Below are 54,975 nucleotides of genomic sequence, written 5' to 3' on the forward strand. Positions count from 1 at the left end.
CACTGGCGCAGCAGGTTGGCGGTGGTTTTGGTCAGCAGGTCAAACTCAGGGGTTTTGCCGCTCTGGGCAAACATCGTGCGCTTGACGGTTTCAAGATCGAACAAGATCTCGCGGCGGGCGACATCGCGCACCAGGCTTTGCACCCAGCCGACACAGACGGTGCGATCGCCCCCGGTTACCTCCTCCACCTGGTGCAGCGTGGTCGATGGATACACAATCGCGCTCCCCGCCGCCAGCTTGTAGGGCTGCTCGCTGTCGGCCCCCTCAATCACCAGTTCGCCGCCGTCGTAGGCCTCCGGCTCGCTTAAAAAGACGGTAAACGACAGATCGGAGCGGTAGAAATTGGCCCCGCCCATCAGGGCGTTGTCGGTGTGCCGCCCGTAGCTCATGCCCTCGCCGTAGCAACTAAACAGCAGGGAATGGATGATTCTTGGCTGGGCGATCGCCTGAAACAGCGCATTGCGCGCCAGCGCATTCTGCACCACCGCCTTCAGCGGTTCAGCCGCCTGCCTCGCCGCCTGCTGATTTTGCTTCACCAGCTTGGCGTGCCAGCCCGCCGTCGTCTCCCCCGGCACAAACTCCGCCTGGGCTAGGCCATCGCGAAGACGGGCCACCTCATCGGCGCTCAACAGGTCAGCAATGCAGACAATCATAAAAGCAGGCGTTGACAACGGTAGCCCATTGTAGAGTTAGGCCGATGCCTGTTGCGGGCCTCAGCCAGACAGATTTTCCCGGGGCCGAACGATCCCCATTTGCATCGCCACCACCACAGCCTGGGTGCGATCGCGCACCTCCAGCTTTTGCAAAATGGCGTGGACATGGACCCGCACCGTTCCCGCCGAAATGTACAGATCGTCGGCGATTTCTGAATTGCTCTTGCCGCTGGCGATCAGGGTCAAAATCTCCTGTTCTCGCTGGGTGAGAGGGTTTTCGGGGGGAACGGCGGGCGGGGAGGCAGCGGGCTGCTGGCGTTGAAAGATGGCCTGAATCTCACGGGTCGCGGTGGAGTCCCACCAGGAGGCCCCGGCGGCGACGGACTGAACGGCCAGAATCAAAGCATCGGCATCGACCCCTTTAACGCAGTAGCCCTGGGCCTGGGCCTCAATCAGCTGGGCAATCAGAGTGGGCTGGGAGTGGGAGGTGAGCACCAGCACGGGCAGGTCGGGGTGCTGCTGTTTGATCTGGCGGCAGGCTTCTACGCCGCCGATACCCGGCAGACCAACATCCAAAATCACAATGTCAAAATCCTGCTGTTCCACCCGCTGAATGGCCGTTTCGCCATCCTCGGCTTCGGCGGCGATGTGGAGTGTGGGTTCCTGCTGTAGTCGAGTCGATAGGCCTAGTCGAAACAATTCATCGTCTTCGACCAGTAAAATTTGAATTGGAGAATCAACCATTCAACTTGCTAAGTACTGCGGTTTAGGGGCTGCGGTTTAGGGGCATCGACATAGGCCGGAAGCCGAAAGGCAAAGATGGCCCCCTGGGGCGATCGCGGCTCTGCCCAAATTTTACCGCCGTGGGCCTCCACAATTTGACGGCTGAGGTAAAGCCCCAGGCCTGTGCCCTTGGCCTGGCGATTGCCCGACCCCTGATAGAAGCGCTCAAACAGCAGGGGGGCTTCGTCGGGGCGAATGCCCTGGCCCTCGTCTTTGATCTGCACCTGGTAAAATCCGCCGCTTGCTCCCAGCACCACTTCGACCCGCCCCCCCCGCAGGGAGTGGTTGACCGCATTGGCGATTAAGTTCGTCAAAACCCGATGCAGCTGTAGCGGGTCAGCCTTAACCCAGTAGGCCCGGCGAAAGTCGCTACCCTCGTGGCTGAGGGTCAGGTAGACCTGCCGGGATGAGGCCAGGGTGGTGACGTCGGCGATCGCCTCTTCTGCCAGAATGACCAGATCCGCAGGCTGCTTATCCAAGTGCAAACCTTCGGCGTCGTTGCGGTAAACATCCATCAGCGTATTCACCAACCCCAGCGTCTTCTGATGGCTGCGCATCATCACATCTAGCGCCTTGCGTTGAGGCGGTGAAATAGCGCCAAACAGGCCCTCACTGAGGGCTTTGAGGGTTTCGATGGCCCCCAGCAGAGGGGTCTTGAGGTCGTGGGTCAGGGTCGAGACAAAGTCTTCCCGCACCTGCGCCAGCTGCTCCTGGGCCAGCAATTGCAGTTGCTGGCGGGTAATCGCCTCTTCGTAGCGCTGAATGCGATCGCCCAGCCAGCCGGTCACCACCAGGGCTAGAGCGGTAATTAAACGGTTGGCAAGGGCGATCGCCGTCACCGGAAATCTGCCCGGTATGGCCAGATTGAGCAAGGTGAGCAACACCGCCACGACGGTAATGGTGAAGGTTGCCCTGCGACTCAGTCGGCTGCTGCTGGCCAGCAGCACCGCCCCAATGTACAGGTAGCCAAAGACGTAGGGCGGCGGCGTGCTGTAGTCGAGCACAATCACCACGGCAAACAGAGCCACAATCAGCCAGTGGATTTTCTGGCGGGTTTGCATCAAACTATTGAGCTGAGACTGAGAGGTAAGGGGCATCTACCAAGATTTTTAGAAACATCACATAAGAATCAAGCCGATAATTTTGTCAATCTATTTCAGGGTAGATGATGGCGAGATAATTGCAAAATATATCAGATGATATAGGTTCTCTTCACCAATCTAAACGCAGCCTATGCAGCTTACCTATTCAGAGAAATATAAAATGTAGCTAAACAGGCTTCTATACCTTTTATTTTTTGAAAATTTGGTCAAGAATGGGGTTAGTGATTCAGGAGGTTGAACCGAGAGGGACACTATGAAAAACTCATAGAAACGCCAGGGTAGAGCCAGGACTTAGCTATGAAACCATCTTCGTCCATTCATCAGGTCTACTTTAACAGTGCTTTTTTAGGAGCAAAATTGAGCGATATTCCGCTGCCTGAGCGATGTTTTTTGCTGGGGCTAGTGCGCAGAAATCGAGTTTACAGTCTGGCGGATAGTCCAGACATCTCGGAAGAAGACTGGTTAGTGGCGGTTGCCCTAGATGAGGCACTACTGCCTGAACTTGACCTTTGCTTGAAGCAGGCACAGCAGACTAACGCTGATTAGTTATTCCAAGTCCAGCCTGAAATCTGTGGCTTTTCTCCAGGCAGAACTCCCTTCTGGACTGGGATGAGATTTGAGAGGGCGTTTGAAAAGCGATCTGCTGTAGCTTTAGCCCCCTGCTGATCCTCCCTGCCCCCCTTAAAAAGGGGGTTTAAAAGTCCTCATTTTTATAGACGCTTGCGGCTTCCCGCAGGGTAGGGGAATTTAGTGGGATTTCCACTTTTGCTGCAAAAAACAGGATTTTTCAAACATCCTCTGAATTTCAACAACCTGCGATCGCGGTTTTCTTGAGGTTCGAGGTAGGTCCACCCCTAGCTATCCTGGGGCGAATTTAACTTTCTCAGTCTAGACCGATCTTTCGCTTACCCATAAATTCATCATGCTTCAAGGATTTCTACAACTCGTCATTGCTTTACTCATTTTGCTAGCGGTGGCTCCCTTCTTAGGGAATTACATGGCACGGGTATTTATGGGGCAGAGAACCCTGTTGGACCCCGTTGCCCGACCTCTAGAACGGCTTTTGTTTGCCTCTGGAGGCTTCTCAAACCAGTCATCTATGACTGGTGGCCAGTATGTGAGAGCAATTCTGGTCAGCAACCTGGTGATGGGGATTTTGGTCTTCGCCATCTTTATGTTCCAGGGTGTGTTGCCCCTGAACCCAACGGGTTTAAGTGCCCCCAGTTGGGATCTGGCTTTACACACTGCCATTTCATTTGTGACCAACACAAATCAGCAGCACTATTCCGGCGAAACGACATTTACCTATTTCTCCCAAGTTGGGGCTTTGGGGTATTTGATGTTTACCTCGGCAGCCACGGGTTTGGCGGTAGCGATTGCCTTCATTCGAGGCTTGACGGGTAGACCGCTGGGTAATTTTTATGTGGACCTGACCCTTTCCATTACGCGGATTTTGCTGCCGCTATCGATCGTTGGGGCGATCGCACTGCTTATCGCCGGAGTGCCCGAAACCTTCGCTGGCCCGGCTGTTGCCCAAACCCTGGAAGGAGCCACCCAGTACATCGCCCGTGGCCCCGTCGCCCACTTTGAGATCATCAAAGAGCTGGGCGAAAACGGCGGCGGCTTCTTCGGCATCAACTCTGCCCACCCTTACGAGAACCCCAACAACTTTGTCAACCTGGTGACCAACCTCTACATGCTGATCATCCCAGCTGGGCTGATTCTCACCTACGGCATCATGGCCGGTCGGCCCCGCCAGGGCTGGTTAATTTTTGGCATGGTGTTCATCTTCTACGCCGTCATGGTCGGTATTACCGCTGTGGGCGAGTTCCAGGGCAATCCTATAGTGAATGGCATTTTGGGCAGTCCAGCCCCCAACCTGGAGGGCAAAGAAGTCCGCTTTGGCTGGGCCTTGACGGCGCTGTGGGCGGTTTCGACCACCGGCACCATGTGCGGGGCCGTCAACGGTATGCACGATTCCCTCATGCCCGCTGGCGGTTTTACCACCCTATCGGACCTGTTTTTGCAGATCATCTGGGGCGGTCAGGGCACCGGCACCGCCTACCTGTTTGTGTTTCTAATTCTCACCGTCTTTCTCACCGGGCTAATGGTGGGCCGCACGCCAGAATTCTTCAGCCGCAAAATCGAGAAGCGGGAAATCGTTTTAGCCAGCATCATCCTGCTGGCCCACCCGATCGCCATTCTGATTCCGGGCGCGATCACCCTGGCCTTTCCCGAAACCCTGGCTGGCATCAGCAACCCTGGTTTCCACGGCATTTCCCAGGTGATTTACGAGTATGCCTCTGCGGCGGCCAACAACGGGTCTGGCTTTGAGGGCTTGGGCGACGCCACCCTCTGGTGGAACCTCAGTGCCAGTTTCTCACTGCTGGTGGGTCGCTATATCCCCATTATTGCCCTAGTCTATCTGGCCGACAGCATGGCCCACAAACAGCCCGTCCCCGAGACCGCAGGCACCCTGCACACCGATACGTTTCTGTTCACCGGCGTCACCGCAGGCACCATCCTGATTCTCGGTGCGTTGACTTTCCTGCCGGTGTTGGTGTTGGGGCCGGTGGCGGAGGGGTTTTTACTGGCGAGAGGGTTTTAGCGAGGGTGCGAGACTGCGAGGGTGCGTAGTGCGAGAGTGCGTGATGCGTGGATGCGAGACTGCGTCAATCTCTTGTCTTTACCTGACAATTAAACGCCCGATCGCACTACGCTCCAATGCATTACGCCTCACGCTCCATTACACTCCACGCTCTAACGCCTCAACGCCTCTCCACCTGAAGACAATCCATAAACCGCCTCAACTGCCGACTGCATTTATCTACCAAATCAAACAGCTTCTCAAATTCCGACTGACTGATATGCCCTGCATCCAAAGCAACATAGGCCTGCGATCGCAATTCTCCCGCTGACGCCTTAGCAATCCCCAAAAAACTCATTCTCAGTTTTGGTGTGCGACTGTCAAACCCTTCCGCAATATTCGACATCACCGAAACCGCCGCTCGGCGCATCTGATCCTTAAGCCCAAAATCCCGCGCAAAAGTGCCCTGGTTCGACAGCCGATAAATCACCCGCGTCAGTTCCCGCGCCGTCTTCCACACCTCCAAATCCTCAAACTTCTGAACCATCCCTATGTCCCTTTTGACCCAACGCCCACCCCCTTAAACATTCCCAAAAACTTGGCTCAACGCTGGAGCGAGATTGCGAGGGTGCGTTAGAGCGAGATTGCGTTAATGCGTTTGAGCGGGACTGCGTTGGTGCGTTAGAGCAATTAGTTTTCCCAGTGCACCACGCCCCCACGCTCCCCGTCCCTACGCACCCTCGTACCACGCACCCTCGCTCTACACCCCCACCTTCTATCTCCCAAAAACATGACACACACTACTCAATCCCCCATTACCCACCCACCCGGCGGGCCTCGCGAAAATCGCCGCCACACCCCCAAAGTGAACACCTCTGGTCTTTACCAGCGCGCCTTTGGCCAGGCCTTTGCCAAGCTCGACCCCCGGGTCATGGTGAAGAACCCGGTCATGTTTGTGGTCTGGGTCGGCACCATTATCACGGCCATTCTGACGGTCAACCCGTTTATCTTTGGCCCCGTACAGGACGAAGGCCCTCGCCTGTTCAATGGCCTGGTGACGCTGATTCTGTTTTTTACCCTGGTGTTTGCCAACTTTGCCGAGGCGGTGGCCGAGGGCCGAGGGAAGGCCCAGGCCGATGCCCTGCGCTCTACTAAGTCAGAGACGACAGCCCGTCGACTGCGCCCCAATGGTTCCGTTGAAGAGGTCAGTTCAACTCAGCTGCACCGGGGCGATCGCATCAAAGTAATCGCGGGCGATGTGATCCCGGTCGATGGTGAAGTGGTCGAAGGCATTGCTTCGGTCGATGAATCGGCGATTACCGGAGAATCGGCCCCGGTGCTGAAAGAGCCCGGCTCTGACGTGGCCAGCTCGGTCACGGGCGGCACCCGCATTCTGTCCGACGAGCTGACCATCCACGTCACCGCTGACCCTGGCAAGGGTTTCCTCGATCGCATGATTGCCCTGGTGGAAGGGGCCGAACGTACCAAGACCCCCAACGAAATTGCCCTGACGGTGCTGCTGGCGGTGCTCACCCTGGTGTTTCTAATTGTGGTGGCGACAATTCCTACCCCAGCCAGCTATATCAACAGTCCTGTCAGCATCACCATTCTGGTGGCCCTGCTGGTGGCGCTGATTCCGACCACCATTGGCGGTCTGCTGAGCGCGATCGGCATTGCGGGGATGGACCGGGTGGCCCAGTTCAACGTGGTGGCGACGTCGGGGCGGGCGGTGGAAGCCTGCGGCGACATCAACACCCTGGTGCTCGACAAAACGGGCACCATCACCCTGGGGAACCGTCTGGCGGAGGAATTCATTCCCCTCAACGGGCACTCAATGCAGGATGTGGCGGCGATCGCCCTGGCCGCCAGCGTGTTCGATACCACCCCCGAGGGCAAATCCATCGTGCGACTGGCCGAAAAGCAGGGGGCCAAGCTCGACTTTGAGCGCGATCGGGCTGAAGCCGTCGAATTTTCGGCCCGTACCCGCATGAGCGGCACCGACCTGCCCTCCGGCGAGGAGGTGCGCAAGGGAGCCGTCGATGCGATTCGGGGCTTCGTGCGATCGCGGGGCGGACAGGCTCCGGCGGAACTCGAAGCGGCCTTTACCCGCGTTTCGGAGCTGGGTGGTACGCCCCTGGCCGTTTGCCGCAACGAAGACATCTACGGGGTGATCTACCTCAAAGACATCATCAAACCCGGCATTCACGAGCGCTTTGCCCAGCTCCGCCGCATGGGGGTACGCACCGTGATGCTAACCGGCGACAACCGCATCACCGCCTCCGTGATCGCCAAAGAAGCCGGAGTCGATGACTTCGTCGCCGAAGCCACCCCCGAAGACAAAATTCAGGTGATCCAGGCCGAACAGGCCAAGGGCAAGCTGGTGGCGATGACCGGCGACGGCACCAACGACGCCCCCGCCCTGGCCCAGGCCAACGTCGGCGTCGCGATGAACTCTGGCACCCAGGCCGCCAAAGAAGCCGCCAACATGGTCGACCTCGACTCTGACCCCACCAAGCTAATCGACCTGGTCACCATCGGTAAGCAGCTGCTGATTACGCGGGGGGCGCTGACTACTTTCTCCATTGCCAACGACATCGCCAAATACTTCGCCATCATTCCGGCTATGTTTGCCGCCGCTGGCATCGGTGCCCTCAACGTCATGGGCCTGAACAGCCCCCAGTCGGCGGTGCTCTCGGCCCTGATCTACAACGCGCTGATCATTCCGGCGCTGATTCCGCTGGCCCTGAGGGGGGTGAAGTTCCGCCCGCTGACCGCCAACCAGCTCCTGCAGCGCAACATGCTGATCTTTGGCCTGGGTGGCGTTATTGCCCCCTTCATCGCCATCAAGGTGATTGACCTGATTGTGGGAGGCGTGGGGCTGGCCTAGCCCAGCTATGAACCGTTTAGCGACCCCATCAATCGGACTTAAGAGCTTGCAAACCATGTCTTTTTCAGATTTCGAAGACCCAACGAGTGGCTTTTGTGAGGGGGCATCTGCCCCAGACGGTACAGAGCCCGTTGCCTCCACTGCCAAGATTTTGGTAATTCACCATGAACGAGAAACCCAGCTCATGCTGACTCAGTATTTGCAGGCGGATGGCTACGCGGTGAACACCGCCAAAAATTGGGAGACAGCCTTCGAGCAGCTCCAACAGCAGCCCGTTGACCTGGTGATTTTGGATCTAGCCATCTCTCAACAGGCCGGAGGCAACCTGCTTCAGCAGCTGTTGGCGTTCTACCCGGCGATTCGAGTAGTGGTGATTTGCGATCACTGTAGTTTGGAAGATGCCGTCGAGGCCATGAAGCAGGGGGCCATAGACTTTGTGCAAGAACCCCACGGCTATTTGCAGCGCCCCTTCAACCCCGCACGAATTCAAGCCGTGGTCGCTGAGGCTCTAAAACATCCGCTTCCTGCAGCGGCGCTCTCAACTAACTACGACGAGCTGATTACCCTGGCTCGACAAGCGGCTCAACAATGTGATTTTGACCGGGCCCGTGAACTGATTGGAGAAGCGCTCAAGCTAGCTCCTGAACGCCCCGAGGGACTGACCTTGCTGGGGCAAATTACCGAGCACCTGGGAGATTGTCTAGAAGCGCTCAAACTCTATCGAGCGGCTTACAGCCTGGACCCAGCCTATCAGCCCGCCCAGGAAAACTTGGACCGAGCCGCCTTTAGCCAGGGTAAACTCCGGCCCCGCTTCAATCGCTGAAGACAGCCACAACATTCCCTACCTATTAGTAACGGAGATTTACGCCATGAATTGGTCTAACTTACAGCCCCTAGAACGTCTCAATACCTGGCTTGAAACCGTGCAGCAGCGCCGCCACCGGGTCGCGGTGGGCTTGTTTATAGCGCTTTGCTTAAACCTTGTGATCGCACCCGCCCTCTACGCCGCCACCGAATCTCTCGAACGCGGCAACGCCTACGCCCTGGGGCTGCTCGGCCTCGTTGTCACGGGCCTCGCCGTCTACCTCACCGCCGTCATCCTTCAGCCAGAGCGATTTTAATCATGCTGAAAAAACTGATCAATCAAATTCGTGAGCAGATTCGCTTAGGCCGAGTGCAGCGACAAATTCGACAAGCAGACCTGGAGCGGATTCGCGATCGTCACTATCGTCGCCATAACAACAAATTCTCCAACGTTGGAACGTTGAAACGTTAGGAACCTGTCCTCATCACCACAATTCCCCTAAAAACCATGCTTCAAGACGTTATCACCAGCATCCGCACCACTGTCGTCCTCTGGATTCTGACCGCAGCCTTTTACCCCCTGCTGATCTTCGGCATTGGCCAGCTTGCGTTTCCTGCCCAGGCCAACGGCAGCTTAATCGTCAACGACCAGGGACAGGTCATTGGCTCAACCCTAATCGGTCAAGCATTTACCAGCGCAGAATACTTCTTGAGCCGCCCCAGCGCAGTTAACTACAGCGAAGGGGAAGATGCTGCCCCCACCGGCCTATCGGGGGCCACCAACCTGGCCCCCAGTAACCCAGACCTAATTGCCCTGGTTAAGGAAAGAGCCAAAATCCTTGAGGCAGCAGAAATTGAGCCCACCGCCGATCTGGTCTACAGCTCTGGCTCCGGCCTTGACCCCCACATCTCCCCCGCCAGCGCCCAGGCCCAGGTAGCCCGCGTCGCCACCGTCCGCAATATCTCCCCAGACGACCTGCAAGGCCTAATTGCTGCCCATACCGAAGGTCGCTTCCTCGGCATCTTTGGCGAACCCGCCGTCAACACCGTCACCCTGAATCTGGCGCTGGATCAATTGGGGGATGCGTAGGAGCGCTGGAGCGTTGGGGCATTAGAGCGTAGTGCGTAGGAGCGTTAGAACGTTTCAACTTCTACATTTCCTAACGCTCCAACCCATCACCGCGCCTCGTACCTCCCACCTCCCACCTCCCACCTCCCACCTCCCACCTCCCACCTCATACCTCGCACCTCACACCCCGCACCCCGCACCCCCGCACCCTCACACCCCGCACCCCCGCACCCATGTACGACCCCGCCTCAATCTCCGCCTCAAACGCCGCTCCGCCCGCCCGCCGAGGTAAGCACAAGATCTTCATCGGCATGTCTCCGGGTGTTGGCAAAACCTATCGCATGCTGGAGGAAGGCCAGCAGCTTAAGCAAGACGGCGTAGATGTGGTGATCGGCTTGCTGGAAACCCATGGCCGAGAAGAGACCGCTCGCATGGCCGATGGGCTCGAACTCATTCCCCGTAAACCCGTCCTCTGGCAGGGGCGAACGCTGAGCGAAATGGATACTCAGGCGATCGCAGAGCGTCGGCCACAGCTCGTCCTGATTGACGAGCTGGCCCATACCAATGTCCCTGGCTCGGTGCGTGAGAAGCGTTACCAGGATGTGGAAGTGGTTTTAGATGCCGGTATTGACGTTTACTCCACCGTCAATATTCAGCACCTGGAAAGCCTGAACGATTTGGTATACCGAATTTCTGGCGTAGTCGTGCGGGAGCGGGTGCCCGATCGCCTGCTAGACGAAGCCGATGAAGTGGTCGTGGTGGATGTCACCCCCGAAATGCTTCAGGAGCGGCTGATAGAAGGCAAAATCTACGCCCCCGCCAAAATTGACGAGGCCCTGCAAAACTTTTTTCAGCGGCGCAATCTGGTGGCCCTGCGGGAGCTGGCCCTGCGCGAGGTGGCCGACAACATTGAAGAAAATGGGCGCGGCGGCCACACCCAAAACTACTGCAATGTCCATGAACGCATTCTGGTCTGTGTTTCGACGTATCCCAGTTCAATTCAGCTGTTGCGGCGGGGGGCGCGCATTGCCAGCCATATGAATGGTCGCCTGTTTGTGTTATTTGTCGACAATCCTCGTAAGTTTTTGTCTAAGCAAGAAGCCCTCCACATCGAAACCTGCGAACGGCTCTGCGAGGAATTTGAGGGCGAGTTTTTGCGGATGGAGTCAGAGGATGTGGTAAAAGCCATTGCCAGCATTGCCACCGAAAATCGCGTCAGCCAAATTGTTTTGGGCGAAACCCAGCGATCGCGCTGGCAGCTGCTGACCCAAGGCTCGATTGTACAGAGGCTGATGCGAGCGCTTCCTAGTGTAGATCTGCACATCATTGCAACCAAGTAGATCGCCCGGTTGTTGCATGGGCTGTAGCCCTGTGCCGATGGCCCAAGTCTGCGATCGCAATCCAGGCAACTGGTGTATCTTAGTCGGGGTACCCCCGGCCCATCGCTGGGGCCGTAATCCTGTGGAGAATGCTGAACCAGTGGCTTCCCTAACGCTCTTGACCCTGCCCCTGCCCCTGGGGTTGCTCTCAATTATTTTAGGTACGGGGGAACCCAAGCCCCTGCAACCCTCTGGGTTCAACCCCACCGATCTGCAAATTGAGTGGCAGTCGCCGTGGATTGCAGAGCTGGCCCGCGACCCGGTCGTAGAGGCGATCGTGGCCGACTACGTGGCTGGACTGCAAAAGCAGGGGTGGTCAGGGCCAGACCAGGGGGTTTGGATTCAGGTGGGCCAGAGCGTGGTTGCCGAGCACCAGGGCACTGTGCTGATGCCTGCCGCCTCGCTGACCAAGCTGGCCACGTCGCTGGCCTCCCTTAAAACCTGGCCCCTCGACCACCACTTCGATACCCTGGTCGGTCTCCACGGCACCGTGCAGGACGGCGTGCTCAACGGCGATCTGGTGATTCAGAGCAGCGGCGACCCGCTATTTGTATGGGAAGAGGGCATTGTGCTGGCCAACCGTCTGCAGTCGCTGGGCATTCAGCGGGTGACGGGGGATGTGCTGGTGACCGGCCCGTTTATGATGAATTTTGAGGCCGAACTGGCGGATTCGCTGGGCGATCTGAAGCAGGTGATGGCGGCCGACACCTGGAGTCGGGCCGCCCGCCAGGCCTACGCCAGTCTGCCCCCGGATACTCCCCAGCCCAGCCTGCACATTGACGGCACCGCCCGCTGGATTCCAGAGGCCGACCTGGAGAACGTGCCGATTGACTGGGTGGTGCGGCACCAGTCGCTGCCGCTGCTGGATATTCTCAAAGCCATGAACATTTACAGCAACAACGCCATGGCCGAAAAGATGGCCGAGCTACTGGGTGGGCCAGGGCAGGTGATGGCGAAGGTTACGGCAGCGGCGGAGTTGCCCGCCGGGGAAATTAACCTGGTCAACGGATCGGGCCTTGGGGTCGATAACCAGATGTCGGCGCGGGTGGTGGTAGCGATCGCGCAGGCCCTGCAGCGAGAGTTGAGCAGCCAGGGCTTTTCGATCGCTGACCTGCTGCCGGTGTCGGGGGAGGATGCGGGCACGCTGCGCGATCGCCGCCTTCCCCCCACAGCCGCCGTCAAAACCGGCAGCCTCTCGGAGGTGAGCGCCCTGGCGGGGATGGTGCCCACCGCCGAGAAAGGTCCGGTGTGGTTTGCCATTCTCAACAAGGGCTGGGATATTCCCGACCTGCGATCGCAGCAGGATCAGCTGATCCAGGCCATTCAGGCCCACTGGGGCGTGGCCGAAGCCCCCGCCGACCTGCGCCCGAAAATCCACCTGCAAACCGGGTCGTTTCGCTACGGCGACCCCGATCGCAATCAGGTGGCCCAGGAGGCGGCGCTGGAGTAGGGCGGCTCAGCATAGTGCTGGTGCAGGGCTTTGGCGATCGCCCCGGCGGCCCCCGGCAGGCCCATGCGGCGGCGACCGTTCTCGGCAATCTGCTGCAGGCGAGGGCCATTGGCCAGGCAGGTCTGCAAGGCTAAACCGGCCTCGGCGGGCTGCTCCAGCAGTATCACCGACGGCCCCAGCAGCCGCGACTGGGCCTCGGCAAAGGCATAGGTAAACTGGGGGCCAGGGCCGGGAAACGTGATCACGGGCTTGCCCAGGCCGACCGCCTGCTCGGCAGCGGTACCTGCGGTGGCCAGGGCCGCATCGGCCAGGTGCAGACATTCGGCAAAGGCGTTGGTGGTCAGCACCAGCCAACCGCGGCCGCGCCGAAAGGTGGGGTATTCGCCGGGGACGGGCTGCCAGCCCGCGTCGAGCAGCACATCTTTAAACGCCGCCAGGTTGAGGGAGGGGGCCAGGGCGGCCAGCAGGCGAATTTGGCGATCGCCGAACGTCTCCATCACCGAGGCGATCGCGCCCACCATTCGCTGCCAGTTGTCGAAGGCCTCCGGCGCGCGGGAACCGGGCAGCAGCGCCAGGGTGAGCCGCGCCGGGGCATCTGGAAAGGTGGCGGTGAGCCGGGTCAGCTTGTCGGCGCGGGTTTCCAGCTCGTCCATCATTGGGTTGCCGGGGTAGCAGGCAGGCACCCCCAGGTTTTGCAGCGTGGCGGCGGTGATCTGGTCGCGCACAAACACCCCTCGGCAGCGGGGGCGGGCCATCAGCCAGCGCTCCCAGGGCACGTAGACCGAGCCTGACCAGCCCTCCAAAACCGGGCGATCGGGCAGGCGGCGGGCTTCGTCACGGATGTAATATTCCGACTTGGCGGTGCCCACGAAGCTGTACTCCGCGCCGCTCTGCCAGGCGATCGCCAGGGGTACAATATCGCCCACCGCCAGAATCTTGCCGCCGCTTTTGGCCCACTGCCGCGCGGTTTTGAGCTGGGCCAGGGTTAGCCCCACCAGGCCTCCCTGCAAATCGCGCACCAGCTCCTGGCGATCCATATAGATGAAGCCGCCGGAGGGCATGGCCTGGGTCGGCCCCTGAATCGGGATGCCCGCCTTTTCGTAGGCGCGACCTTCCCCCACAATGGGCAGGGCGGCTAGGGCAGGGGCACCGGGCAGCTGGCGCAGCTGTTTGAGAATGCGAACCGCAATGCCGTCTTCGCCGTGGCCATTGCTAATGCAGAGTAGCTTCATCGTCAGGGAGTCAATACCATCCCCAACCGTAGCAGAAAATGAATGGGGCGAAGGGGGGGAGTGAGGGGGTGAGGGAGTGAGGGAGTGGGGGAGTGAGGGGGGCTATGGCTTGATGGGGCGGGGCTTTGGTTTTGGCTTTGGCTTGTCCTTCTTTAGCTCGGGCTGGCCTAGGGTTTGAGTAATGTGGTGCTCAATGGCCTTGATGTCGTAGATCGCCTGTACGGGAAAGCGCAGTAGGGGTAGCCCGGCGTTCTCGACGGCCTGGTTGAGGAAATCATCCCGCTTGACGCGATCGATTCGCCGATGGCTGCTGTCGTCTAGCTCCACGGCGGCTAAAACCTTTAGACTGTCGCGATCGCAGAGCAAAAAGTCGAAATGCTTGGCCGAGATTTTGTTGAAGGCCCGCTGCCAGTCGCCCCGGTTTTCGGTCTGGGGCTTCAGCACATCGGCTACGCGCACCTTGCCAAACACCTGGTAGCGATCTGCGATCGCCTCCCGCAGCGCCCGATAGAAAGCAAGTTCAGCCTGGGTGAACAGGGATTTTTGGCGGCTGTAGGTGAAGGCCTGAGCGACGTCGGTCTCGCTGCCAGATTTTCTGCGTGAGGGGGAATGGCCAGGAGTAGGTTTTGACGGCTTTGCTCCCTGACTACCGATGATCGCGAACAATCCAGCTACGCCCGCGACACAAATTATGGCCAAAACGATCAGCATTGACACGTTGACCAAACCTCCGCTGAATGACAGGGCTAGGATTCCCAAACCCTTCTCCTACCGCTGCGCAGGGCTGAATTGTTGCCAGGGCGAAAGAACCCTCAACATTTCTTTGTGAAGAAATCGCCTTTCGTTGCGAAACGATCGCTGTTTTTCACCAACCGGGGGCCATCTCCTTAGGATTGGATAGGCCCGTTGCCGCTGGGATGCGCGATGAAAATCTTGGTTGTGGAGCACGAACCCATTGTCGCCCAGGCGCTGAAGCTGCTGCTGGTCGGCGTTGCCTACCGGGTTGAGGTCGCTGAGCAACGTACCGCACTCCATCGGGCGGGCAAGGAGGCTTACGACTTGATCGTCCTGGATGGCGCGGCGGAGCTGGGGGCTGAACTGCGGGTGAGGCGGCCCCAGGTGCCCATTTTGCTGCTGGGTACTGGCGGGGAAGATGCCCCCTCCTGGGCAACGGCAACCCTGGCCAAACCCGTCGATGCGGCTGACCTGGTGGCGCGGGTGAGCGCCCTGCTGGCGCAGCCCACCGCTCTGACTAGCCCTGTGGTTGAGCAGGGCCGCAGCGAAGCCGCCCTGCGCGCATCAGAGGATAACTACCGCCTGCTGTTTGAGGCCATGGACGAAGGGTTTTGCGTCATCGAGCTAGTTTTCGATGCCCAAAACCGACCGATTGACTACTGCTTTTTAGACATCAACCTCGCCTTTGAGGAGCAGACCAACCTCGTTGGCGCCAAAGGAAAGTACGTCCGAGAACTGATCCCAACCCTGGAAACCTCCTGGTTTGAAACCTTTGGCCGGGTGGCGTTGAGCGGCGAGCCGGTGCGGTTTGAAAGTCATGTCGAGGAGATGGGGCGCTGGTTTGACGTCTTTGCCTTTCGCTTTGGGGCACCCGATCGCCGCCAGGTGGCGCTGCTGTTTCGCGATGTGACCGAGCGGCGGCAGGCCGAGGCGGCCCTCCAGGAAAGCGAGCGCAAGCTGCGGGCGGTGTTTGACAGCAGCTTTGAGTTTATGGGCCTGCTCACGGTCGATGGCACCGTGGTGGACGCCAACCAGACGGCCCTGGCGGCGATCGCCTGCGATCGCGCCGCCGTCATTGGCCAGCCGTTCTGGAAAACGCCCTGGTGGGCCAACGTCCCCGAGCAGCAGCTGCGATTGCAGGCGGCGATCCAGCGGGCCGCCGCTGGCGAAAGTGTGCAGATGGAAACCCATCACATCTGGGCCGACGGCTCTCTGGCCTGGATTGACTTTTCGATCAAGCCGGTGATGGATGAGACCGGCCAGGTGGTGCTGCTGGTGCCCGAAGGCCGCGACATCACCGGGCGCAAGGAGGCCGAGCGCAAGATTCGCGAACAGGCCGCTCTGCTCGATATCGCCTCCGACGCCATCTCCGTACGCGACCTTGAGCACCACATTCTCTACTGGAACCAGGGGGCTGAGCGGCTGTTTGGCTGGCGAGCGGAAGAGGCCCTGGGCCAGGCCGCCTACGACCTGCTGCGCAGTGAAACGGGTCAGTACAGCGAGATGCTGCCCACCCTGATGGAGCGCGGCGAGTGGCGCGGCGAAATAGAAAAGTTTACTAAAACCAGCCAAACCCTGACCGTAGCCGCCCGCTGGACGCTGGTTAACGACGAGGTGGGGCAGCCCAAATTCATTCTCTCGGTGGAGACCGACATCACCGAAAAGAAAGCCCTGGAGGCGCAGTTCTACCAGGCCCAGCGGCTGGAGAGCCTAGGGCGGCTGGCCAGCGGCATCGCCCACGATCTTAACAATGTGTTTACCCCCATTGTCACCATTGCCCAGCTGCTGCGCCTGACCCAGCGCCAGCTGGGGGCCAAAGCCCAGGACCAGCTGCGGCTGCTGGAAGAGAGCGCCAAGCGGGGGGCCAGTATGGTGCAGCAAATTTTGTCGATTACCCGCAGCAGCGGCGGCGCGCGCACGGAGGTTGACCTGGTGCCAGTGCTGCAAGACCTGGGCCACATGCTGGAGCAGAGCCTGCCCCGGCACATTGACCTGCGGCTGCCGGGGTTTGAACCGGGAGCCGCGCTATCTCCACTGCGGGTGAGTGCCGACCCCACCCACCTGCACCAGGTGCTGATGAACCTGTGCATCAATGCCCGCGACGCCATGCCCAAGGGCGGCACCCTGACCATTGCGGCAGAACCAGTGATGGTGGACGCCGCCACGGCCCAGGCCTTCCTCGATGCCCAGGTGGGCCAGTACGTGCGGCTGACCGTGACCGACACCGGCACCGGCATTGACCCCGAGGTGCGCGATCGCATCTTCGACCCCTTCTTTACCACCAAGCCCCCTGGGCAGGGCACCGGGCTGGGCCTGGCCACGGTGTTGGGCATTGTCAGGGCCAGCGGAGGCTTTTTGCAGGTCCTCAGCGAAGTCGATCGGGGCACCCAGGTGCAGGTCTATCTGCCCGCGCTGAGCGGTTCACCCCCCGACGACACCCTGGCCGCCGACCCCGACGACCCCCACTTGGGCCAGGGGGAAACCTTGCTGCTGGTGGAAGACGATGCCGCCGTGCAGCAGGCGGTGCGATCGCTGCTGACCAGCTACAACTACAGCGTGCTGGTGGCTAACGACGGCTTTGAGGCGATCGATTGCCTCGCCCAGCACCAGCCCCACCTGGTCGTGCTCGACGTCATGATGCCCGGCATGGATGGCCTCACCCTGATTCCACGGCTGAAGGCAATTCGGCCCAGCCTGCAGCTGATTGCCACCAGCGGGCTGCCGACCTACCACGAACCCGCCCTGGCCGCCGGGGCCAGCGCCTTTTTGCTCAAGCCCTACGACCTGGGCGACCTGCTCACCACCCTCTCAGCGCTAATCAACTAGGCGCTCGCAAGCGCCAATTCATCAGGCAAAGCATCGCCCGCCACGGAGAATGATCAAAAAAACATCGCCGACCTGTCGATTTAGCAACCTGCGGTTCGACTACTGGGTGTAGCCGAATTAGAGAAGCGGCTGTGGAGGTATAGCCATAGTCACTTGGGTTCAGACCTCCAGAAACGTTCGACCGTTTGAACGTTTTGTGAGGAAATTCTCACCCGGGCTAGCTACGGCTATATAATACATGTGAACTAGCTGGCCGCCATCGGTCAAGCCTGACGTTAGGAGATAAAGGCCATGACTCAAGCTGCTCGGCCCACCAGCGTAACGGTTATTCCAACCCTCCGCTATCGCGATGCCGCCGCCGCGATCGACTGGCTTTGCAAGGCTTTTGGCTTTGAAAAGCACTTGGTTGTACCGGGCGAAAACGGCGCGATCGCCCACGCCGAACTGGTGTTTGGCAACGGCATGATCATGGTGGGTTCGGCGGCCAACGGCGGGGCTTTTGACCGTCTTCAGCAGCCGCCCAAAAGTCCAGGCGACGTGGTTAACCAGAGCCCATACATTGTGGTGGAGGACATCGATAGCCACTACGAGCGGGCGATCGCCGCAGGGGCCAAAATTGCCCTTCCTCTCACAGATCAGGACTACGGCGGCCGCGACTATTCCTGCCACGATCCAGAGGGCCACCTGTGGAATCTTGGCACCTACGATCCCTGGAAGGCCGCCTAGTACTGCTGGACGGAAATTAAGCCACCGTTCCAGCTCCTCTGGCTCCCTAGCCCTACGGCCCCCTTGCGATCGGCCATAGTCCAGAAACTTGTGCCGCAGTCTACTAGACAGGTTGGATTGATTATTTGTTGATCACTTGAATAGATCTGAATAGATCATTTTGTTCTTCAGCCCCAGGAGGGCGCTATGAAACTAAACCCCTATCTGAGTTTTGATGGCAACTGTGAAGCCGCCTTTAAGTTTTACGAAAAGGTATTGGGCGGCAAAGTCGGCGGCATGATGACCTACGGAGAGTCACCCATGGCAGAGCAAACATCCCCTGATTGGCACGGCAAAGTCATGCACGTCTACATGACCCTGGGCGATCAGGAGATCATGGGGGCCGACTCCCCCCCAGACTACTTTGAAGCGTCCCAGGGCATGTCCGTATTGATTAGCACTGAGGACGCCGCCGAGGCCGAGCGCGTCTTTGAGCAGCTGGCTGAAAACGGCACCGTCAAAATGCCCATTCAGGAAACGTTTTGGGCCGACCGATTTGGCATGCTGGTGGACCAATTCGGCACCCCCTGGATGATCAACTGCAGCAAAACGGCCTGAGCAAAACTATTGCCCAGGGCTTTGTCAAACTAAAGCATCGCAAGGGTTCACAGTCTTGGGAAATAGCCGTCTCGCCGTCCATCCAGGGCGCGTAGAATGCCTATCCCACTAGGCATCTACCCCTTGGCTAGGCCCCAGTGCACCGGACAGTATCTAAATGACAGCCCCCAACCTGCTGCCCTAGTTCCGCTTAGGCGCCAGGTTGGGGGCTTTGACGCTCATTTGAGCAGGCAGTGCCTCCGACGAGCATTCACGGCAGAACCCTGAAACCAGGAGCAGCGAATACTGAACCGGCGTTCTAGGGCTTAATACTTAAAGGCTGAAATATGCCGACTATTCCAGCTCGCCCGGCTCCCTAGCTCCCCTGCTCCCCCGCGATTGAAAATAGCCGCCACACTTGTGCCCCAGTCCACTAGCCCTTGCAACCGGGAGCCTGCAACCTGGCCCTTTCAAACGTGGCTAAAGCAAGTCAAATCGGGCAAAACTTGACATTTCTCCGTCACAGGTTTGCCATAGGGATTCTTTAAGGTGAAATTGCACCGGATAGAGCGCTGCATCTCAAGGCTTTTGAGTGACTTCCCTGAGTGGACCCAGTGCGGCGGTTCTGTCCCTATGCCTTTCTTTGCAGCAATTCAGGAGAACACTTTAATGAAGACCGATTCTCGCCCCATTCCCGATCGCCCTGAGGTTTCCGCCAACGGCAACATGCCAGGTAATCAGTTTGACCCCCAGCACAAATCTCAGTTCCCCAAAAAGCTCGCCACATCCCTGGCCCTGGTCTTTTTGGGAGCAGGAATTGCCACCGGGCTGGGTTACGAGTTCCATCAGGTGACCCAGGGCCCCACGCCCGTGCAGGCCGCTGACAACCCTGTGCCGTCGGTGGCGCCCTCGAACTCGACCGCCCTGGCCGCCGCCGCCACCAATCCCAACTTTATTGAATCGATCGTGAATCAGGTGGGGCCAGCGGTGGTGCGCATTGACTCCAGCCGCACCGTTGCCACCCAAATGCCCGACGCCTTTAACGATCCCTTCTTTCGTCAGTTCTTTGGCAATCAGGTGCCTCAGCAGCCTGCCGAGCGCACCGAACGGGGTGTCGGGTCAGGATTTATCATCAACGGCGATGGCCGCATTATCACCAACGCCCACGTGGTAGACGGTGCCGACACGGTTAAGGTTACCCTCAAGGATGGCCGCAGCTTTGACGGCAAGGTGCTGGGCGAAGACACCGTTACCGATGTGGCGGTGATTCAGGTTGCCGCCAAAGGCCTGCCCACGGTGCCGGTGGGCAATTCAGATCAGCTCCACCCAGGGGAATGGGCGATCGCGATCGGTAACCCCCTGGGGCTTGACAACACCGTCACCGCTGGCATTGTCAGCGCCACCGGGCGATCTAGCGGCCAGGTGGGCGTCCCCGACAAGCGGGTTGACTTTATCCAGACCGATGCCGCCATCAACCCCGGTAACTCCGGTGGGCCATTGCTCAATGCCCAGGGTCAGGTGATCGGCATGAACACCGCCATTATTCAGGGCGCCCAAAGCATTGGTTTTGCCATCCCCATCAATCAGGTGCAGCAGATTGCCGATCAGCTGGCGAGCAAGGGCAAGGTTGACCACGCCTACCTGGGCATTCAGATGGTGACACTCACCCCCGACGTGAAAAAGAGCCTCAACAGCGACCCCAACAGCGGTCTCAGCGTCAGCGAAGACCACGGCGTTTTAGTGGCTCGGGTGATGCCCGACTCGCCAGCGGACAAGGCCGGGCTGCGGGCCGGGGACGTCATTCAGCAAATTGGCGACCAGCCTGTCACCGAGGCCGCCCAGGTGCAGAGCATTGTAGAGGGCACCTCGCTGAGCAGCCGCCTGCGGATTCAGCTCCAGCGCAACGGCCAGACTGAAACCATCACCGTGCAGCCGGGGGCGTTTCCGGTTGAGTCCCAGGACCAGCAGGGCTAACCTCCCAGGGAACTGAGCTGGCCCGGCGGGGCGAAGGGCTACAGCTCTTCGCCCCGCCGGAGCGTTTTGGGGAGCTTAGCGTTTGGCCACTGGGCGTCAAAATCAATATCATTTCATTGCTTTAGCTGCACAGCACTAAACTACGCGTACTGTAATGGAGGTATTTGTCAATCTAAACGTAAACAACCCAGCCACCCGGTAGAGCCAACCCATGGAAAAGAATTTGCCCCCCACCGGAGAAGAACGCCAGGTGCAGGCCCTGGGTGGCGCCACCATTGACGGCACGCCGATCGCCTACATCATTGTCCTGGCCGCCGTGGTTACGGCCCTGGCCTTTATTCCTTTTTCGGTGGTGCTGGCCTCGGGCGGCAGCATGCCCCTGAGCCAGAGTATTTTTCCCCTTTTGGGCTGGCTGCTGGGGCCGCTGGCAGGGGCGCTGGCCAGCGGTATTGGCACTCTGATTGGCGTCTTTTTTGCCCCCTACACGGCGGGGGTGCCCTTTGTGTCGGTGTGGGGGGCGGTGCTGGCCAGCTTTGCGGCGGGCACCATGGTTTTGGGCGGCAGTCGTCGCTACTGGTACCTGGGGCTGACGGCGCTGTTTGTGCTTCAGTACTGCCTCTACGGATTTCATGCGATCGCCCAAAACGGCGTTTCCCCCGGGGTGTTCATCGCCGGTTCCTTTGTCGACTGGTCGGGGCTGGTGCTGTTTGTGCTGCCCACCCGCACCCTGTTTGCCCGCTGGATCAATGGCTCTAATGTTGCCCTGGTGGCGGTGGGCCTGTTTTTGGGCACCTGGATGGTGTGGGGGGTGACCCACCTGAGCGAGACCACCATCACCTACTTCATGTTTAACTGGCCCGAGGAGGTCTGGATTACCCTGATCCCGATTATTCCGGTCGAAAATTTAATTCGCTCCACAACGGCAGCCGTGATTGGCACCGGGGTGATTTCGGGTCTGCGGGCGATGAATTTGGTCAAGCCTCAGCAAGCCCTGTACTGAGCCTCCATGGATATTGTTGCCAAGCTCGATCGGGTCTCCTATCAGTATCCCGGCGCGGCTGCCCCGGTGCTAAAAGATATTTCCCTTACCATTCACCGGGGGGAGTTTCTCGGCATTGTCGGCCCCACCGGGGCGGGCAAAACCACCCTCTGCCTGGCGCTGAACGGCATTGTGCCTCAGTTTTACGGGGGCCGCTTCTTTGGCCACATTGCCGTCGCCGGGCTCGACACCCTCGACCATCCGGTCAGCCAGCTGGCCCGCTGCGTGGGCATGGTGTTTGAGGACCCCGAAATTCAGCTGACCGGCACCTCGGTCGAAAACGAAATTGCCTTTGCCCTCGAAAATCTGCGGGTGCCTCGGGCTGAAATTCTGGCCCGCATTCCCAGGGTGCTGGCCGCCGTGCGCCTGGCGGGCTTTGAGCAAAAGAACCCCCAGGAGCTGTCGGGAGGGCAAAAGCAGCGCCTGGCGATCGCCGCCGCCCTGGCCCTACAGCCCGACCTGCTGGTGCTCGACGAACCCACCTCCCAGCTCGACCCGATTGGCACCCAGGAGGTGTTTGCCACGGTGCAGGCGCTCAAGCAGGAGCTGGGGGTCACCATTGTCATGGTCTCCCACGCCGCCGAGGAAATGGCCGAGTTTACCGATCGCATCGCCCTGCTCTCCGAGGGGCGCCTCGCCGCCCTCGGCCCCCCCGAGGATATCTACGCCCAGGTGGATCTGCTGGAGCACTACCACCTGCGCCCGCCCCAGGTGGCCGACACCTACCACCAGCTCGATCGGCGGGGCATTACGATGGCCGCCGTGCCGGTGACGTTGGACAAGGGCCTGGCGGCCCTGCCTGCCCTCCAGATCAGCGATCGCCTGCTGCCGCCGCCCGAGTTTCCGCCGCCTGCCCCCAGCCCTACCCCCCCGATTCTTTCGGCCCAAAACCTCACCCACGTCTACACCAGCGGCACCGAGGCCCTGCGCGACGTTTCGGTGGCGATTCACCCCGGCGAGTACGTGCTGATTGTGGGCCAAAACGGGGCGGGCAAGAGCACCCTGGTCAAGCACTTTCTCAACCTGCTGCAGCCGACGGCGGGTGCGGTGCGGGTGGGCGATCGCGACACCCGCCACCTCTCGGTCAGCGACCTGGCCCGCTCGATTGGCTACCTGGCCCAAAACCCCGACAACCAGATCTTCAACACCACCGTCGAAAAAGAAGTCGCCTTTGCTCTGCCCTACCTGGGCTACTCCGCCGAGGCCGTCAAGCGAGAGAGCCTGCGGGCGCTCAAGGCGATGGGGCTGTGGGGCGATCGCGCCGCCCACCCCCTCTCCCTGCCCAAGGGCGAGCGTTCCCGCATCGTGATCGCGGCCCTGCTGGCCATGCAGCCCGACATCATTATTTTTGACGAGCCCACCACCGGGCAAGACTACCGGGGCGCAAAAGCGATTCTGGAGGTCAGCCGCCAGCTCCACCAGCTGGGCAAAACCGTGATTGTGATTACCCACCACCTGTACCTGATGCCCGACTATGCCCAGCGGGCGATCGTCATGGGCCAGGGCACGATTTTGCTGGATGCCCCCCTGCGCCAGGCCTACCACCAGAGCGAGGTGCTGCAATCGACCTACCTGGTGCCGCCCCAGGCGGTGCAGCTGGCCCAGGAGCTGAGCCGTCTGAGCGGGCAAACCTATCCGCTGATTACCCCGGCGGAGGTAGCCCGCTGCTTTCGCCCCCGCCAGGAGAGCAGCCAGTAATGGGATTTTCCTCCTTTCAAACCGTCACCCGCGACTCGCTGTTCACCCGCCTCGACTTTCGCACCAAGCTGGTGATGCTGGTGACGATCACGCTGATCGCCTTTACCTGGGAAAGCCCGATCGCCGGAGGGCTGCTGGCCCTGGCAGTGGCGATCGCCTGCCTGCTGGCCGGGGTCAGACTCACCTACCTGGGCACGGTGCTGAAGGTGATGTTCCCCTTCTATATCTTTTTGCTGCTGAGCATGGGGTTCTTTAACGTTGACCAGGTCAAGCTGCTGACCGGCAAAACCGAGCTGACGCCGCTGCTGAGCCTGCCCGCCAGCTGGGCGCTGATCGGCGGAGCCACCATGAGCGTCGAGGGCACCCTCTACGGCCTGAATATCGTGTTTAAGACCCTGACCATGGTGCTGATCATTCCCCTGGCCATTTTCACCACCGACGTCAACCAGATGACCATCGGCATGGTGCGGGCCAAAATTCCCTACAAAATCGTGTTTATTTTCTCCTCAACCCTGCGCTTTGTGCCGCTGCTGCTGGGGGAAGTGCAGTCGATCATCGAGGCCCAGCGCCTGCGGGGGCTAGACTTTGAGCGCATGAACTGGTTCAAGCGGGGCCGGGTCTATGCCGCCATTGCCGTGCCGCTGATCCTCAACGCCCTGGCCAAGTCGCAGCAGCTCGAAATTGTGCTGCAATCGAAGGGGTTTTCCGGCAGCCCCCACCGCACCTACCTGCACGAATCGACCCTGGCCCCTGTGGACTACGCCCTGATCGGTGGCTTTGTCGCCCTGTTTGCTGGCGCGATCGCGGTGTACGTGGGGTTGGGCGTGGGCAAGTTTTACTGGCTGCTGGGTTCAGCGGGTTAAAAATTGCTGCCAGCACTGCTTTGCTGAACGCTTGCCTTGCCGCTCCAGGAGCAGACCTGGTTAAGACCTGTCTCCCATGAACGTTCAAACGTTTGAACGTCTCTGGATGTCCTAACCAACATGACTATGGTTATACGTCGGAAATGTGTCAGGCCGCCAGAATTAAGAGACCTCTAGACCAATTTTTCCTAAGAAATCGCCGCTCTCCATTAATTCGTGGGCTTTGGCCACCTCGCTTAGCTTAAAGACAGAATCTACGTGGGGCAAACACTGATTCGCCGCCAGAATTGGCCAGACATTTTTAGATAGAGAGGCGGCAATGTCTCCCTTTTCGAGCTGAGTTCTGGCCCGCAGGGTAGAACCCATTAGTTTCAGGCGCTTTTGGATGAACGGCATAATTCTAAATTCAGGTATGATTGCTCCCCCCATCGCGCCAATGATGATCAATCTGCCGTCCTTTGCTAGCGCCGCGCAGTTTGGCTCAAAGTAGGAGGCACCGACAATATCGAATACAACATCTACCCCCCGCTGCTGAGTTGCGCTCAACACTACGTCAACGAAATCTTGGGTTTTATAGTTGATGGCTATGCCGCCCAGGCTCTCGATAAATTGACACTTGCGATCGCTGCCAGCGGTGGCAAATGCGTTTATGCCAAAGGCTTGGCACAGCATCAGCGCGGTGGAACCGATGCCGCTCGACCCGCCGTGAAGCAGCACACTCTCGCCCGAGGTGGCCTTTCCCATTGAGAACAGGTTGGCCCACACCGTAAAAAACGTTTCAGGAATGGCTGCGCCAGTTGTAAAGTCCACATTGTCGGGCAGGGGGAGGGTTTGAGAGGCGGGCGCAGCGACTTACTCTGCGTAGCCACCGCCATTGCAAAGGGCAACAACCCGCTGGCCGGGCTGAAACCAACTGGCCTGCGCGCCCGCCTCGGCAATGATGCCTGCCACTTCTAAGCCCAGGATGGGGCTGGCATCCGCTGGCGGTGGGTAGGCTCCCTGGCGCTGAAGAATATCGGGGCGGTTGACCCCGATCGCTTTGACCTGAATCAGGACTTGATCGTCTTTAATGTCGGGCACAGGCGACTCAGCCAGGTATAGGACGCTGGGCTCACCCGGTTGGTCAAATGCTGCGTGCTGCATGGTAGGAGGTATGTCCTGAGTTGTGGATTGCGCCCTGCTCGTGGAAGTACCTTACGCTACGCCGGCCAATTAAAAATCGACCAAAAGCTGGAGGTTGCGCCCCGGCGCTGCCCATTTTTTGCGATCGCTGCTGCAGCCAGAGCGAAGGTCTGAGCTGAGTCCCGCTAGGTAAAAGGAGTTCTAGGACTCGAAGGCTGAAATACACCGACTATTCCAACGCGCACGGCTCCCTCGCTCCCCTGCTCCCTCGCGATTGGAAATAGTCGCCACACCTGCGCCGCGATCTACTAGGCCGGAGCGGTGAGGGGAATCGCCTCGATCAGGGGGCAAATGTCTCCCGGCTGGGGGTGGGGGTGATTGGCGGCCCAGCGATCGCGGTACCGTTCGAGTTCAGCCTTAAACACCACCATCTCGCTGATCTGGGCCTCAAGCTGCTGAATTTTGCCCTGCAATAGCTCCTGGACAAACTCACAGGGCACGTCGCCCTGGTGGTGCACCGTCAGCACTTCGCCAATATCGTCGAGGGAAAAGCCCAGAGCCTGGGCTTTTTTAATAAACTGCACCTGCCGCACCGTTTCGGGCGGGTAGTAGCGATAGCTGTTGTCCCCCCGCGCCGACTGAATTAGCCCCAGGCTTTCGTAGTAGCGCAGGCCCCCCACGGCCACGCCCGTCTGCTTGGACACTTCTCCAATTTTTAGGCCAGTGACGGCTGCCATGTTTTTTTCCCCAGCACTGGCTTTAGTCTAAACGCTACAGCTGGCTATAGCATCAAGGCCGGGAGGCGGTTTTACGGCCACAGTCACTTGTATAGCCATAGTCGCGCTGGTTAGCACATCCAGAAACCCTATGACCGTTCAAACGCTTGAACGGTCATAGCGGTTAGGGGGTATCCATGGAGCGGCGGGGCTTAGATTTGCCCGTGCGAGTCATGTTAAAAGACTGAGAAAATGCCTTCTTGCGGGCGCTGGCCACGTTGCCGCTTTGGTAGTCAGCTTCTAGATCTTGCAAAATAGCCTGCTCCTCCAGCAGCGCCTGACTGGGGGCCATGGCCTGCATCGCCACCCGGGCATTGGCCAAAGAAACGCCAGCGGCGGCGTAGTCGCCCTGGTCGGAGTACATCACCGCCTCCCGGCGGGCGCGGGCGGCCATCAGCAGGGCGACCTGCTCTTGAACCACCGGATCGGCGGGAAAATCACTAAACTGCTCGGGGCTGACCAGGGGTAGCGTCAGCTCTGCCCGCAGCACCTGCCGCCCTGGCTGGTCGGCATCATCCCAGGCCAGGCGCACCTGCATGAGGGCATGGGGCTGGCTCAGGGCCGGAACTTGCAGCCGCACTACGACCTGAATGGGAGCGCCGACCATCAGGTTGGGCAGCTTATAGCGCTGGGTAGTCGTTTGGTCAAAGTCGTTCAGCAGGTCCATGACCGTGACACCACAGCTGGTCTCAATCCCCAGGCTGACCCGCTGGCCCAGGGTGGCGGCCAGGCCGGAGAGTTCGGTTTCAAAAATGGTCGGCAGCTGGTCGGCAGATTCGATATGGAAAAAGTTGCCGTCACCGCTGCGGGCCATCGCCGCCAGCAGATCTTCGCTGTAGTCATTGCCAATGCCCAGGGCGGTGGTGCTAACGCCGCGCTCAGCCAGCCCGTGAACGTCACTGGCGATCGCATCGGGGCGGGTTTCGCCCACATTGGCCAGCCCATCAGAGAGCACAATGACGCGATTGAGCTGGGCGGGGTTGAGGTACTGGCTCACCTGCACGCCGCCTTCTACCCAACCCGCGTGGAGAGCCGTGGACCCCCGCGAATGCACCTGGCTCACTTTTTCGAGCAGCGCGTGTTTGTCTGTCGCCAGGGTGCTCGGCACCAGGGTTTCAATGCGGTCGTCAAAGAGCACCACGCTAATGCGATCGCAGGGAAGCAGGTTTTCGATCGCAAAGCGGGCGGCTTCGCGGGCGTAGTGCATCTTTTGCCCCTGCATAGAGCCGGAGCGATCGATGGCTAGGCTCAGGTTTAGCGGCATTCGGTCGGCGTTTCGGGCGACAGCCGGGGGCGTGATTCGCACCAGCACATCCAGGGTCATGGGCTGATCGGCGACGATCGCAGCGTGGAGAGGAATCAGCTCGATCGCAGGCAGGGTGGTTTGGGTCATAGGGGTGGCCTCTGGGATTCGTTGAGGTGGGTAAGGTGTTCGGCAATCAGCCGGAGCAGGCTGTCTCGCTCGTGGGCAGTGGTGGGGGCAGCGAAGTCTCGACGGACATGGATCTCCAGGCCGTCGAGAACGGTCAGGCGGGTCCAGATTTGGGGCGGCGGTGCAGCGGCAGCAGGCGGCGCAGAGGCCTCGGCCCTGGCCGGAGGGGCCTGCGTCAAGGCCCGCTTTTGCCCAGGGGCAGCTTGGTCTGGGCGCTGGGGCTCCCCCCGATCTCGAATTTGGGCCAAAAATGCCAGGGCCGGGTTGGCGGCCTCAACCGTCAGCTGAACACCTCCTTGCAGAATGTTTTCTAAATCGGTGTTGGTCTGGTCGCCTAGGAGGCTGCCGATAGAGCTGGTGCTGTAGCCCTCCGCTAGCAGGCGGCGCAGCACCAGCAATTGCAGTAGATGCCGATAGATGTACCGGGCTTCGCGCCCCTGCTTGAGGGGCTTGTCCAACCATCCCTGAGTGGTGTAGTGCCTCACCAGCCGAGGATTCACCGGCTCCTGCCCGCGCCCCCTAGAAACCTGGTCTGGCAAAAACTGAGGGAGCAGGGTGTTGGTCACTTCAACGAAGTTTTCCAAAACCATTTCGGGCTGCTGCTGGGCAATTTGTTGCAACATGCTCATGGGGCCATGATAGATAATTACATCCTTAATTGTCAATAACAACTTAATTTGTAAGTTTGCCGTCGCCGCGAAGGCGAGAGCAGGGTCGGCCTGCTGCAGGCGATCACTCGGCCTGCGGCCCTGACCCCGTCGGGCAACGGGGCTAAAAACTGAATATTTTTGATCAATTGCGAAACGTCCTCCGGCCCAGGCCGTACACTTCAGCTATTCTTTTGTTTCCCAACGCTGACAATGCCATGGCCCCTCGTGCAGCTCAGCTCTTCTCCCCCCGTAGAAAATCGCGTTACGCTCCCCTAGGGCGCTGGCTGTTGCTGGCCCTGGCTGTTTTTCTGCTGGTGCTAACCACGCCGGTCTGGGCCACTGATGCCCCGGCGCAGCCAAACCCTGGGGCAGATAGCGCCCTTCAGCCGGAGGCGGCGATCGGCAATAAAATCGACGGGTTTCCGGTGCTGCTCGACGATCAGCCGCTGTTTCTCGTCAAGGAGGGGGTAGCCGGGGTGACCTCGGCCCAGGAGCGGGCCGATATTATTTCCCAGCGCATTGCGGCGGTGGCCAACGATCCTGCGATCGCCCCCGAGGCCGTGCAGGCCGAGCCAGAGGAGAGCCAAACTACGGTGCGGGCCGGAGACCTGGTTCTGTTTACCATTCGAGACTCCGATGCCGAGGCCTACGGACAGTCGCAGTCGGAGCTGGCGGCGGTGGCGGTGGAGCGCATTCAGCAGGGAATAGCCGCCTATCGAGAAAAGCGCAGCGTCAGGCGGCTGATGACCAGCCTGGCCGCCACGGTGGTCAGCACGATCGCCGTATTTCTGGCCCTGAGGGTGCTGTTTTTGATGACCGCCAAGCTGCTGGCCAACATTGACCGCCGTCAGGCCGCCGGAACGTTGGGAGTGCGGCTTCAATCGATTCGGCTGCTGGGGGCCGGGGCGACGGCATATCTGCTCAGCGGGCTGGTGCGACTGGGCCGGCTGGCGCTGATTTTGCTGGTGCTTTACCTGTACATTCCCTTTGTGCTGAGCCAGTTTCCGGCCACGGAGGCGCTGGGCGACAGCCTGCTGCAAGATACGGCCTATCGCCTCAACGCCGTGGCCCAGGCGTTTGTGGCCTATCTGCCGAAGCTGACCATGATTGGGGTGATTGCCGTCATCACCTACTACGTGATTCAGTTTGCCAAGCAGATCATTACCGAACTGGGGCGTCACGATGTCTATCCCTGGTTTTACCCGGAGTGGGTGCAGCCGACCATTCGGCTGGCAACGCTGCTAATTGTGGCGATCGCGCTGGTCATGGCCGGCCCCTACCTGCCAGGATTTGGCTCCCCGGCCTTTCAGGGCGTGTCGCTATTCGTTGGGGCGCTGCTCACGCTGGGCTCGTCCTCCGCTGTGGCCAATGCGCTGTCGGGCATTATTTTGATCTACACCCGCGCCTTTCAGCTGGGCGACTTTATTCGCATCGACGACATCATCGGCGAAGTGCAGGACAAATCGCTGTTTGTGACCCGAGTGCTGACCCCAAAACAGGAAACCGTCACCATTCCCAACGCCTCGGTGCTAAACAGCAACGTCACCAACTACAGCGCCACCTGCCGCGAGTCGAGCGGCTTTTTGGTGCTCTACACCACCGTTACCCTGGGCTACGACGTGCCCTGGCGCAAAATCCACGAGGTGATGACCGCCGCCGCCCTGGCCACCGCCAACATCGAGTCCGACCCCCCGCCCTTTGTGCTGCAAACCGACCTCAACGATTTCAACGTCAGCTATCAGCTCAATGCCTACACGGCCACGCCCCACCTCATGCCGCTGATCTACTCCGAACTGCACCAAAACATTCAGGACAAGTGCAACGGGGCCGACATCGAGATTTTGTCGCCCAGCTACGCCTCCCTGCGCGACGGCAACCACTCCACCATCCCGGCCAGCTATCTGCCCAAAGACTATCGATCGCCGTCTTTTTTGGTGCAAAACCCCAATGGCCACCAGCCCTAGGGCGTTCCACAGCAGTCGCGGGCCAGCTCGGCGGTGTCGACAGCGGCGGGCAAAATGTCGGGTTGTTTTGGGCGGCGGTAGCGCAGCGTGCCCCTCACCCACCCCAGAGCGGCTACCCTCAACGCCCCAGCACGGCCTCGACCCAGGCCGCATCCGGTTCCGATAACTCGGGTTTTACAGGCTGCGCGTAGCCGATCGCCAGGTCAAGCCGGGCGCGGCTGTAAAGGTCATTGATCAACCGTTGCAAATTGACGATTGGCTCGGGGTCATCGGGCTGTAGCGGCACCGGAAAGCTCGGGCTCGGCTCGGGCAAATCAAACTCGTACAGCTCGGCATTGGGCCGCTCGGCACTGCGGCTGACCAGAATGCTGTAGGGCTTGCGCTCTAGGTCGCCCAGGGGCATGGGGGAACCGCTGCGCAGCAGGTCAATTTCGACCAGGTTTGTGGCCGAGCCCAGAATTTTCTGGCGCTTGGTTTCGTAGGCGGTGCGCCCGTCTCCTGGGCGCTTGTTGCTGGGAGACAGTACCTCAATCAGGCAGACTACGGCATTGGTTTGCACCAGCCGCACCTCTAAAAAGCGCTCGGTTACCTCTACTGGCAGGGGCACCTGCACACGGCGAGGTTCAATGAGTTGAGCCGTTGTTTGAGCCACGTTTGGATCGATCTGGCGCTGGGCAACGGCAACATCGGCAATGCCCACCAGGGGCAGCGGTTCGGTGGTGGTGTAGACCCGCTCTTCGATGGAAACGCGGTATTTGGGGGCCACCTGGGGGGTAAGGTCGTCGGCGATCGCCACGATCAGCCGATTGTGCACCTGGGGCCACAGTCCGGGCTGCTCTAGATAGGGGTTCATACCAGGAAACGGGTTGTGCATTGCCCTTCGCTAAGCCTGTTGTTATCCAGTGTAAAGGCGAAAAGAGTGAGCTATTCGATAGGATTGGCGTAGTACAGCCCTCGTAGCCATGACCTTTGATGAGATCCAGCAAACCCTAGAGCAAATGCTGGTGGTTCAGCGCGAATCGCAGGAAAGCCAGATTGCCCAACGGCAAGAAATTCAAGATATGTTGGCTTATCAAGAGCGCCAACAGCGCCTTGTCGATCGCCTGATTGGCTACAGCATTACCAACGAAAGCGACCACCTCACCCTAGAAGAACGGCTCAACGCCCTGGGCGAACGCATTAAGCGGCTAGAGGGCAGAGAGTCGTAGGGTATAGCGATCTATTCCTCACGGGTGCTGATTCAACTGTGGTGTTGAGGATAGCCAAGGTACCCCCACCTTTGGTAGATCAGGCCGTTGTAGTGCGATCGCGGCCACAAGTTTCGCCGCTATTGCCAGATCGAAACCCTGCAAGAATATGTGCTGATCGACCCCGATCGCCCTATGGTGGAGTGCTACCGCCGCAACGAACGCGACAACTGGGAGCTGGTGAATGCGATCGGTGAGGTGTCTGGAGCCGCCGCTGAGGGCAGCCTGGTGCTCGACGGCGTAGGCCTGGAGATTGCCTTGGCCCAGGTTTATGAGGATGTCGTTTTCCCTAACGAGAGTGAGGTTTTGTAAGGTATCTGCCGCAACGGATGGCTACTGGATGCGATCGGGGATTTGGGGCTGGGCAGCTTGGTAGTAGATGTTGTGAATAAAGATTCCAATATCTAGTTGGGGTCTTCGAGCTTCGGTAGGTTGGGTTAGCGTAACCCAACAAAATCGTTATGGTGTTGGGTTTCCTCCCCTGAAGACGCTAGCCCCAAAGGGGCGGCTTCGCCAACGCGAACGCTTCGCTCAACACCAACCTACATCAGATCTTTTGTCAGTTAATCGGCAATCTAACTGTGTTTCCATGGATTTATAAGGTTCAAGAGCTTTTCAAATTCGAAGTTCGACAGTCTGAGGTTTTCGGATACCATAGCATTATCTTGAAAACTTTTTACTCAAGTAGACGTCGTTGTAGAATCGGTCTTTTTTATAATAATAAACGATAAAGCTACCACTAGAGATACGCCGTAAGCTAATGCCAATACGGGAAAATTGTTTTCTAATGGCTTCCAATGGGGGATGTTACTAGATCCACTTCTTGGAACATCGCCTAGAAAGATTTGAAGATTAGAATAGCAGTTAGCACCTTGGGTCCATCCGTAGCAATTCCCGGGCGAAGCCAGAATAGTCGAAACTTGTAATACTAAAACGATGCTCCAAATCCAGTATCTTATGCGTACTCCTTTGGTAGGATTTTGCCAAACCATAAGCCACCATACTAATAAAATAGCTGCATAGATCGGCAGGATTATTAATCCGTAAACTATCCAGCCAAGACTGGTAAAAGATGTCATCAAAAACAGGAAAAAACTCACGAAAATATAAATTGTTACGGCCCAGCCAAGTTTAACCATCGAGATATTCCTTGGATAGCAAACTTGATATCTCTGAACGAAATTGGAAGTATAGCCATAGTCACGTTGATTAGAGTATTCAGCAACCCTATGAACGTTCAAACGTTTGAACGTTCATAGGAGACATGTCTGAACTAGGCTGGCCACAGCTATATCTCTAACAATTAAGCGTCATGCTTAGGCTGATTACGTTTTCGGCGTCAGATCTGACCGATACTCTCCCCTATGCTCCGCATTATCCGACAGTTTTGTAGAATAACACTCGGTATCTAAGCTAATTAACCACAATCTTTGACAATTAATTCTGGGAATTAAGGATGTCATTCGTCAGATATAGTGGCTAATTCTGGGAATTAGAAGGCTTATTTATCAAAAGTGGCGAATGAAATCCGGGCTTATCTGTCCCCTTCGACCGTTGAGCGCAGTGTAGTTCCTTCGCCCCAGACAGTGGCACGGGCAGATGACTGTATGCGACAGTCAAAGGTGAGAAAGATCGCCAGACCATGATTTACACTCATGGTCTCAATTGGGGAGGGGGTGGGGCAAAAAGCCCGCTGGACGGCTAAACCACCGCTGCAAGTTTCGCGATCGCAGGCAAGCCCCCCTGCCCTATTGCCCCGGCACCGTCAGCGATCGCCCATTATCCCCTGGCTGAATGCCCAGAATGTAGGGCACCGCCGCCTTTGCCCAGGTGGCAATGGGAGTATAGGCAGCGGCATCGTCGCCGTAGCAGGTTTCGAGCATGGCGGTGTGAATAATGCCGGGGTTGAGGGCAACTGCCGCCATGCCGGTGGGCAAATCCTGCGATAGGGCCTGGGTTAGCCCTTCCACGCCCCACTTGGTAGCGCAGTAGGGGGCCACCCCCGGCGAGGTCGATCGCCCCCAGCCTGAGCTAAAGTTGACAAAAATGCCCGATCGCCGCTCGACCATGGGCGGCGCAAAGTGGCGAATTACGTTGCAGGTGCCGCTGAGGTTGACGGCAATCACGGCATCGCACTCCTCGGCGGGTACGCTCCACAGCGGAGCCGGATGGTTGACCAGACCGGCATTGTTGATCACCAGATCGGGCAGACCATTGGCGGCGATCGCCGCTGCGGCCCAGGCCGCCACCGCCGCATCGTCGCGGATATCGACGACGGTGAACCCGTGGGGGCGGGGGTGCTGAGCCGCCAGATGGGCTACCGCCCCAGCGCTGCGGGCACAGCCCGACAGGGTGTGTCCCTCGGCAATAAATCCATCCACCATGGCTCGGCCTAGCCCCTGGCTCACCCCAGTGATAACAATGTGTTTACCCATGGACAAAACGCTAGCGTGCCGAGAGGTGGTGCGATGCTTGAGCAAAAGCCTATGGCTGAGCATGCCCTAATCCGGTCGAGGACGCAAGGGGGCGGGGTGGATTCCTGTGGCAGGATGAGGTTGATCGTTAGGCAGGACAGGGGCGCGATGACGGAGAAAAAAGCCATTGATACCTGGGCTTCCAGGCTGCGGCGCGTGCCGGTGGTGCTGGTGCTCGGTGCGGCACTGCTGGGCCTGTGGATTGTCAGCCTGCCTGGCCCCAGCAGCGTTGTGTGCGATCGCGCGGCCCCCGCCCAGGTCTACTGTCAGGCTAATCGGCCCCGGCCCCTGGCTTGGCTGCCTCGCCCCCAGGGCTTTGTTCTCCAGGAGGTGGCCATTGCCTCAGAGCTGTGCGACAACACGCCGCGCGGTGGCGTGCGCTTTTGCCATCGCCTCACGCTACTGGGGCCGGGGCGGCAGCTCACCCTGCCTGAGGTGCGCACCCCCCTTTCTGCCACCGCCCTGATTGACCAGCTGCATCGGTATATGGACGGTGAAGGCAGCGCGCGGCTGAGCTGGTCTGGCGATCGCCCCAGGCTGCCGGGGCGCACCCTGGCGATCGCCCTGCTGCTTCTGGTCGCCACCTGGGCCCTGTGGGATGTGCGCTGGCCCCCGGTACCGCCCGTGCCCCTAGCCCTGGACGGCGCCACAGACGACGCGATCGATACAAAACATTAACCAGACTCTGCGCCCCAGCAACGGAATCATGCCCTAGAGCAGCCCTGTGGCAGAGCGTCAAGGCGACACCGCCAAAAATGTTACAAAAAGAAATATTTCGGACAGGTTTTCCCCAGGTTTTCCCCAGGCATGTCCAAGTTTTCCCCAGATTTTCCCCAGGCTTTGACGCTGGCTTGCGAGCTGAGGCGCACCTGGGGAAAACCGCACGGCCTGCCTGGCCCATCCTATGATTTGTCTAAACCGCTGCCGGACTGGGGCGAAAATCGCTGGAACCCGCACGCCCTCGTGACTGCCCTTGTGTCATTAGCGTAAGTGCCGTTCTAGCGCAAGATTGACAGTACCCGGACAGTTCGGCAGAATGATGCGACTGGCACAGCCAAACCCTCCACGGTTGGCAAGACCCGGCCCTGGGTCAGTTTTTGTCGTGGTCTGGGGAGTCCCTACCCCTGGGGAGAGGATTGGTTGGCCCGAGTCGTTCCCCGATTGAATTTGAACAGCTATCCACCAGCAGCAGGCCAGAGTTAGTACCTCTCCGGCCCGGTTCACTGCGGCCAGAATTGGCCGAGGCTGCCCTTGCAGACCCCATCAGACTCCCAGTAGATCAAGCTCCAGGCAGCCCTGTCCCCGCCCCGGCGGATAGGTGTTTGGCGCCCGTAACGAGTTCGCATCCCCCCACTAAGGCATTGCCCATGACCCCCAACGCGACCACCCCTAAAGTTAGCCTCATGGCTGAAGTACCCGAGGAACTCTACGAGGCGCTCCAGGTCTACCTCAACGGCAACCCCGCCTGGAGCCAGCACCGCGTTTTCTGTGCGGCCCTGTCCCTGTTTTTAATGCAGAACGGCCGATGTGAGCGCGATGTCAACCGCATTTATCTAGACGCTCTGTTCGACTACACCCCCTAGGGGCCGCAATGGTTGGTGTTTAGGCCGTCTGCCGCTAATTGATGACGACCCCTAGCGGCAGGCTCGCCTAGTCAACCCAGCCGATGTCGGCATCGGTCAGCATCGGGTTGGGCTGCCCTTTTTGAATGGCGTAGTCGGGCACGCCCCGGTGGTAAGCCGGTCGGTTGGGCTTGGCCTCCACCGGCCGCCGGGGCAAAATGTCGACCCCCGAGATGCGGCTGGGGGGCGGGGGCGGCGCTTCGGTGAGCTTGAGAATCGTCTTTTTGGCTTCCTCCAGCTCCGCCTGGGTTTTGGCTAGGGCATCGGCCTTGGCCTGGGTGGCGGCTTCGGCCTGGGCCAGACTGTCTTTTAGCTCAAACAGCCTGCTCTGCTGAGTTTCTAAATCTTTTTGCAGCCCGGCAACGGTCTTCTCTAGCTGGGCTTTGTCCTTTTTGGTGGTCGCCAGGTCTGTTTCCAGGGCGCTCAGGCGCTGGGCCAGATCGTCCTGGGGGGTTGGCTCAGCCGCGATCGCCTCGGCCCCGGCGATAGGCTCGGGCACCGGCTTAGATTTCGACTTGGCCTCTGACTTGACAGCATCTGACTCTACGGCTGCATCCACCGCTGATTTAGGGGTGGTTGCCTTGGGGCGACTACTGGCCTTGGCGGCTGGCTTTTGGCGGCTAGTTGCGGTGCGCCGCGACGACGAGGCCCGCCGGGTGGTCGCGGGCTTTGGGGCAGCTTCGGCCTCGGCGGGGGTGGCCGCAGGGTCTGGAGCGTCAGCCTTGTTCACTTCTTCTTTAAGCATGTCAGAGAGGCGTTTTTTAGTCATGGCTGGGTCCAGTCTCGCTGTAGTTCTTCGGCAACTCGGCAGTAGTCAGAACGGGCCTCCTGGCTGTTGGGGCCGCGCCACTGAAGCACCGGCAGGCCTTCCAAGGCAGCCCGCTCGTGGGCTTTATAGGCGCGGATAAACGCCTTACAGGCGGGAATCTTCAGCTCCAGCAGAGTGTTCTGGGCTTCAATGGCTTCGCCGACGCTGCGGGAATCCACCTTCGTCAACAATACTCGATGGGATACCCCGCTGGGCGCTACCGCTTCATTGACTGTAGTAATCAAAACGGCCAGGTCCATCGGTGCGGGCGGAGTGGGCAAAAGCAAGTAGCTCGCCGATGGAATCACGGCGGCGAGGATAGCGGAGCCGAGGGCGGGCGGGGTATCGACCACAATCAGGTCGTGGGTGTGCTCCTGTTTAAGTCGCCCCAGCCGGGCGGGATTCGTTTCCTGCTTGACCTCAAACCCAAGCGCCACCGGGCTGCGGTTTGTCCACCACAGCGCCGACTCCTGGGGATCGGCATCCACCAGCAGCACCGATCGCGTCTCCGCAAACACCGCGGCCAAATTAACGGCGGTGGTGGTTTTACCGACCCCTCCCTTGCCGTTAAACACCGCCAACACAATTGGGGTAGCCAATCAAAAGTCCTCCTTAGGATGGGGGGCAAAGCTTGTCGTAACCGGCTTACTCGATGCTGCCCGGCCCCAACGGGCCAGGGCAAACGCTACGGGGCTTGGTTTTGAGAGGCTACGTCAACGCTCCAATCTACGGAATGGTACTGCAAGGTGGATTGAACAGCATATCCAGATTCACCCGATCGGCAAAAAACCTCTCCCCGGTCCCTCCCCTTCTCCCCCACGGCCCCTGATAAAATACATCCACCCCGGCGGAGATTGCCCAGGGGCTTACAGCATCTAGCTGCAGCCGTGGCGAGCATTTCGGTGCCAACCCGGCCAATTCCCCAAGCGATCGCCCTGCCCTCCTGAGGGCAAATCCCGGCGGGTTGCTGCCCCTACCGTTTACCCCGTTTCCCATGGCCACCTCTTCCGAGCCAGCTGCCGCCAAATCGTCAAAGCCTTGGCTTGGGCGTCGCTCCCGGCGGCGCATCTTGACCGCCCCCCTGCCCGACCCCATTGCCGAAAATATTGACGCGATCATCGCCATCCACCGCCAGGAGGCCGAAGAGGCCTCCGCCGCCGAGCAAATTTTGGAGGCAGTGGCCGCCTGGTTTAGCCGCCCGATTTTTCTGTATCTGCTGCTGGGGGGCCTGGGCCTTTGGCTGGGGGGCGATGCCCTCAACCACACCAGCCTGCTGCCCTTCGATCTACCCACCTTTAGCTGGGCGGGCCAGGGGCTGGATGCGGCGGCGCTGCTGATTTCAACCGGGGTGCTAATTCGCCAAAACCGGCAGGAAAGCTTTGCCGAACAGCGCACCCAGCTGATGCTTCAGCTCAACTTGCTCTCGGAAAAGAAAATCGCCAAAATTATTTCCCTCCTAGAGGAGCTGCGGGAAGACCTGCCCGACATCGCTCAGCGCTACGACCACGAGGCCGCCATGATGCAAATTTCCACCGATCCCCTGGCGGTGCTGGATGCGCTAAAGGAAAACCTGGAGGAGGAAATATCGCTAGAGGATGCCCAGTAGACTGCGGCACAAGTGTGGCAACTATTGTCAATCGCGAAGGAGCAAGGGGGGCAGGGGAGCCAAGCGAGCTGGAATAGTCGGCATATTTCAGCCTTCGAGTACTAGGAGAAACGCTGGCGGCCCCAGGATCCCTAGGCGACCATCCAAGCCACCCTGCCAACTCCCCTAGCTCCCTGGCCCCCCTGCCCCCTACAATCGGCAATCGGTATCGCCAATAAACCTGCACCGCAGTCCACTAGCGCAGCAATTGCTTGACGGTGCTGATCATATCGGCGGGGCGAAAGGGCTTGGTGATGTAGGCGTCGGCCCCCTGCTTCATGCCCCAGTAGCGATCGAATTCTTCGGCCTTGCTGGAGCAGATAATGACGGGAATATTTTGGGTGGCGGCGCCGTTTTTAATCCACCGGCAAAGCTCGTAGCCGTTCATATTGGGCATGACGATGTCGAGCACCACCAGGTCGGGGGGGGTGGCCTGAATCATGTCCTGGGCCTCGACGCCATCCTTGGCTTCTACCACCGTCAGGCCAGCTTTGAGCAGCAGCCCGGCGATCATTTCTCGGAGGGTTGAGCTGTCGTCGACAATTAGCACTGTACTCATTCTGATGCCTCGCTGACGGTGGGCAGGCCGCCCGTTGCTCCGTAGCTATTATGGCCAATTTGGGCAAACTCTAACACTTTTCTAAAACTTTGCTGGGGCGGGTGATCAATTCCAGCCAAAACCCCTCTGGCCCAAGCCTTGCCACGCCCGACCCAAAAGCCAGGCCAGGGGCCGCAACGGTTGGTGTAGGCCCTCTGCCGCTGGTTGGTGACAGCCCCGCTAGCGCAGCGAAAACTTGCGCACCGCCAGCAGACTGCCGATTAGCCCCACCAGCATGCCCAGCCCCAGCATGGCGGCAGGCAGCAGGATGATTTGCTGGGGAGTGAGCCTTAGCCCCTGGGCCACAAACTGAATAAAATCGGCCTGCTGGGCGGCTAGCTCGGTCAGGAAGCGCTGAATGGCGAACAGCAGCCCCCAGGCTACGGCGGCCCCGGCCAGGCCGAAGGCGGCCCCCTGCAAAATAAACGGCAGGTAGATCCAGATGCGGGTGGCTCCGACCAGCTGCATGACCTCGATTTCGCGGCGGCGGGCCAGCACAATCAGGCGAATGGTGGTGGTGATAACGGCGGTGGCGGTCAGGGTGAGCACCGTAATGACGAACAGGCTCGCCCACTTGAGACCATTGTTGAGCTGGGCCAGGCGGGTGACGGCTTCGTCGACGTAGCGCACTTCGTCAACGCCGTCGAGGCTTTGCAGCTGAGCCGCGATCGCCGGTACCGCCTCCGAGTCTTTGGCCTTGACTTTTAGCTCGTCGACCAGGGGGTTGCCCTTGAGCTGGTCGGTGGCCCCGGCAATATCCGACAGGCCCAGCTGATCGACCAGGTCGGCCCAGGCCGACTCTTTGGTGACGGGGGTCACCGTCACCACGTTGGGGAAGGCCTCCACCACCGGCTTGAGATCGCTGGCCTGAAAGCCGCTCTGCAGATAGGCTGACACCTCTAGCTGGCTGCCAAACTGGTTGAGCAACCGCTCCAGCTGCCAGGTCGATTGCAGGCTAATGCCAAACAAAAACAGCAGCACGGTAATGGTGCTAATGGCCGCCCAATTCATCCAGCCGCCGCGCCGCAGGCCCAGGAAGGTTTCGCGCAGCAGGTAGTCAAACTTAGTCAACAGCTTAAACATAGACGCCCTTGCCGGGTAGAAATTGGGCCGAGAGTAGCAGATGTAGGGGGTAGCACCAGTGTCAGACGCTAACTACAGCGCTAGTCGCAGCATGGTACAAACTATGCGTAGATGCGGGCGATGTCAAGTAGAGTTCTTGATTCGCAACCTAATCGAACCAGGCTAGGGTAGGACGGATTGGAACCGCTTTAAGCGACTACATTACCAGTGTCAGGGGGTACATATGGCAGAATTTGCTGGGTCGCCCGATCGCCAGGCCGTCATCGATCGCGCCCTGGCCCTGGGCTTCGATCTGGTCGGTATTGCGGCGATCGAGGATGCTCCCGATGGCCCTGAGTCAGCGGCGGTCGGGCACCTGCAAACCTGGCTGAGCCAGGGCTATCAGGCCGATATGGACTGGATGGCCAACCCCAAACGCCAGGATGTGCGGCGGGTGCTGCCGGGGGCGCGATCGCTAATCTGTGTCGCCCTCAACTACTACACCCCCCACGCCCATTCCAAGGAGCCCCACCACGGCAAAATTTCGCGCTACGCCTGGGGCCGCGACTACCACCGCATTTTGCACAGACGCCTCAAGGCCCTGGCGGGCTGGATTACCGATGCTGGCCACGGCGCGGTGCGCTACTACGCCGACACCGGCCCCGTGCAGGACAAGGCCTGGGCCGAGCAGGCGGGCCTGGGCTGGGTGGCCAAAAACGGCAACCTGATCACCCGCCAGTACGGCTCCTGGGTATTTTTGGGCGAGCTGATCACCACCCTGGCCCTGACCCCCAACTCGCCCCACACCGCCCACTGCGGCACCTGCACCCGCTGCCTCGAGGCCTGCCCCACCGGGGCCATTACCCAGCCCTACGTGGTCGATGCCAACCGCTGCATTGCCTACCACACGATCGAAAACCGGGCCGAAACGCTGCCCCCTGCGATCGCGCCGCACCTGCAAAACTGGGTGGCGGGCTGCGACATCTGCCAGGATGTTTGCCCCTGGAACCAGCGCTTTGCCCAACCCACTACCGTCGATGACTTTCAGCCCTACCCAGAAAATCTGGCCCCAAAGCTAGCTGATTTAGCTACGCTATCAGAAGCCGAGTGGAATCATCGGTTTCCGGCATCGGCCCTGCGGCGGATTAAACCCGCCATGTGGCGGCGCAATGCCCAGGCGGCCCAGCAAAATTACCCCCGCTAGTTTTGGCCGCCCGTAACCGACGTACACTCTATATATTTGATACCTGTTACCCACGAATTTTGCTGTGCTAAAACGCCTCTCTCTCCTGCCCCTGCTGACCCTTTGCGGAATGCTAAGCTCCGCCCTTCCGGCCAGAGCCCAGGCGCTCACCCCCTACGTGCTGCCCCTCGACTACGGCCTGATGACCGAACAGGGGCTGTTTTTGGCGAATGAAGCCCAGCAGATGGCTGAGTACCAGCAGTTTGGTCGGGCCTTGGCCCTGGCTCAGCTCGCCGCTCAGCTCGCCCCCAACGATGGCCAGGTGCTGGCCCTGCTGGGCGGCCTCTACCTGCAAAACGAAGAGGTTGACAAGGCGCTGCCCCTGCTCGATCGCGCTCGCACCCTGCTGCCAGACAACGCGCGGGTGCTGTTTGCCCTGGGGTCTGCCTACCTGCAGCAGGACGATCCCCAGCGCGCCTCCAGCTACCTGGAGCAGGGGCTAAAGATTGAACCCGGCAATCCCAGCGCCCTGTTTGACCTGGGCAATGCCTACTTCAAGCTCGACCAGTACCCCCAGGCGATCGCCAGCTTTGAGCAGTCGGTGGCGGCGGAGCCGGAGTTTTGGCCCTCGGTCAACAATATTGGCCTGGTGCTCTATGAGCAGGGCGACTCTCAAAAGGCGGTGGAGTACTGGAAGTCTAGCCTGGAGCTGGCCGCCAACGAACCAGAGCCAAAGCTGGCGATGGCGGTGGCCCTCTACACCCAAGAAAACTGCGCCGTGCCCGTGGTCAGGGCCAGCACCTCGGCCTGCCAGGAGGCGGTGCGCCTGGGCACCGAAGCCCTGGAGCAGGACAGCCGCTACGCCGACCTCGACTTTTTGCGCACCAATCTCTGGGGCGACAAGCTGATTGAGTCTACCAGCGCTTTCTTTGAGGTGCCCGACATCAAGGGGCTGATCAGCGAGCTGTAGGTTAGCCCTGGCGGCTCAGTAGCGCTGGGGCACAAAAAACTGCTCGTTGATGGGCGATCGCACGTAGTCGACCGGGGCACTGCGGCGGGGCGGCAGCTCCAGCGGGTCGGGGGTCATGTCCACGTAGTCGATCTTGCTGAGAATGTGGCTGATGCAGTTGAGTCGCGCCCGCTTTTTGTCGTCGGCCACCACCGTAAACCAGGGGGCTTCGGGAATGTTGGTGTGGGCAAACATGGTGTCTTTGGCCTGGGAATACTCCACCCAGCGATCGCGCGACTCCAGATCCATGGGGCTGAGCTTCCAGCGGCGGGCCGGGTCGGTAATGCGCGACTGAAACCGCCGCTCCTGCTCCTCATCGCTGACCGAAAACCAGTACTTCAGCAGAATAATTCCGGAGCGCACCAGCATGCGCTCAAACTCGGGGCAGGTGTGCATAAACTCGTCGTACTGCCCGTCGGTGCAAAAGCCCATGACGTGCTCTACCCCGGCCCGGTTGTACCAGCTGCGGTCGAAGCAGACGATTTCGCCAGCGGCGGGCAGGTGGGCCACGTAGCGCTGAAAGTACCACTCGGTCTTTTCGCGATCGCTCGGCGTTCCCAGAGCCACCACCCGACAGCCGCGCGGGTTGAGCGGCTCGGTAATGCGCTTGATGGTGCCGCCCTTGCCCGCCGCATCGCGACCCTCAAACAAAATCACAATGCGGGTGCCGGTATGCTTCACCCAGTACTGCATTTTGACCAGCTCTACCTGCAAGCGGGCCAGCTCTTTCTCGTAGAATTTGGAAGGCAGCTTTGAGCTGCCTTCCGCCTCAGATAGGTAGTGAAAGACAGGCGGTTCTAAAAGCGTAGAACGCTCTTTTTTTAGCTTCTTTGCCTTAGCCTCTGGTTTGGCTTTTGCCTTTCCCTGTTTGTGCTTTTTCCTGTGACTTTTCTCACCACTAGGATCTGCGGAACTATTGGCTACAGAATCAGCTTTACCGTTGTTTTTGCTCATAGTAGTATCCTGGTGTTGCGACCGCTGTCCCAGATCATTGAAGCGATAGTAGACAATAGTAAGCCACCTGTCAGTTTGCTGGCCAAGTCTTCTCAGTGAGAAACTGCCAAGTTGGGATGCAATCAAGGGCAACCGTCAAACCTTCGACGCCAGTTGACTGACAAAACCCTTGAAGCCCTTATGCTGCCGTAGGTTGGGATAGCGTTAGCGAAACCTAACAAACCCGTTACTGGTGTTGGGTTTCGCTTCGCTCAACACCAACCTACATCAGAACTTTTGCCAGTCAATTAGCCTTCGAAATTATTTTTGCCCCTGAGTTAAAGCAGGCTGGATTGCCAGTGTTAAGCCAACCTGCCCTATCTCAAGGTCTCTAGCAGCTGCGCCTTTGCACTCTCTAGCGCCTCGGGCAGTTTGGCTGCATCGCGACCGCCCGCCTGGGCTAGGTTGGGCCGCCCGCCGCCGCCGCCGCCCGTGATCTTGGCGATGCCGCCGATGAACTTGCCGGCTTGTAGCTTTTGGGCGATCACCTCGGGGCTGAAGGCTGCCACCAGGCTCACCTTGTCTGGTTCGGGCACCGACCCCAGCACCACGGCCCCGGCCCCCAGCTTTTGCAACAGACGCTCGGCGGCGGTCTTGAGTGCTTCGGCGCTGACCCCTTCCAGCTCGGCCACAATGATCTTGAGGGAGCCAACGGCTTCCGCACTGGCCAGCAGCTGATCAGACTTGAGCACCGCCAATTCAGACTTCAGGCCGTCGAGTTCCTTCTGGGCAGCTTTCAGGTCGGTTTGCAGGGTGGTGACGCGCTCCGTTAGCTCCTCTGGCTTGGCCTTGAATCGATCGCTCAAGTCCCGCACCACCGCATCCCGCACGTTCAAATACTCCAGCACGGCGGGGCCAGCCACCGCCTCAATCCGGCGCACCCCTGAAGCGACCCCGGCCTCAGAGATGATTTTGAACAGGCCAATCTCGGCGGTGTTGCTGACGTGGGTGCCGCCGCACAGCTCCATGGACACGCCGGGAAAGTCGATTACCCGCACCTCGGCGCCGTACTTTTCGCCAAACATGGCCGTTGCCCCCTTGGCCTTGGCCTCGTCTATGGGCATCACCTCCACGTCCGCCTGGTGGCCCTCGGCAATCCAGGTGTTGACCTGCTCTTCTACCTGCTGCACTTCGCTGGCGGTGAGGGGGCGGGGGCAGTTGAAGTCGAACCGCAGGCGATCGAAGGCGACCAGGGAACCAGCCTGGGAAATATCGGGGTCCACCAGCTTTTTCAGCGCCGCCTGGAGCAGGTGGGTGGCGGTGTGGTTAGCCTGGGCGCGGCGGCGGCAGGCGCGATCGATCTGGGCGGTGACGCGATCGCCCACCGCCAGCGAACCCCGCTCGACCTTGCCGAAGTGGACAAAGAAATCGCCGTCTTTTTTGACGTCGTGCACCCGAATCACGACATTTTCGCCGGATAGGTAGCCGCGATCGCCCACCTGACCGCCCGACTCGGCGTAGAACGGCGTCTGGTTCAGCACCACCTGGGCTTCTTGTCCTGCCTCAATGCTCTTCACCGACTCGCCACCGACCAGCAGGGCCTCCACGGTGCTGATGCTGCTGGTGTCTTTGTAGCCCAAAAACTCCGTCGAGTGAATGTGTTCCGCCAGGCTGTCCAGGCTGCCCTGCACCGTCAGGTCAATGGTTTCGTGGGCGTCTTTGGAGCGCTGGCGCTGCTCTTCCATCGCCGTTTCAAACCCGGCCACATCGACGGTGAGCCCCTGTTCTTCGGCCACCTCCTGGGTGAGCTCCAGCGGAAAGCCGTAGGTGTCGTAGAGCACGAAGGCGTCGGTACCGGCGATTTGCCTGGTGTTCGACTGGCTCTCGCGCTGGAGCAGCTCGGCCAGCAGCTTTTCGCCCCGCTCCAGGGTTTCCAGAAAGCGGGCCTCCTCGCGGTCCAGCTCGGCTTTGATCTGAGTCTCGCGCTGGCGCGTGTTGGGGAAGGGTTCCTCCGCCAGCTGAATCGCCGTCTCGGCCACTTTGCTAATGAACGCCCCCTCGATGCCGATCAGCCGCCCGTGGCGCACCACCCGCCGAATCAGCCGCCGCAGAATGTAGCCCCGCCCGACGTTGGAAGCGGTAATGCCGTCGGCAATCATGTGGACGACGGCCCGCACGTGGTCGCCAATCACTTTGAGGGAAACCTTGGTCTTCTCGTCGGCTTTGCCGTAGTCGAGCCCGGCCAGATCCGCCGCCGTCTTAATAATCGGAAAGATCAGGTCGGTTTCGTAGTTGTTGGGCACCTGCTGCAAAATCTGGGCCATGCGCTCCAGGCCCAGGCCGGTGTCGATGTTCTGCTTTTGCAGCGGCGTCAGGTTGCCCTCGGCATCCCGGTTGTACTGCATAAACACCAGGTTGTAGAACTCGATGAAGCGCGAGTCGTCCTCCAGGTCTATATTGTCGTCGCCCAGCTCGGGGTGAAAGTCATAGTAGATCTCGGAGCAGGGGCCGCAGGGGCCGGTGGGGCCAGAGGCCCAGAAGTTGTCGGCCTCATCCATGCGCTGAATGCGGTGGGCCGGGATGCCAATCTGGTCGCGCCAGATAGCAAAGGCATCGTCGTCTTCGCGAAAGACGCTCACCACCAGGCGATCGGCGGGCAGTTTGAACACCTCGGTAGACAGCTCCCAGGCCCAGGCGATCGCCTGCTCTTTGAAATAGTCGCCAAAGCTAAAGTTGCCCAGCATCTCAAAGAAGGTGTGGTGGCGCGCCGTGCGGCCCACGTTCTCGATGTCGTTGGTGCGAATGCACTTTTGCGAGGTGGTGGCGCGGTCCACATCTGACTGACGCTGACCGAGAAAAACCGGCTTGAACTGGAGCATTCCCGCGATCGTCAGCAGCACCGTGGGGTCCTCGGGCACCAGGGACGCGCTCGGTTTAATGGCGTGGCCCCGCGCCGCGTAAAAGTCCAGAAACGTCTGGCGAATCTGCGCGCCGGTCATTGCGGTTAAGGTGGGGGGCTTTGCCATGGGACGGGGGAAAGGGTGGATGGGTGGGTGGGTGTATGGGTAAGCGGGTGGTCAACCGTAGGGTACATTGCTGCGCTAATGCACCACCTAGAGGATCTTCGCCAGCGCAGTCGTTCAGCACAGGAAGAATCAACTTTGTCTGAGCGTGACGTTTAGGTTGAGTTATCAACCTGATCCGAATTTCTATTTTGACCGATGTTTGGCGATCGCGAAGCCCACCCGGTCAGATATTCGCGCAATTTCATAGAGATGTACGCTACTCAACCCATTCCATCTTCCGCTGGGCTGGCGTTAACCTGAATTTAGACAGAATTTGCATTGGGCACTTTGAGGCGATCGCGCCCCTGCCCCGCCCTCAAACCAACCAGCCTCGTAAGGAGCTGCCCGGTATGGTATCTATCACGCAACCTCAGGTGCATGTATGGACTCGTAAGGAGTACCATCGCATGGCTGAGCTTGGCTTCTTTGAGGGGCGACGGGTAGAGCTGGTCGAAGGGCAGGTGATCGATATTGCCGCGATGAAAAGCCCCCACGCCGCCGCCATTGATCTGGTGGATGCAGCGCTTCAGTCAGTGTTTGGCAGCGGCTACTACATCCGCCAGCAAAAGCCCATGGTGGTTAGCGATATATCTAAGCCACGCCCTTGGAGCGGACTGGTCGAGAGGTAGCCGTTGATGATGTATTGCCCTAGAGTTAGGCGGCGGTGCAACTGGATATAGCAAAGAAAAAAGACCCTTGGGTTAAGTCCGCAGGTCTTGGAAGGTGCTCTCAGACAACGATTGCCGCTAGGCGCTGCGGCGGCTGGGGCGCTTGTATTCAGACTTTTTCTTGTAGCCGACGGACTGGGTGGCGTTGCTGTCGGGGCCAAACTGGGCGCGAACGGCTTCTTTCATCGCCAGTACCGAGTTGTGAAAGTCCCACTCGGCCTGGCGGGCGGCGCGATCGCACTAAAGGTGTGCCGCAGTGATCTAAAGCATTGGGCGATGGCAGCAACGGTGTGCTGCCACAACTTAAAACATTGCGCGATAACAGCAAAGCATTGAGAGATAACACCAGAGGGTTGAAAGATAACAGGAACGCTGTGGGGCGATGCACCGACGGTGGGGCAGCGCGATATGGTGTTGTGACCTGCAATAGCTCCAGCATTTTGAGCTAATCTGCCGCTGTTGCACCCGCCGTGTTGAGGATGACACCCAAACAAACCGGATTGCCTGGGGCAGACCCTCAAGTCGTGGGGAAAAGCCCAATCCAAACACTCGATTTCTTGGACCGTAACAATTTTGACTTGTCTAGGCGATCGCGATCGGTTAAATTACTGTGCTAAGGCTGTGTGCGTGCAGCTTTGCTTCCCAAAAATTTGGTCAAGCGCCACTGGAAGGTGTTAGAGCACCAACCAGCGGCTAACCCCGTCGACTGACCAACCAGTCTCGGAGGCTAAGGTGATTTTACCTGGCCGCCCTGAACTGCACATGTCTGGGGCGGCCAAGTTTTTGGGATTCCTTACCCATCGTTAAAAAAGGAATCCCTGAATTATGTTGTGTTTTACTCAGCCAGAAGCCCGGTTTTTTCAAAAAACCGGGCTTCTAGACCCCTTGCCGCTTGCAAATCCCAGGCCGCAGCCGGGGCGAGAGCGGTTGCGGCATCTGGTGATTGGTTCAACGGAGGGAGTGCGATCGACGCTCCACCAGCTGCATAGGCTGAACTATGCGGACCAGGCCACCTGGAGCCAGCTGATCACCATCCCCGAGTCGGGAATTGTAATCACCCCAGAGCAGGGCGAGGTGTTTAGCTACCTGCTGCGGTATCGACAGCTGGGCTAGCCACAAACCGGGCTTCTGGGCTCTTGCAGAGAATCCAGAAGCCTTTAGACTCCTAGTTCCCATGTCACACTGTAGATATGATCCGAGCTTTCTCACGGTGACCTGTGAGTAAAATCTAAACCATGAAAATCACCCTGGATATTCCCGATCGCCTGGCAGAAAGCCACACCTTCTCGCAGGTGGACTGGCTGCAAGAGGTAGCTGTAGCGCTCTTTCAGCAAGAGCTAGTTACCCTCGGTACGGCTAGCCAACTCGCCGGGATGAATCAAATGGCCTTTCAAGGACTGCTGTACGATCGCGGCATTAGCCTTCACTACGACCTAGCCGATTACCAGGCTGATATTGCCAGTCTGCGCGACAATAACTGGCGATGATCATCATCAGCGATACATCGCCTATCAGTAATCTGCTGAGAATCGGGCAACTGCCCCTGCTGCAAGAGCTTTACGGCAGCGTGGTGATTCCTGAAAGCGTATATGCAGAAATCAGGGCGTTAGAATCCTTCGGCATCGATACGTCTTGGCTGGTTGATACCGAATGGATTGTTATTCGACCCGTGGGTGATCAAGCTCTGGTGGAACGTCTAAAAGGTGAGCTTGACCCAGGCGAAGCGGAGGCCATTGCCCTAGCGATCGAACTAAAGGCTGATCGTCTTTTGATGGATGAGCGTTTGGGGCGGCAGGTGGCCCAACGGTTGAATGTCACTGACGTAAGCCCTATCAAGCTACCAGCTTAGCTTTCAGGACTGAGCGGGGTTCCTGCATTCTCGGGAACGGTTTGGGACGACGTTTGACGACTCGGGGTTCTGAACGGTTGGGGCGAAAGGGAACAATCAGCTCTTGCACAGCGCTTAACAAGGCCTGGTAGCCTCGCTGTTGCTGGGATGGAGCGAGATGGAGAAACTCGGGTCGGAAGTGATTAAATTGTTGCCGAGTGCCCTGAAGGGAGAGCCGTAACGCGTCGACCTCAGAGTCGGCAGTCGCCTCCCACATGAGGGTTCGCAGCAGATTGTAGGTCAACAGATGAACCCAAATGCTTTTGGTCACCATAGCGGGCGTTTTGGCGGCAATCATCTCCATAGCTAAGGTGGTCTTGAGATGCCTGAGATTGACTTCGGTGGCCTGCCAGCGGAGGTGATAGAGTTCGGCCAATTTAGCTTTGCGATACCGCTTGGCGTCCATCAGGGTGGTCACCACTACGATGTTGGTCGGTCGAAACCCAGGCGTCTGAATGGAGAGAAAGACTTCGCGTACCTCAATCGACTCGGGTAAGGCTTCAAACTCCTCAGGCGAGAGGGCGTCGGGGCATTGCTTGGGGCGTTGCCACCGGACAATGTGGTCGCCAATCCCAAGCTTTTTGCCACGCCTGAAATCGCAGCGGCGCTGATGGTGCTTGCGAAAAACGGCATCGGCTCCCGTCAGCGCGACCCAGGCCAGATCCACATAGGTGCCATAGGCCGAATCGGCCACCACCACATCCTCTGGGCGCAGGGTCTGGTAAAGTTGGCGGGCTAAGCGCCACTCACTCACCCGAAAAGGAGCCATCGCTACCTCCAAGACCGCTCCCGTAGTCACGCAAAACCACACCTGAAGCTTCAACAGCGGAAAGCCACAGCCCGTCTTCTGATTGCTGTGTTGGGGATACGCCGCTTGATTGGCCTTGGTATCACTCATCAAGACCGTCGTGGCATCAAAGGCCTTGACTCGGCGACCACACCACCGTTGTTCCGGGGATACTTTCCGTTGTAACGCCCTCGTCACTCGCTTTAGTAGGGGTGGGAAAATGGACTCGCTCAGGCGCTTACGCGCTTTACTGTACCCCCCGGTATCGGCTGACGGCGGCTCTAAGCCCGCCAGGCTCATCCAGGCCACCACCCGCTTGACCGCATGGCTGAGACTGCCATCGACATCAAGAACTTGGGAGATCCAACTCCACAGCACTACCATTGGGGTGTAGAGCACTTGGCGATAGGCGATGCCTTGTTCGTCCACTACAGCCTGGACTTCGGCTTCCGGTAGAACCTTGGCAAAGGGTAGACCGATACTGTTTTGGTATTTCTCCTTGAGGACATCCGCACGATTCGGCATCATAGAGACATGGTTTTGGGTTTCGACGCTTCGATCTTTACAGATCAAGCGCTTGAAGCCTTTTCTGCTCTCTTATGTCAGTGCCATTCGCCCAACGGTTTAGCCTCAAGGTGACTGGGCTGCTGGGGGTGCTAGTGGCAGCAAAACAGGACAGGCTGATTGCTGAGTTGAAGCCTGTTTTAGATGACCTGATGAGCCAGGCTAAGTTTTGGGTTCATCCTGAGCTGTATCGTCAGATTTTGCAAGACGTGAATGAAGTCAATTGATTGGAAACACTAAGTGAGGTTTCTGTCAAAGGGGTCCGGTGCCTTTTAGGCGATAATAGTTACTTATTCAGCATCAAAGGCACCGGACCCCTGATGTAGGGGATGTTTCGCCAGGGACGAGTGCCTTCGCCCTTTAGCCAGGATCTTGGTCAAGCCCCAGGCACCCGTCCTCTTTAGAGGCATGCTCTGTGTAGGGGAACCTAAAGAACCTATGACCCTGGTGGGTCATCTTTGGCAATGTTTGTCGGCGAGTAGACTAACCTCTACATATACATAAGCCCTTTGAATGCTCAAAGCACTCAAAAGATCTCTTGAAGATGAGAAGAAATTTTAGAATCCCTTTAAAGGAATAGTCGGGCACTGAATATAGAATTAACAAAACCTTTGGTTAATCGGGCCGGATTTTATGACAGACATCAATCTAGAGCTAGAACTTCAAGGCCAAGACGCTACAGAAGAGACCTTGCTCTCTCTACAAGATTGGATTCAGCAAGAGCACATATCAGGGTTGAAGCAGGTTGAACCAGAAACAGGCGAGGCTGAGACTGGAAAGATGGGCATTGACCCCATCACAGTACTTTCGGTTGTTTTGGCATCTCAGGCGGTAATTGAGCTAGTCAAAGCAATCCACGTCTGGATACAGGCTACCCGGCCTAAAGTGACGATGAAGGTGCAGGTCGCTGAAAACTCTTTCGTAGAGGTTAGCGCAGAAAACTTGCCTGAAATGAACCTGTTTGTTGATCAGGTTTTGCAAAAGGTGAAAGCTTTGGAGGCTGGTGATTGATGCTGTCCATCATTCCAGAAGAAACCCAGGCTATCTTAATTGGGGCGAGTCAGTTTCCTAAAGATAATAGTTTGTGCCCGTTGCCGGGAGTTGTCAATAACGTTCTAGATTTAGCTAAATTACTTTGTGACTACCAGATTCTTGGGGTTCCTCAATCAAATATCACGGTGATTTTAGATGAGGCCAATGCCTCTAAGGTTGGCGACCAACTTGCCCAAGCCTCAAAGGGGGCTACAGATACGCTGATTGTTTATTACTCTGGTCATGGTCTCATTGGTAGAGGAAGTGCTACAACCAAGCTCTTACTAGCGGTCGGCGATACAACCCAAGACAACTCAAACTTTAATGCTCTGCCGTTTGAAACTGTTAAAGAAGCCATTGAGCGATCGCCCGCCACGAAGAAAATAGTAATTATTGATAGCTGCTTTAGTGGTCGGGCCTTGCCCAAGATGTCTGACAACACGAGCTACATTAAAGAACGTATTGACATCAAAGGTGCCTACATCATTGCTTCAGTACCCGGTAATGAACAAGCCGATGCTCCAGAAGGAGAAAGATACACGGCCTTTTCTGGGAAGCTGATTGAAGCAATTCAAAACGGAATTGATAACCAACGACCTGAGATTAATTTAGAGGAGCTTTTTCAGCACGTTAAGGAAAAAGTAGTAGAAGCTGGTTTTTTAGAGCCGCAGCGCAGCACTGTTCGCGATGCTGACCAAATAGTGTTATTTCGGAACCGTTGTTTTAGGCCACCGATCACCCCCGATGTGGTTTTCATCGGGGATGCAGGCGATCCTACCCTTGACGAGTATCGTTTAGCTGCAAAGCGGTGCATTGAAAGCTCTTGCTCACCAAGGTGGATATCTCTTGATAGGCAAGATATCTGCTATGCGAGCGATCCGACGCCAAAAGTTTGTGCAGATGCTGTCAATGAGTGTGGAGTATATGTTGCTCTGTTAGGTAATTTTTACGGGCAGATTTACGAATCCGAAGATGTTAGCCAAACAGAGTTTGAGATAAAAGAGGCCATAGATAGCGGGAAAAGCCTTATCGCGTTTATTTTGCCAGAAGATACTGCGGTCAGTCCTGCTATGAACTTTATTTTAGAGCAGGGTCCGCTAATTCCAAAACAAACCGAACTCAAGGCCTACGTAGAATCTAACGCTTCTAAGGCAAGAACATATAGGGTCGAAAATATTGAAGTCTTAAAGGCTACATTGGTCGATGCGCTATCCGAAATAGCTCAAGAAGTTGATCAATTAGTTTCTACCTCAGCAGCTACTCCACTGACGACATCGGGGTCTCAATCTCAAAAAGTATCATTTTTAGGTGAATATGAGCACCTTAGCTACGATCGCCGTCCTGTGGTCGCCCACACCTTAAGCGATCTAGATCAAGAGCTAATCGAGCATTTTTTAGCTCAACCCCAGGCAAAGACAGCCCTAACACAAGCAAATTTGCTTAGGGCAACCAAGCCAGATCACCTCCATCATCTAGGGCTTTTGTATGACAACAACCTAGCACTGGGCGCTTACCTATGTTTTGCGCCTAGAAATTTGTTGGTTAATCAATTTGCTGCTTGTAGCTTAGCTTTGTGTGTTTATGACAACTCTAATAGAGGTGACGCAAACGCTAGTCCGGAGCGAATTACTGACAACTTACTAAATCTGTTGGAGTTGGGGATAATTTTTCTACGAGATAGAGCAGGTCTGAATCGAACAGGACAAATTGATACACAGGTTAGAGATGATCTGGAAATTCCAGAAATTGCCCTTAAGGAAGCTTTGGCAAATGCCCTAGTGCATCGTGACTATGAATCTTATCCTGATCAACCTACTCGAATTGACGTTTACCCAGACCGAGTGGAGATTATCAGCTTTGGCAAGGCTTTAGTAGACCTTAATCAAGACCCAGAAGATATTATTTCAACCCAGCGCAACCATGCGATTGCTAATGTTTTTCGAATTATGCAGCAGGTAGAACTAAATGCTAGCGGCATTAGCCGTATGCACAGTGCTATGCGTAGAGCAAAGCTGCCAGATCCAATTATTAAAACGAGTAGTCAGCCTGATGCAGTCAGGGTCATCTTTCGACGACCTAGTCGCAGCGATCAAGATTCTTCAACCAGCTCAGATTTTACGATTACGGAGGTTTTTACAGGCCCTAGCCCCTTGAAGGCAGGTGCACCTTTTCAGGCTCCACCCCTGCCTAGTTATTTTGTTGATAGGCCTGAGTATCGTACTGCAATTAAGGCAAATGTATTGTCTCAGGTGGGACGTACCAACCCTGAACTGTTTACCAGTGCCAGCAAGCCTGGAACGCTAGTCGTTAGCGCTATTTATGGGCTAGGGGGCATTGGCAAGTCTGTACTTGCTGCGGCTATTGCCCACGATCGCGAAGTTCATGCTCAGTTTCCTGATGGTATTTTTTGGGTCACTCTAGGACAAACTCCGGACTTACTGCCGCTGCTAAGTGACTGGATACAAGCCCTAGGTGATTACGACTATAAGCCTGTTACTAAAGAAGCTGCCTCAACCCATTTACAAACCCAACTCTACGACAAGAAAGCACTGTTAATAGTTGATGATGTTTGGAACCCTGAAGATGCTGAATATTTTCGAGTTGGTGGTGCAGAGTGCTGCGTGCTGATTACTACCCGAGAAGCCCAAATTTCGGGTGCGGCTCGTTATGACCTGGATGTAATGACCCCAAATCAATCCATGAAGCTAATGACCCAAGCTATGGGGGAGGGGTTAAGTGAACCTGAGAAAACTAATGCTCAAGCTTTGGCCCGAGAGGTTGGTTATCTACCCCTGGCATTAGAGCTTGCAGCCGCTCAGGTCGAGTATGGCGTGACCTGGGCTGAGATTTTAGCTGACTTGAGGGCAGAAGTTGCACGACTAGAATCTCTTGATCGCACAGGTCTAGAGCGTATTGATGAAGCCAAACGCCGAAAGCATAGCCTGGTTGCCTCTTTTAACTTAAGTCTGCAACAGCTCTCTGAACAGCAGAGGGGGCAGTTTGCCTGGCTCGGTGTTGTGCCCGAAGATGTCACTATTACCCAGAAGATGGCAGCTACTCTGTGGCAGGTTTCTCCAAGACAGGCAGGAGCTATTTTAAGAACTTTTCGGGCTAAAGCTTTGCTGCTTTCTGGTGCCCGGCAGAGTGACAAAAAATTGGGCTATCGCATGCATGATCTTATGCATGATCGAGCACAAGAGCTTCTGACTAGCGACTCTACTCCAACGGAAGACGGAAAGCTAGCGGGCTTAGGGATTGCTTTAGAAGTCGCCCATCGCCGACTCTTAGAAGCTTATCGCGCCCAAACTCGGGATGGCTTATGGCACACTTTGCCCGATGATGGCTATATTTATGCGCACCTAACCTGGCATTTAGAAAAAGCTGATTTAGCGGACGAAGTGCATGCCTTGCTCCAAGAAGCAAATTCTGACGGGAGAAATGGGTGGTATGACGCCTGTGATGGGAGTGCGTCATACTTTGAGCGGAGAAAATAAATCAAGGCGGCCGCTGAGATAGGCGCAGCGCAGGGCCAGGATTTGGGGCACTCGCTCAGGCTTCCATCGTGCCCCGGTAATCTGCACCCGTTCATCGATCTGCTTAATCCAAGACTCAACGGGGCCAGAGCCAATGGGCAGTCCCTCCATCTGGTAATACCGATAATTGGGAATCCGACTGCGATGGGTTTGCAAATACGTCTGAAAGCGCCGTGAGGGGCCTGTTTTAACCGGGGCGAATAGGGCAATCGTTTTATCAACTTGCCCCTCCCACAATAGGGATTCAGCGTCCTGCAAGCGTTTCAACGACCCACCGACCTTGTGCAAATTCTCAGTCAAGTGATACCAATCCAAGATTTCCTCGGCGATCTGGGGCACGTCAAGTTGGGCAAACAGCGACCAAATCCCAGCATGGCCATCCCCTAAGCAGTAGAACAAACTGACGAAGGTTACGTGATGCAGCCAGTCCAGCAAGGCCGAATTGTCCTGGAACCACGCCATACCCGGCCCGTCACCATTGACTCGAACGGCTTTGTACTGTTTCCATTCGCTGGGCTGACCGGGGTCG

49 protein-coding genes and 3 pseudogenes (1 of these 52 cut by a window edge) are annotated in these 54,975 nt (G+C 58.2%); 30 read left to right on the forward strand and 22 right to left on the reverse strand.

Annotation, left to right across the window (positions count from 1 at the left end; translation table 11 throughout):
• The 3 genes in view from LEPTO7104_RS0125675 to LEPTO7104_RS0125685 are tightly spaced (at most 60 nt apart) and all read right to left on the reverse strand, a layout consistent with a single transcriptional unit that may run on beyond the window.
• A protein-coding gene (locus LEPTO7104_RS0125675; RefSeq protein ID WP_017301456.1) for a Fe2+-dependent dioxygenase crosses the window boundary here: on the reverse strand, window positions 1–653 show its 5' portion. The gene continues 10 nt to the left of window position 1, outside the view; 653 of the gene's 663 nt are visible here — the first part of the coding sequence; it begins with the start codon at window positions 651–653; the stop codon falls past the left edge of the window.
• A 60-nt stretch (window positions 654–713) separates the two neighbouring features.
• Complete coding sequence (locus tag LEPTO7104_RS0125680) at window positions 714–1,397, reverse strand: response regulator transcription factor (RefSeq protein WP_017301457.1); 684 nt, start codon at window positions 1,395–1,397, stop codon at window positions 714–716.
• An 8-nt stretch (window positions 1,398–1,405) separates the two neighbouring features.
• The gene (locus LEPTO7104_RS0125685; protein WP_017301458.1) at window positions 1,406–2,533 is read right to left on the reverse strand and encodes an ATP-binding protein; all 1,128 of its coding nucleotides are present in this window, start codon (window positions 2,531–2,533) and stop codon (window positions 1,406–1,408) included.
• A gap of 303 nt (window positions 2,534–2,836) precedes the next feature.
• Between LEPTO7104_RS0125685 and LEPTO7104_RS40420 the strand changes: the two genes are divergently transcribed.
• Both LEPTO7104_RS40420 and kdpA read left to right on the forward strand, forming a co-directional pair.
• On the forward strand, window positions 2,837–3,085 hold the full coding sequence (locus tag LEPTO7104_RS40420; RefSeq protein ID WP_155523781.1) for a hypothetical protein: 249 nt from the start codon (window positions 2,837–2,839) through the stop codon (window positions 3,083–3,085).
• A 376-nt stretch (window positions 3,086–3,461) separates the two neighbouring features.
• Complete coding sequence (kdpA, locus tag LEPTO7104_RS0125690) at window positions 3,462–5,147, forward strand: potassium-transporting ATPase subunit KdpA (protein ID WP_026073082.1); 1,686 nt, start codon at window positions 3,462–3,464, stop codon at window positions 5,145–5,147.
• Between the two features lie 160 nt (window positions 5,148–5,307).
• Here kdpA and LEPTO7104_RS0125695 read toward each other — a convergent pair whose 3' ends face one another.
• Entirely contained in the window at window positions 5,308–5,673 is a 366-nt protein-coding gene (locus LEPTO7104_RS0125695; RefSeq protein WP_017301460.1) for a four helix bundle protein, read from the reverse strand.
• A gap of 243 nt (window positions 5,674–5,916) precedes the next feature.
• Here LEPTO7104_RS0125695 and kdpB point away from each other — a divergent pair, with 243 nt between their 5' ends.
• The 6 genes from kdpB (at window position 5,917) to LEPTO7104_RS0125725 (ending at window position 12,715) form a co-directional block, all read left to right on the forward strand.
• A complete protein-coding gene (gene kdpB, locus LEPTO7104_RS0125700; protein WP_017301461.1) occupies window positions 5,917–8,013 on the forward strand; it encodes a potassium-transporting ATPase subunit KdpB in 2,097 nt (698 codons plus the stop codon).
• Between the two features lie 55 nt (window positions 8,014–8,068).
• Entirely contained in the window at window positions 8,069–8,836 is a 768-nt protein-coding gene (locus LEPTO7104_RS0125705; protein ID WP_017301462.1) for a response regulator, read from the forward strand.
• Between the two features lie 46 nt (window positions 8,837–8,882).
• A complete protein-coding gene (gene kdpF, locus LEPTO7104_RS0125710) occupies window positions 8,883–9,134 on the forward strand; it encodes a K(+)-transporting ATPase subunit F (RefSeq protein ID WP_017301463.1) in 252 nt (83 codons plus the stop codon).
• Between the two features lie 191 nt (window positions 9,135–9,325).
• Window positions 9,326–9,907 (forward strand): K(+)-transporting ATPase subunit C, encoded by a 582-nt coding sequence (gene kdpC / locus LEPTO7104_RS0125715; protein WP_017301464.1) that lies wholly within the window; start codon window positions 9,326–9,328, stop codon window positions 9,905–9,907.
• Window positions 9,908–10,119: 212 nt separating this feature from the next.
• Window positions 10,120–11,226, forward strand: a complete 1,107-nt coding sequence (locus tag LEPTO7104_RS0125720; protein ID WP_026073084.1) for a universal stress protein — start codon at window positions 10,120–10,122, stop codon at window positions 11,224–11,226.
• A 37-nt stretch (window positions 11,227–11,263) separates the two neighbouring features.
• Entirely contained in the window at window positions 11,264–12,715 is a 1,452-nt protein-coding gene (locus LEPTO7104_RS0125725; RefSeq protein WP_017301467.1) for a D-alanyl-D-alanine carboxypeptidase, read from the forward strand.
• On the opposite strand, the gene LEPTO7104_RS0125730 is transcribed toward LEPTO7104_RS0125725, so the two are convergent.
• Complete coding sequence (locus LEPTO7104_RS0125730) at window positions 12,685–13,947, reverse strand: lipid-A-disaccharide synthase-related protein (RefSeq protein WP_017301468.1); 1,263 nt, start codon at window positions 13,945–13,947, stop codon at window positions 12,685–12,687. The two genes, LEPTO7104_RS0125725 and LEPTO7104_RS0125730, sit on opposite strands and share 31 nt — an antisense overlap.
• A gap of 102 nt (window positions 13,948–14,049) precedes the next feature.
• Window positions 14,050–14,706 (reverse strand): DUF2726 domain-containing protein, encoded by a 657-nt coding sequence (locus tag LEPTO7104_RS35335; protein WP_155523784.1) that lies wholly within the window; start codon window positions 14,704–14,706, stop codon window positions 14,050–14,052.
• Between the two features lie 165 nt (window positions 14,707–14,871).
• Here LEPTO7104_RS35335 and LEPTO7104_RS35340 point away from each other — a divergent pair, with 165 nt between their 5' ends.
• The 7 genes from LEPTO7104_RS35340 (at window position 14,872) to LEPTO7104_RS0125770 (ending at window position 24,384) form a co-directional block, all read left to right on the forward strand.
• On the forward strand, window positions 14,872–17,508 hold the full coding sequence (locus tag LEPTO7104_RS35340) for a PAS domain S-box protein (RefSeq protein WP_017301470.1): 2,637 nt from the start codon (window positions 14,872–14,874) through the stop codon (window positions 17,506–17,508).
• 291 nt (window positions 17,509–17,799) lie between these two features.
• Complete coding sequence (locus tag LEPTO7104_RS0125745; RefSeq protein WP_017301471.1) at window positions 17,800–18,234, forward strand: VOC family protein; 435 nt, start codon at window positions 17,800–17,802, stop codon at window positions 18,232–18,234.
• A 186-nt stretch (window positions 18,235–18,420) separates the two neighbouring features.
• On the forward strand, window positions 18,421–18,831 hold the full coding sequence (locus LEPTO7104_RS0125750; RefSeq protein WP_017301472.1) for a VOC family protein: 411 nt from the start codon (window positions 18,421–18,423) through the stop codon (window positions 18,829–18,831).
• Between the two features lie 648 nt (window positions 18,832–19,479).
• Window positions 19,480–20,784: an HhoA/HhoB/HtrA family serine endopeptidase gene (locus LEPTO7104_RS0125755; protein ID WP_017301473.1), complete on the forward strand. Its 1,305-nt coding sequence runs from the start codon at window positions 19,480–19,482 to the stop codon at window positions 20,782–20,784.
• Window positions 20,785–20,995: 211 nt separating this feature from the next.
• Window positions 20,996–21,784, forward strand: coding sequence for a hypothetical protein (locus LEPTO7104_RS0125760; protein ID WP_017301474.1), 789 nt, complete (start codon window positions 20,996–20,998; stop codon window positions 21,782–21,784).
• 6 nt (window positions 21,785–21,790) lie between these two features.
• Window positions 21,791–23,521 (forward strand): ABC transporter ATP-binding protein, encoded by a 1,731-nt coding sequence (locus LEPTO7104_RS0125765; RefSeq protein ID WP_017301475.1) that lies wholly within the window; start codon window positions 21,791–21,793, stop codon window positions 23,519–23,521.
• Window positions 23,521–24,384: an energy-coupling factor transporter transmembrane component T family protein gene (locus LEPTO7104_RS0125770; protein WP_017301476.1), complete on the forward strand. Its 864-nt coding sequence runs from the start codon at window positions 23,521–23,523 to the stop codon at window positions 24,382–24,384. Before LEPTO7104_RS0125765 ends, LEPTO7104_RS0125770 begins: the two co-directional genes overlap by 1 nt.
• 162 nt (window positions 24,385–24,546) lie before the next feature.
• Here LEPTO7104_RS0125770 and LEPTO7104_RS35345 read toward each other — a convergent pair.
• From LEPTO7104_RS35345 to LEPTO7104_RS0125790, 4 genes and pseudogenes are all read right to left on the reverse strand, one after another.
• Window positions 24,547–25,527, reverse strand: a pseudogene (locus LEPTO7104_RS35345) (NAD(P)H-quinone oxidoreductase).
• A 287-nt stretch (window positions 25,528–25,814) separates the two neighbouring features.
• Window positions 25,815–26,243 (reverse strand): heavy metal-responsive transcriptional regulator, encoded by a 429-nt coding sequence (locus LEPTO7104_RS0125780; RefSeq protein WP_017301479.1) that lies wholly within the window; start codon window positions 26,241–26,243, stop codon window positions 25,815–25,817.
• A gap of 163 nt (window positions 26,244–26,406) precedes the next feature.
• On the reverse strand, window positions 26,407–27,675 hold the full coding sequence (locus LEPTO7104_RS0125785; protein ID WP_017301480.1) for a vWA domain-containing protein: 1,269 nt from the start codon (window positions 27,673–27,675) through the stop codon (window positions 26,407–26,409).
• Window positions 27,672–28,343, reverse strand: coding sequence for a MerR family transcriptional regulator (locus LEPTO7104_RS0125790; protein WP_017301481.1), 672 nt, complete (start codon window positions 28,341–28,343; stop codon window positions 27,672–27,674). Before LEPTO7104_RS0125790 ends, LEPTO7104_RS0125785 begins: the two co-directional genes overlap by 4 nt.
• 236 nt (window positions 28,344–28,579) lie before the next feature.
• Here LEPTO7104_RS0125790 and LEPTO7104_RS0125795 point away from each other — a divergent pair, with 236 nt between their 5' ends.
• Complete coding sequence (locus tag LEPTO7104_RS0125795; RefSeq protein WP_071527417.1) at window positions 28,580–30,328, forward strand: mechanosensitive ion channel family protein; 1,749 nt, start codon at window positions 28,580–28,582, stop codon at window positions 30,326–30,328.
• Here the strand turns inward: LEPTO7104_RS0125795 and LEPTO7104_RS42525 are convergent.
• Both LEPTO7104_RS42525 and LEPTO7104_RS0125800 read right to left on the reverse strand, forming a co-directional pair.
• Window positions 30,325–30,450, reverse strand: a complete 126-nt coding sequence (locus LEPTO7104_RS42525; RefSeq protein ID WP_264308744.1) for a hypothetical protein — start codon at window positions 30,448–30,450, stop codon at window positions 30,325–30,327. The two genes, LEPTO7104_RS0125795 and LEPTO7104_RS42525, sit on opposite strands and share 4 nt — an antisense overlap.
• Window positions 30,447–31,202 (reverse strand): DUF4058 family protein, encoded by a 756-nt coding sequence (locus LEPTO7104_RS0125800; RefSeq protein WP_026073086.1) that lies wholly within the window; start codon window positions 31,200–31,202, stop codon window positions 30,447–30,449. Before LEPTO7104_RS0125800 ends, LEPTO7104_RS42525 begins: the two co-directional genes overlap by 4 nt.
• Window positions 31,203–31,290: 88 nt before the next feature.
• Between LEPTO7104_RS0125800 and LEPTO7104_RS0125805 the strand changes: the two genes are divergently transcribed.
• Complete coding sequence (locus LEPTO7104_RS0125805; protein ID WP_017301484.1) at window positions 31,291–31,536, forward strand: hypothetical protein; 246 nt, start codon at window positions 31,291–31,293, stop codon at window positions 31,534–31,536.
• 108 nt (window positions 31,537–31,644) lie between these two features.
• Window positions 31,645–31,887 (forward strand): annotated as a pseudogene (locus LEPTO7104_RS0125810) (Uma2 family endonuclease); the annotation flags it as partial.
• Window positions 31,888–32,255: 368 nt separating this feature from the next.
• Here the strand turns inward: LEPTO7104_RS0125810 and LEPTO7104_RS41830 are convergent.
• Both LEPTO7104_RS41830 and LEPTO7104_RS0125815 read right to left on the reverse strand, forming a co-directional pair.
• The gene (locus LEPTO7104_RS41830) at window positions 32,256–32,714 is read right to left on the reverse strand and encodes a hypothetical protein (protein ID WP_071527308.1); all 459 of its coding nucleotides are present in this window, start codon (window positions 32,712–32,714) and stop codon (window positions 32,256–32,258) included.
• Between the two features lie 609 nt (window positions 32,715–33,323).
• Window positions 33,324–34,010, reverse strand: coding sequence for an SDR family oxidoreductase (locus LEPTO7104_RS0125815; protein WP_017301486.1), 687 nt, complete (start codon window positions 34,008–34,010; stop codon window positions 33,324–33,326).
• A 147-nt stretch (window positions 34,011–34,157) separates the two neighbouring features.
• Between LEPTO7104_RS0125815 and LEPTO7104_RS0125820 the strand changes: the two genes are divergently transcribed.
• Window positions 34,158–34,727 (forward strand): hypothetical protein, encoded by a 570-nt coding sequence (locus tag LEPTO7104_RS0125820; RefSeq protein WP_017301487.1) that lies wholly within the window; start codon window positions 34,158–34,160, stop codon window positions 34,725–34,727.
• Between the two features lie 689 nt (window positions 34,728–35,416).
• Window positions 35,417–35,632: a DUF2811 domain-containing protein gene (locus tag LEPTO7104_RS0125825; RefSeq protein ID WP_017301488.1), complete on the forward strand. Its 216-nt coding sequence runs from the start codon at window positions 35,417–35,419 to the stop codon at window positions 35,630–35,632.
• A gap of 67 nt (window positions 35,633–35,699) precedes the next feature.
• On the opposite strand, the gene LEPTO7104_RS0125830 is transcribed toward LEPTO7104_RS0125825, so the two are convergent.
• Window positions 35,700–36,440: a hypothetical protein gene (locus LEPTO7104_RS0125830; protein ID WP_017301489.1), complete on the reverse strand. Its 741-nt coding sequence runs from the start codon at window positions 36,438–36,440 to the stop codon at window positions 35,700–35,702.
• Window positions 36,437–37,078, reverse strand: coding sequence for a ParA family protein (locus LEPTO7104_RS0125835; RefSeq protein ID WP_017301490.1), 642 nt, complete (start codon window positions 37,076–37,078; stop codon window positions 36,437–36,439). The genes LEPTO7104_RS0125830 and LEPTO7104_RS0125835 overlap by 4 nt, the downstream gene beginning before the upstream one ends.
• A 395-nt stretch (window positions 37,079–37,473) precedes the next feature.
• Between LEPTO7104_RS0125835 and LEPTO7104_RS0125840 the strand changes: the two genes are divergently transcribed.
• Window positions 37,474–38,085 carry a DUF1003 domain-containing protein gene (locus LEPTO7104_RS0125840; protein ID WP_017301491.1) on the forward strand — a complete coding sequence of 204 codons (612 nt, stop codon included), beginning with the start codon at window positions 37,474–37,476 and terminating at the stop codon, window positions 38,083–38,085.
• Between the two features lie 235 nt (window positions 38,086–38,320).
• Here the strand turns inward: LEPTO7104_RS0125840 and LEPTO7104_RS0125845 are convergent, their stop codons facing one another.
• Both LEPTO7104_RS0125845 and LEPTO7104_RS0125850 read right to left on the reverse strand, forming a co-directional pair.
• Complete coding sequence (locus tag LEPTO7104_RS0125845) at window positions 38,321–38,683, reverse strand: response regulator transcription factor (protein ID WP_017301492.1); 363 nt, start codon at window positions 38,681–38,683, stop codon at window positions 38,321–38,323.
• Window positions 38,684–38,902: 219 nt separating this feature from the next.
• Entirely contained in the window at window positions 38,903–39,805 is a 903-nt protein-coding gene (locus LEPTO7104_RS0125850; protein ID WP_017301493.1) for a cell division protein FtsX, read from the reverse strand.
• 223 nt (window positions 39,806–40,028) lie between these two features.
• On the opposite strand from LEPTO7104_RS0125850, the gene queG reads away from it, so the two are divergent.
• Both queG and LEPTO7104_RS0125860 read left to right on the forward strand, forming a co-directional pair.
• Complete coding sequence (queG, locus tag LEPTO7104_RS0125855; protein WP_017301494.1) at window positions 40,029–40,988, forward strand: tRNA epoxyqueuosine(34) reductase QueG; 960 nt, start codon at window positions 40,029–40,031, stop codon at window positions 40,986–40,988.
• A 64-nt stretch (window positions 40,989–41,052) separates the two neighbouring features.
• Entirely contained in the window at window positions 41,053–41,937 is an 885-nt protein-coding gene (locus LEPTO7104_RS0125860; protein ID WP_026073087.1) for a tetratricopeptide repeat protein, read from the forward strand.
• A 15-nt stretch (window positions 41,938–41,952) separates the two neighbouring features.
• On the opposite strand, the gene ppk2 is transcribed toward LEPTO7104_RS0125860, so the two are convergent.
• Window positions 41,953–42,930 carry a polyphosphate kinase 2 gene (gene ppk2, locus LEPTO7104_RS0125865; protein ID WP_017301496.1) on the reverse strand — a complete coding sequence of 326 codons (978 nt, stop codon included), beginning with the start codon at window positions 42,928–42,930 and terminating at the stop codon, window positions 41,953–41,955.
• A gap of 356 nt (window positions 42,931–43,286) precedes the next feature.
• Complete coding sequence (alaS, locus tag LEPTO7104_RS0125870; protein ID WP_026073088.1) at window positions 43,287–45,935, reverse strand: alanine--tRNA ligase; 2,649 nt, start codon at window positions 45,933–45,935, stop codon at window positions 43,287–43,289.
• A gap of 389 nt (window positions 45,936–46,324) precedes the next feature.
• Between alaS and LEPTO7104_RS35350 the strand changes: the two genes are divergently transcribed.
• The 4 genes from LEPTO7104_RS35350 (at window position 46,325) to LEPTO7104_RS35355 (ending at window position 48,491) form a co-directional block, all read left to right on the forward strand.
• Entirely contained in the window at window positions 46,325–46,603 is a 279-nt protein-coding gene (locus tag LEPTO7104_RS35350) for a hypothetical protein (RefSeq protein ID WP_155523785.1), read from the forward strand.
• Window positions 46,604–47,467: 864 nt separating this feature from the next.
• Window positions 47,468–47,755, forward strand: coding sequence for a hypothetical protein (locus LEPTO7104_RS0125885; RefSeq protein ID WP_017301500.1), 288 nt, complete (start codon window positions 47,468–47,470; stop codon window positions 47,753–47,755).
• Window positions 47,756–47,877: 122 nt separating this feature from the next.
• On the forward strand, window positions 47,878–48,129 hold the full coding sequence (locus LEPTO7104_RS0125890) for a UPF0175 family protein (protein WP_017301501.1): 252 nt from the start codon (window positions 47,878–47,880) through the stop codon (window positions 48,127–48,129).
• On the forward strand, window positions 48,126–48,491 hold the full coding sequence (locus LEPTO7104_RS35355) for a PIN domain-containing protein (protein WP_017301502.1): 366 nt from the start codon (window positions 48,126–48,128) through the stop codon (window positions 48,489–48,491). Before LEPTO7104_RS0125890 ends, LEPTO7104_RS35355 begins: the two co-directional genes overlap by 4 nt.
• On the opposite strand, the gene LEPTO7104_RS0125900 is transcribed toward LEPTO7104_RS35355, so the two are convergent.
• Complete coding sequence (locus LEPTO7104_RS0125900) at window positions 48,475–49,845, reverse strand: IS4 family transposase (protein ID WP_083886984.1); 1,371 nt, start codon at window positions 49,843–49,845, stop codon at window positions 48,475–48,477. The genes LEPTO7104_RS35355 and LEPTO7104_RS0125900 overlap by 17 nt on opposite strands.
• A 71-nt stretch (window positions 49,846–49,916) precedes the next feature.
• Here LEPTO7104_RS0125900 and LEPTO7104_RS0125905 point away from each other — a divergent pair, with 71 nt between their 5' ends.
• The 3 genes from LEPTO7104_RS0125905 to LEPTO7104_RS37385 all read left to right on the forward strand — a co-directional run bounded on the left by LEPTO7104_RS0125905 (window position 49,917) and on the right by LEPTO7104_RS37385 (window position 54,407).
• Window positions 49,917–50,108: a DUF3368 domain-containing protein gene (locus LEPTO7104_RS0125905; RefSeq protein WP_017301503.1), complete on the forward strand. Its 192-nt coding sequence runs from the start codon at window positions 49,917–49,919 to the stop codon at window positions 50,106–50,108.
• Window positions 50,109–50,514: 406 nt separating this feature from the next.
• Window positions 50,515–50,892, forward strand: coding sequence for an effector-associated constant component EACC1 (locus tag LEPTO7104_RS0125910; RefSeq protein WP_017301504.1), 378 nt, complete (start codon window positions 50,515–50,517; stop codon window positions 50,890–50,892).
• Window positions 50,892–54,407, forward strand: coding sequence for a caspase, EACC1-associated type (locus LEPTO7104_RS37385; protein WP_026073089.1), 3,516 nt, complete (start codon window positions 50,892–50,894; stop codon window positions 54,405–54,407). The genes LEPTO7104_RS0125910 and LEPTO7104_RS37385 overlap by 1 nt, the downstream gene beginning before the upstream one ends.
• Here the strand turns inward: LEPTO7104_RS37385 and LEPTO7104_RS35365 are convergent.
• A pseudogene (locus tag LEPTO7104_RS35365) lies at window positions 54,384–54,975 on the reverse strand (ISKra4 family transposase); the annotation flags it as partial. The gene LEPTO7104_RS37385 and the pseudogene LEPTO7104_RS35365 sit on opposite strands and share 24 nt — an antisense overlap.

It is taken from the genome of Nodosilinea nodulosa PCC 7104 (assembly GCF_000309385.1).
In the GTDB taxonomy this organism is placed as follows: domain Bacteria; phylum Cyanobacteriota; class Cyanobacteriia; order Phormidesmidales; family Phormidesmidaceae; genus Nodosilinea; species Nodosilinea nodulosa.

What these genes read in the sequence shown, in the direction of transcription:
- LEPTO7104_RS0125730 (WP_017301468.1), bottom strand. Translation starts at nt 13,947, where the DNA reads ATGAAGCTACTCTGCATTAGCAATGGCCACGGCGAAGACGGCATTGCG.
- LEPTO7104_RS0125800 (WP_026073086.1), bottom strand. Translation starts at nt 31,202, where the DNA reads ATGCACAACCCGTTTCCTGGTATGAACCCCTATCTAGAGCAGCCCGGA.
- LEPTO7104_RS0125830 (WP_017301489.1), bottom strand. Translation starts at nt 36,440, where the DNA reads ATGACTAAAAAACGCCTCTCTGACATGCTTAAAGAAGAAGTGAACAAG.
- LEPTO7104_RS0125685 (WP_017301458.1), bottom strand. Translation starts at nt 2,533, where the DNA reads ATGCCCCTTACCTCTCAGTCTCAGCTCAATAGTTTGATGCAAACCCGC.
- kdpF (WP_017301463.1), top strand. Translation starts at nt 8,883, where the DNA reads ATGAATTGGTCTAACTTACAGCCCCTAGAACGTCTCAATACCTGGCTT.
- LEPTO7104_RS0125760 (WP_017301474.1), top strand. Translation starts at nt 20,996, where the DNA reads ATGGAAAAGAATTTGCCCCCCACCGGAGAAGAACGCCAGGTGCAGGCC.
- LEPTO7104_RS0125885 (WP_017301500.1), top strand. Translation starts at nt 47,468, where the DNA reads ATGTTGTGTTTTACTCAGCCAGAAGCCCGGTTTTTTCAAAAAACCGGG.
- LEPTO7104_RS35340 (WP_017301470.1), top strand. Translation starts at nt 14,872, where the DNA reads ATGAAAATCTTGGTTGTGGAGCACGAACCCATTGTCGCCCAGGCGCTG.
- LEPTO7104_RS0125840 (WP_017301491.1), top strand. Translation starts at nt 37,474, where the DNA reads ATGGCCACCTCTTCCGAGCCAGCTGCCGCCAAATCGTCAAAGCCTTGG.
- LEPTO7104_RS0125845 (WP_017301492.1), bottom strand. Translation starts at nt 38,683, where the DNA reads ATGAGTACAGTGCTAATTGTCGACGACAGCTCAACCCTCCGAGAAATG.
- LEPTO7104_RS37385 (WP_026073089.1), top strand. Translation starts at nt 50,892, where the DNA reads ATGCTGTCCATCATTCCAGAAGAAACCCAGGCTATCTTAATTGGGGCG.
- kdpC (WP_017301464.1), top strand. Translation starts at nt 9,326, where the DNA reads ATGCTTCAAGACGTTATCACCAGCATCCGCACCACTGTCGTCCTCTGG.
- LEPTO7104_RS0125825 (WP_017301488.1), top strand. Translation starts at nt 35,417, where the DNA reads ATGACCCCCAACGCGACCACCCCTAAAGTTAGCCTCATGGCTGAAGTA.
- LEPTO7104_RS0125890 (WP_017301501.1), top strand. Translation starts at nt 47,878, where the DNA reads ATGAAAATCACCCTGGATATTCCCGATCGCCTGGCAGAAAGCCACACC.
- LEPTO7104_RS0125905 (WP_017301503.1), top strand. Translation starts at nt 49,917, where the DNA reads ATGTCAGTGCCATTCGCCCAACGGTTTAGCCTCAAGGTGACTGGGCTG.
- LEPTO7104_RS0125795 (WP_071527417.1), top strand. Translation starts at nt 28,580, where the DNA reads ATGGCCCCTCGTGCAGCTCAGCTCTTCTCCCCCCGTAGAAAATCGCGT.
- LEPTO7104_RS35355 (WP_017301502.1), top strand. Translation starts at nt 48,126, where the DNA reads ATGATCATCATCAGCGATACATCGCCTATCAGTAATCTGCTGAGAATC.
- LEPTO7104_RS0125720 (WP_026073084.1), top strand. Translation starts at nt 10,120, where the DNA reads ATGTACGACCCCGCCTCAATCTCCGCCTCAAACGCCGCTCCGCCCGCC.
- LEPTO7104_RS0125755 (WP_017301473.1), top strand. Translation starts at nt 19,480, where the DNA reads ATGAAGACCGATTCTCGCCCCATTCCCGATCGCCCTGAGGTTTCCGCC.
- LEPTO7104_RS0125910 (WP_017301504.1), top strand. Translation starts at nt 50,515, where the DNA reads ATGACAGACATCAATCTAGAGCTAGAACTTCAAGGCCAAGACGCTACA.
- LEPTO7104_RS0125725 (WP_017301467.1), top strand. Translation starts at nt 11,264, where the DNA reads ATGGCCCAAGTCTGCGATCGCAATCCAGGCAACTGGTGTATCTTAGTC.
- LEPTO7104_RS0125770 (WP_017301476.1), top strand. Translation starts at nt 23,521, where the DNA reads ATGGGATTTTCCTCCTTTCAAACCGTCACCCGCGACTCGCTGTTCACC.
- LEPTO7104_RS0125900 (WP_083886984.1), bottom strand. Translation starts at nt 49,845, where the DNA reads ATGATGCCGAATCGTGCGGATGTCCTCAAGGAGAAATACCAAAACAGT.
- ppk2 (WP_017301496.1), bottom strand. Translation starts at nt 42,930, where the DNA reads ATGAGCAAAAACAACGGTAAAGCTGATTCTGTAGCCAATAGTTCCGCA.
- LEPTO7104_RS0125820 (WP_017301487.1), top strand. Translation starts at nt 34,158, where the DNA reads ATGACGGAGAAAAAAGCCATTGATACCTGGGCTTCCAGGCTGCGGCGC.
- LEPTO7104_RS0125780 (WP_017301479.1), bottom strand. Translation starts at nt 26,243, where the DNA reads ATGGCAGCCGTCACTGGCCTAAAAATTGGAGAAGTGTCCAAGCAGACG.
- LEPTO7104_RS0125705 (WP_017301462.1), top strand. Translation starts at nt 8,069, where the DNA reads ATGTCTTTTTCAGATTTCGAAGACCCAACGAGTGGCTTTTGTGAGGGG.
- alaS (WP_026073088.1), bottom strand. Translation starts at nt 45,935, where the DNA reads ATGGCAAAGCCCCCCACCTTAACCGCAATGACCGGCGCGCAGATTCGC.
- LEPTO7104_RS0125695 (WP_017301460.1), bottom strand. Translation starts at nt 5,673, where the DNA reads ATGGTTCAGAAGTTTGAGGATTTGGAGGTGTGGAAGACGGCGCGGGAA.
- LEPTO7104_RS0125750 (WP_017301472.1), top strand. Translation starts at nt 18,421, where the DNA reads ATGAAACTAAACCCCTATCTGAGTTTTGATGGCAACTGTGAAGCCGCC.
- LEPTO7104_RS0125790 (WP_017301481.1), bottom strand. Translation starts at nt 28,343, where the DNA reads ATGAGCATGTTGCAACAAATTGCCCAGCAGCAGCCCGAAATGGTTTTG.
- LEPTO7104_RS0125745 (WP_017301471.1), top strand. Translation starts at nt 17,800, where the DNA reads ATGACTCAAGCTGCTCGGCCCACCAGCGTAACGGTTATTCCAACCCTC.
- LEPTO7104_RS0125850 (WP_017301493.1), bottom strand. Translation starts at nt 39,805, where the DNA reads ATGTTTAAGCTGTTGACTAAGTTTGACTACCTGCTGCGCGAAACCTTC.
- LEPTO7104_RS0125765 (WP_017301475.1), top strand. Translation starts at nt 21,791, where the DNA reads ATGGATATTGTTGCCAAGCTCGATCGGGTCTCCTATCAGTATCCCGGC.
- LEPTO7104_RS0125815 (WP_017301486.1), bottom strand. Translation starts at nt 34,010, where the DNA reads ATGGGTAAACACATTGTTATCACTGGGGTGAGCCAGGGGCTAGGCCGA.
- kdpB (WP_017301461.1), top strand. Translation starts at nt 5,917, where the DNA reads ATGACACACACTACTCAATCCCCCATTACCCACCCACCCGGCGGGCCT.
- LEPTO7104_RS0125680 (WP_017301457.1), bottom strand. Translation starts at nt 1,397, where the DNA reads ATGGTTGATTCTCCAATTCAAATTTTACTGGTCGAAGACGATGAATTG.
- LEPTO7104_RS40420 (WP_155523781.1), top strand. Translation starts at nt 2,837, where the DNA reads ATGAAACCATCTTCGTCCATTCATCAGGTCTACTTTAACAGTGCTTTT.
- LEPTO7104_RS41830 (WP_071527308.1), bottom strand. Translation starts at nt 32,714, where the DNA reads ATGGTTAAACTTGGCTGGGCCGTAACAATTTATATTTTCGTGAGTTTT.
- queG (WP_017301494.1), top strand. Translation starts at nt 40,029, where the DNA reads ATGGCAGAATTTGCTGGGTCGCCCGATCGCCAGGCCGTCATCGATCGC.
- LEPTO7104_RS35350 (WP_155523785.1), top strand. Translation starts at nt 46,325, where the DNA reads ATGGTATCTATCACGCAACCTCAGGTGCATGTATGGACTCGTAAGGAG.
- LEPTO7104_RS0125785 (WP_017301480.1), bottom strand. Translation starts at nt 27,675, where the DNA reads ATGACCCAAACCACCCTGCCTGCGATCGAGCTGATTCCTCTCCACGCT.
- LEPTO7104_RS0125805 (WP_017301484.1), top strand. Translation starts at nt 31,291, where the DNA reads ATGACCTTTGATGAGATCCAGCAAACCCTAGAGCAAATGCTGGTGGTT.
- kdpA (WP_026073082.1), top strand. Translation starts at nt 3,462, where the DNA reads ATGCTTCAAGGATTTCTACAACTCGTCATTGCTTTACTCATTTTGCTA.